The sequence below is a fragment of the Nostoc sp. 'Peltigera membranacea cyanobiont' 213 genome, assembly GCF_002245975.1.
Classification (GTDB): domain Bacteria; phylum Cyanobacteriota; class Cyanobacteriia; order Cyanobacteriales; family Nostocaceae; genus Nostoc.
Map to the genome: position 1 here is coordinate 1 of NZ_NOLI01000052.1, position 46,898 is coordinate 46,898.

Consider the following 46,898-nt stretch of genomic DNA (forward strand, 5'->3'; position numbering starts at 1 on the left):
GTACACACAAGTCTTTGAGAGTGGCCTCACAAGCTTTTGATCCCCCCAACCCCCCGATAAATTGGGGGGCAAAAATCCCCCTAAATCCCCCAATTTATCGGGGGATTTAGGGGGATCGAGATATTTGCAACTTCACATTAAATTGGTATAAGAAGTCTAATGTCTGCAAAGAATTGGTAAATTCGGATGAGCGATCGCACAAACAGATAACTCACAAAGGTTAGCTTTTTTCTGGTGGATCTACTTATAATAATTCCAGCATTTACCAATTACCCTCCATCAATTATGGCAATACTTCAACTGATTGAACCTGAAGTTAAAGATTTGGGTGGGTTTGTTGCCCGTCGCAGTTTGCCATATCTTAATCGTCAAATGGTTGGGCCGTTTATTTTCTTCGATCATCTTGGCCCATCGGTTTTACCACCCAACAAAGGCATCGATGTTCGACCACATCCTCATATCAATCTCGCCACCGTAACTTACTTATTTGATGGTGCTTTGATGCACCGCGATAGTTTAGGCACTGTGCAGGAAATTCAACTGGGTGCTGTAAACTGGATGACGGCAGGAAAAGGGATTGTACATTCAGAGCGATCGCCCGATCTCGATCGTCAAAATGAATCTACCATTCATGGCATTCAAACCTGGGTCGCTTTGCCTGTAGAATACGAAGAAACCGATCCAAGCTTCACTCACTATCCTGCCCAAACCCTTCCCACGTGGGAAGAAAATGGCGTTATCATCAAACTGATCGCAGGACAAGCATTTGGCTACACCTCACCTGTCAAAGTTTTCTCACCTATTCTCTATTTAGATGTAGTGCTGTCTGCCAATGCTCACTTTACTATCCCCACAGGTTATTCAGAGAGGGCAGTATACAGCGTCACAGAAGGTTTGAGTATTAATGAGCAACCACTAGAGCCATATCGCCTCGCCATCCTAGATCCAATAGATGAAGTCAGGGTTTCTGCTAGTGCTGCTGCTCGGTGTATTGTTATTGGTGGTGAACCATTGGGTACACGCTACAAATGGTGGAATTTTGTTTCTAGCCGACCAGAGCGGATTGAGCAAGCAAAAGCCGATTGGCGGGATTATCGCTTTGCTAGCGTGGCAGATGAAACAGAGTTTATTCCACTGCCAGAAGTGGTAGTAGAGGCTAATCCCTTATAATATCAGTCATGGTGTTGGGGGTGGAAGTAGGCGATCGCAATCCTAATTAAAAAAGTTGAATACATTAGCGAATTTGATGGTAAATAACTTCTCCTGGACTAAACAGTGGTATCCAATAACTCCCCTCAGCTATCTGGAACCCTCTCATCCAACCCCCATTACTTTGCTTGGAAAAAAGCTGGTAATTTGGAGAGACAAACATCAAAATTGGGTAGTGATGGATGATACTTGTCCCCATAAATTGGCGCAGTTATCTTTAGGAAGTATCAATGAAAATGGAAACCTAATGTGTCGTCATCATGGTTGGTGTTTTGATGGGGCAGGAAAATGTACAAATATTCCCATGCTGAGTGATGAAAAGGCTTTAAAAGCTGCCTGTAATAGCGAGCGATCGCAAGTAACAACATACCCGACTCAAGTACTACAAGAATTACTATGGATCTGGGCAGATAATAGTCCTACTGCTTTTGAAGATAGCACTTCCAAGCAACCTGCCCTGATGCCAGAATCTCAACTTGATAGCTCGTTGACCGATTGGTTTATGTCAGAAGTTCCTGTTGGTTACACTGTTTCTGTTGAAAGTAGTTTTGACCCTTCTCATGCCCAATTTTTGCATGAAGGAATTGCTGGATTTTCACCGGAACAAGCTATCCCTATAGAACATTTTGAAGTATTGGGAGAAATATCTGCTGAAGATGGTTTTACTTTAAAGCATTCTGGTTACAATATTTTTAACAAAGATATGGATGCGACTCGGAAGTTCAGTCCACCTTGTTCTAATACAACAATCTACAAATATTCTAACGGTAAATCTGCTTTATTTCAGTTATATTTTGTGCCCACAAAATCAGGTTCATGTAAGCAAATTGGTAAGTTCATTGCTGATAGCCTTCCACAAAAACGCAATTTCTGGTTTGAGCTTCTGCCAAAATATTTACAAACTGGGTTAAAACATTCATCTAGTTATAAGTTGAGTAACCAAGATTTATCAATGATGCACTCCCAAGCTGTTAACGAATCTGCGATCGATAAAACTTGGCAAAAGTCATATTTTATGCCTTCAATAGCTGACGTTGGCATCGTTACTTTTCGCAAATGGTTAGATGAGTTTGGCGGTGGTAAACCTGAATGGCAGGGAGTAGCAGAATCACCTTTTCAAGAATTAAGTGATGAAGAATTATACGATATCTGGCACAGACATACAAAGCATTGCCCTAGTTGTCGGCAATCTTTAGTTTTGATAAATAAAGTCAAAAACTTTTGTCAAAATTTTACGCTCGGATTGACAATTATAGCGTTGTTGCTAATCGGAATTAATCTACCTACAAACATAGTTATCATACCAGTTTTACTGGGTATATTAAGTTTAATTTGTGACTATAAATTAGACTCAATTCGAGAACGCTTTCTCAGCAGCATTCCCAAAAAAGGTGTTTTTTCAGTACATAGTATATTTAACTAATATAGGAATCCGATTTGAATCAATACGGTTCGGATAAGATCCCCCCGCCTGCGGCGACCCCCTTTTTAAGGGGGTAAAGATTAGCCTCGCTTGCGGGGTGGGGTTCTTCAGAGTTAGAGAGAAACGAACCTATAAAGGCTTACTTTCACTTTCTGTACTCCCCTTGCGCTTTGTTTAAGGCTTTGGTTTATAAGTCGAAGCAACGTGCAATTCTTTCAACTGTTTTGCATCTACACTCGAAGGTGCATCTGTTAACAAACAACGCGCTTGTTGTGTCTTCGGAAAAGCAATGACATCTCGAATGGATTCTTCTCCAGCTAGCAACATTACCAAACGATCTAAACCGTAGGCGATGCCACCATGCGGCGGTGTACCATATTCAAATGCTTCTAAGAGAAAGCCAAATTTACTTTGTGCTTCTTCAGGAGATAAACCAATCGCTTCAAACACCTGCTGTTGAATTTCTCGCTGATAAATCCGCAGACTTCCGCCGCCAACTTCTACACCGTTGAGTATCAAGTCGTAAGCTTGGGCGCGTGCTGTCTTTAAGTCGCTCAAATCATCAGGATGGGGTGCTGTAAATGGGTGGTGGAGTGCTTCTAAACGTTTTTCGTCAGCATTCCACTCGAACATGGGGAAATCTGTAATCCACAGCAAGTTGATTTTTTCTGGATCGATTAAATCAAACTCTTTAGCGATCGCTTGCCGTAATCTATCTAATGTTTTATTAACTGTAGCAGCTTCCCCTGCCCCAAACAACAACAAATGTCCAGCTTTTGCACCTGTACGCCGCAAAATTTCTTGTTTTTGTTCAATGCTGAGGTTGTCTTTAATCGCCCCAATAGTATCAATTTCGCCATCATCCCTAACACGGATATAAGCTAAACCTCTAGCACCGGCTTCGCTGGCTTCTTTAAATAAGTCGCCACCTGGTTTAATGCGGACGTTAGAAATTACATCGTTACCATTAGGAATCGGTAGAATTTTGACGATACCACCATTAGTAACAGTGTCCCGAAAAACTTTGAAACTAGAATCTTTGACAATATCTGAGACATCAACTAATTCTAAATCATAGCGGGTATCTGGTTTATCACTCCCGTAGCGTTCCATCCCCTCAGCGTAAGTGAGGCGGGGGAAAGGGCGCTGTAACTCAATTCCTTTAACGGTTTTGAAGATATGGCAAACTAAGTTTTCATTCAGTTCGATAATTTCTTCTTGGGACATGAAGCTCATTTCCATGTCCAACTGAGTAAATTCTGGTTGTCTGTCGGCGCGTAAATCTTCATCCCGAAAGCAACGAGCAATCTGATAATATCTATCTAAACCGGATACCATCAGCAATTGTTTAAATAGCTGGGGTGATTGCGGCAAAGCATACCACTCACCAGGATTGACGCGACTGGGGAGAACATAATCCCGCGCCCCTTCTGGGGTAGAACGGGTAAGTATTGGGGTTTCGACTTCAATAAAACCTTCCAAATCTTCCAGATAACGCCGCATGGCTTTAACAATTTGATGACGCAGTTGCAAATTTTGCGCCATGCGATCGCGTCGCAAATCCAAATAACGATATTTCAGCCGCAAATCTTCGCGCACTGTCTCAGTATCAGCTACGGAAACTTGGAAAGGTAACTGTTTGCGGACAGCATTAAGGAGTTGAATTTTATCGGCGTAGATTTCTACCTCGCCTGTGGGGATGCGGGGATTGAGGGATTCTTCGGGACGGTGCGTTACCCTACCTGTGATTTCGACAACATATTCATTTCGCAGGGCGTTCGCCTGTTCGTAAGAATCTGGGGTGCGTTGCGGATCGCTGACGATTTGGACAATTCCAGAGCGATCGCGTAAATCTAAAAATATCACACCACCGTGATCGCGGCGACGGTCTACCCATCCGTAAAAGGTAACAGTTTCTCCAATATGTTCTTTTCGGAGTTCGCCGCAATAATGAGTTCGCATAAGTCTTAGTTATTGTTTCCGGGCTAGATTGGGAAGAAAATGTCAAAGCCTTCCCATTATCTAGCATCAATAGTAATTGTAGTAGTTCTGGTTAAAGAAAAAATTGAATAATCTCACACTATATATAGAGGAGTCTATGAGACAGGAAGGGTAAGTTTTACCTATTTTTACAAGAGTTCCCGGAATTCATCACGGGCGATCTCACAGTCACGGAGTATCTGCGCTAACAAACCAGAACCAATTGTTTCACCAGAATGCGCTGGAACAACGCTTCGACGACCATCACTGTGTATCAAAAAATGGTGACTCCCTCGGATTCTTGCTACCTCAAAACCTGCTTTTTTTAACGCTGTTATTACTTCTCGCCCAGTCAAACTCGGTAGTTTACTCATAATTGAACAGAAACCCTTTGCACACCGATAAACTCTAATGCTTCGGTGTTTTCTTGTTCAACCTCTAAACAAAGTTCAATAGCTTCTTTAATCCGCTCTATCAGTTCGTCTAGAGATTTGGCTTGAGTGTGACATCCAGCTAGACTAGGCACGGAGGCAACAAAATAACCCTCAGAGTCGCGTTCTATAATGACATTAAATTCTCTGGTCATCTGGAGGTTCTTGTTTGGTGGGGTAATTTAATTTTAAAGTAGTTGAGTAGCTGCGATCGCTAAAAGAAAAATTTATGCTAATCAAGTCACTTTAGCTGATATGGGCAGGAAGTAACACAAAAGTGAAAATCTTAGTGAGTAATATTGTAAGGTAGACCGCTCCCGTAAGTTCTGAAGTTGCTCCCATAAGTTGTGAAGCTGCTCCCATAAGTTGTGAAGTCGCTCCCATAAGTTCTGAAGCTGCTCCCATAAGTTCTGAAGTTGCTTCCGTTATGAGATAGACCGCTATAGTTGCAATAACGTTGCACATACTGCAAGTTCCTGGAATGCAATATGAAAGTTTTTAGGACTTACGCATTGACAGGAAATACCAAATATGTATCACAGAAAAAACCAGATTTGTCGTAGGGGTTTAGCATTGCTAAACCCCTACATGTGCAGGTATCAAAGAATGATTAATCAAAGTCTGAAAAGACCTCTAACAGGTAAATGCATACCATGATTAATTTGTACAGTGCGTAAGTCCTAGTTTTAAGTATGTGGACTCCTTATGAGTAATTTTGATGAAAATTTCACCAAATCGGGAATATTACACAGCAAAGTTGTATAAAATCTCAGTAACACCAATTATCTAAAATCCGTCACCAGATTCAAACCCGCAAACCCAGATTTAACCTAACTTTCTTAACTACGAATTACGAATTACGAATTACGAATTAGTGATTATGCCGCCAGACTACTCCAGTCAAAATCTGCAAGGTCGCTCTTTTAAAGGTCAAAACCTGACTGGAGCTAACTTTAGGGGTAAGGATATTAGAGGGGCAAATTTTACGAATGCTATTCTCAAAGATGCTGACTTCACGGGCGCTAAAGCTGGGCTACAACTTCATTGGCTAATTGTGTTGCTCATAGTCGCATTAGTGCTGTTAACACAAGGAGTGATTTATTCAATCAGTTTTGGTTTATCAGCAGCATCTATTTTTGACACTAAATACGCTGGAAACGCATTCATTGGTTTAGTCTGCAATATTGTTGTAGCAGTTTTTTATATTGTCACTTTTCGCAAAAATTTAATAACAGGTTTAGGATTTATAGCCGTCATTCTTGTCTTTGTCTCACCCGTAGTCGTTATTTTAGTTGTTGTCTTTCCCAAAGCCTTTCCTGTAATTAGAACATTACCCAAAGGTTTAGCCATTGTCTTTGGTTTAGCTATGAGCGTTGCGTCTATATTATTTAGTATTTTGATTGGATGGAGGATTCAAAGTAGAGATGCTTGGTTTGATTCAGTTGTTAATACCTTTGCTGCTACAGGTGGCACAAGTTTTTATGGTGCTAACTTGATTAATGCTAATTTTACTGGTGCAATTCTTGAAAACACAGACTTTAGAAAAGCAAAGCTAACACTTACTCGTTTTTATGAAGCCAAAAACCTAGACTTTGCCAGAGTAGACGACACTATACTAGCTAACCGCGCTGTTCTCAACTTGCTTGTTACCTGCAATGGTAGGGGAAAATCTTATGATGGTGCTAACCTAAGAGGTGCAAATCTGAAAGATGCAGACCTGAATAAGGCTAATCTTAAAGGTGCTGATATTATTGCAGCCACTTTTGAGGGAGCTTGTTTAGAATGGGCAAACTTAAGTATTACTCAAGCTATATATACTAATTTTACCAAGACTCAAATGACTGGTGTTTGTATAGAAGCATGGAATATTGACAATACAACCAAGTTACACAACGTAGATTGTCGCTTTATCTATCTTCTAGAATATCCCAGGCTAGGAACCGATGACCGCGAACGCCGTCCCAGTAGTGGCGAATTTCAACCAGGAGAATTTACCAAGCTATTTGAAGAGGTTTTAAATACTGTTGATTTTATTTTCCGCAATGGCATAGACTGGAAAGCTTTTGTTAACGCCTTCCAAACAGTAAAAAATCAAAATGAAGACACAGAGTTAGCCCTACAGAGTATTGAAAATAAAGGTGATGGCGTAGTAGTCGTTAAAGTTGGTGTGCCAGATGATGCTGATAAAGAAAAGATACATAGCGACTTTACGCAAAATTATCAGCTAGCATTGCAAGCTGTAGAAGAAAAATATAAAGCACAATTACAAGCTAAAGATGAGCAAATAGTCGTTTATCGCCAACAAAGTGGAGAGATGACAGAGATTGTAAAATTATTAGCAAGTAAACCAATTAATGTTCAAGTTGACAATAAAGTTGAGAATAAAAATATGACTAACAGCAATGATGCCAGCCGCAAAATTGAAATTGGCAGTGTTGGCAGAGATTTTAATGCCAGTGGACAAGCTTTAAATTTAGGTGATATTAGCGGTACAGTAACAAATACCATCAACGAGTTACCAGCATCTCCCGAACCTGATAAACCGGGAATTAAGGAATTGTTGACGCAATTACAAGCAGCAATTGAGGCTGATACAAATTTATCTAAAGAAGATAAAGCTGAGGCATTAGAACAAGTGAAAGCTTTAGCAGAAGCGGGGAAAAGTCCTCAAGAGGGGGCGATACAAAAGGCGGCGAAAACGGCAATAAAGATTTTAAAAGGGACAATTTCTAGTTTACCCAGTGCTACAAAGTTGGTTGAACAATGCAGCAATCTGTTGCCGTTGATTTCAACTTTTTTGGGTTTAGGGTAGCGTGTCAAGATTTATCGCGTAACCCCTGAGATACCTCACCCTGGTTATGCTACGCAAAACCTGTCCCTCTCCTTACTAAGGAGAGGGATGTCCTTTCTTGACAGGGTGAGGTTTTTCTTTTGTTTTAGGTAATTCGATGACTTGTGTGTACACGGCCGGCGCAGGTAGGTTTAGCTTGTGTAGACACGGTTTTTAACCGCCCTTTTATCTGCGATGCCTGCGGCGGGCTACGCCTACGCTTTAAGAGTAAGGTAAAATTATAAATAAAAATATTAAGAATCTTAAACAAACTAATCAATGTCCAGCATTTATCTTGACAAAAGTAACTCTCGTGTTGTCGTTATCGGTGCCGGCATAGGTGGACTGACTGCCGGAGCATTATTAGCTCATAGAGGTTACAGCGTCTTAATTTTAGATCAAGCTCTCGTACCGGGAGGTTGTGCTTCGACGTTTAAACGCCAGGGATTTACCTTTGAAGTGGGAGCAACTCAAGTGGCGGGGTTAGAACCAGGGGGAATTCACCACCGCATTTTCTCAGAATTAGAAATAGATTTACCACAAGCAACGCCTTGCGATCCTGCTTGTGCAGTATATTTACCTGGAGAAACCACTCCGATTAACGTTTGGCGCGACCAAGAGAAATGGCAAGAGGAACGACAAAAACAGTTTCCTGGTAGCGAACCGTTTTGGCAATTGATGGCAACTTTATTTAATGCGAGTTGGGAATTTCAAGGACGCGATCCGGTGCTACCACCGCGTAATTTATGGGATTTGTGGCAACTAGCGCAAGCGTTGCGTCCCAGTACATTCATTACCGTACCCTTCACTTTGTTTACGGTGGGAGATGCTTTACGGTTATGTGGACTGGGAAATGACCAGCGATTGAGAACTTTTTTAGATTTGCAACTAAAGCTATACTCCCAGGTGGATGCAGAGAACACAGCATTACTTTATGCCGCCACAGCGTTGAGTGTATCCCAACTTCCCCAAGGATTGTTTCACCTCCAGGGAAGTATGCAAGTATTAAGCGATCGCTTGGTACAATCTTTAGAAAGAGATGGCGGCAAATTATTGATGCGCCACACTGTAGAACAAATCAAAGTAGAAAACGGTAAAGCTACTGCTGTTGTAATTAAAAATCAGAAAACAGGCGAAGTCTGGACAGAAGTTGCCAACCATATAGTTAGCAACGTCACCGTGCAAAACTTGGTGCAGTTATTGGGAGAACAAGCGCCATCTGGATATAAAAACCGGGTGGAAAAACTACCCCAAGCATCGGGTGCGTTTGTGGTGTATTTAGGTGTAGATGCTAGCGCGATTCCGGCTGAATGTCCTCCCCACCTGCAATTTCTGTATGATGCTGATGCCCCAATTGGCGAAAATAATTCTCTATTTGTTTCCGTTAGTCATCCTGGAGATGGACGCGCACCGGAGGGGAAAGCGACAATTATTGCTTCTTCATTTGTCGATCCTGCACAGTGGTGGGAAACTGAAGATTATGAAGGACTAAAAGAAAAGTTTACCCAAGAAGCGATCGCTCGTCTTGCCCAATATTTCTATCTCAAACCAGAAACGATTATTTATCAAGAAGCCGCAACACCGCGCACCTTTGCTCATTTCACAGCCCGCGATCGCGGTATAGTTGGCGGTATTGGTCAACGAATTCCCACCTTTGGCCCCTTTGGGTTCGCCAATCGGACACCAATTCAGCATTTGTGGTTGGTTGGTGATTCCACCCATCCCGGCGAAGGTACGGCTGGAGTGAGTTATTCGGCGCTAACGGTAGTCAGGCAAATTGACTCGCAAATGTAGTACTTTGTCAAGTTACTTTTGACGGTTTGTAGTAAGCACTTTAGTGCTGAGAAAATAAGGACTAAAGTCCTTACTACGAACTTGCAGAAATTTTGGGAAATGTATAAGTCATACTTGTAACCGATGGCAAACAGGACACAAAACTGATGAAATAAGGTTAGTGTTGCCAATCTGGAGTAATGACAGATAACGTTTTAATTCTTGGTGGACGAGGGCGGATTGGTAGCAGTGTTGCTCAGGATCTAGCTACCCATACGCAAGCTCAAATTACGATTACTGGACGTTCTGCGGAATTTGGCAAGGCTGTCAGCTTGTCTTCAGGCGGACAAGTGCAGTTTTTGGTATTGGACTTGGCAGAAGTTGACAAATTGCGAGATGCGATCGCAAACTCTAACTTAGTCATCCATTGTGCTGGGCCATTTCACTATCGAGATACTAATGTTCTCGAAACCTGTATTTCTCAAGGCGTTAATTATGTAGATGTCAGCGACCATCGTTCTTATACTAGTAAAGCTCTCAATTATCACGAACAAGCTGCTGCTGCTGGTGTGACAGCAATTATTAATACTGGGATTTTTCCTGGTATTTCTAATAGCATGGTACGTCAAGGTGTTGAACAATTTGATAAAGCAGAAAAGATCCATTTAAGTTATTTGGTTTCTGGTTCTGGTGGTGCTGGCATTACAGTGATGCGGACAACTTTTCTGGGGTTGCAGTATCCTTTTGAAGCTTGGATAGATGGAAAATGGGAAATAATTAAGCCTTATAGTGAAAGAGAAATAGTTGAGTTTCCACCTCCATATCAACGCAGTGGAGTTTACTGGTTTGATATGCCAGAAACCTTTACACTCCCCAAAGCTTTCCCATCAGTAAAAACTGTAATTACTAAGTTTGGCTCTATTCCAGATTTTTACAATCACCTAACTTGGATTGCAGCACACGTTTTTCCTAAATGGTTAATGCAGCGTCGTTACATGATTGAATTTCTATCTCATGTTAGCCATTCAATGACAGATGTCACTAATAACTTTAGTGGAATTGGGGTAGCAGTTCGTTCAGAAGTTACAGGACAAAAAAATGATGAAACTGCCGTTTATTGTTCAACTGTAGTGCATGAAAATACAGCGATCGCTTCCGGTTGTGGCACAGGTAGTATTGCCCAATTATTACTAGAAGGTAAGCTCAATAAACCAGGTGTTTTTCCTGTGGAAGAAGCACTCCCAACAAATTTATTTGAAGAAGTTATCCAAAGCCGAAGAATTAACATTACTCATAGTTGGTTATAAGAGATTTCTAACAAATAAATTACCCAATCTTGTGGGGTGGGCAAGATGAGCAGCTTTGTCTATGGGTAAGCACAATAATTTGACTATTAGACTAGAGCCTAAAAGGTTAAGATGGAATTAACTGAACTATAGGTAAAAATTAATATACCTTGCGGTAGAAGGAAGAACTGTACCTAAACACTTAGGATGCCTGTGAGCCTTAAATTTTGAATGTATTTATACATGACCAAGGCTTATAAGAGAAAACTAGGAGGGTTTTTCCATGCAAAAAATTCTATTAACTTTAAAACAAGCGTTACGTTCAAGCTTTTTAGTTGTTTGCTTGATGGTTTCCATCAGCTTGTCAGGTTCATTTATTTTCGTTCAGCAAGCTAGTTATGCAACTACTCTTGAAGAATTAAAGCTAATCCCCCCAGAGTATAAACCAAATTCTGAAGAAAAAATTAATCGCGCTAACGAATTTGACCCAGGTGTTGCCGTTCAAGAAGAAGAAAGACAAGAAGCTTATGAGCAAGCAATAAAAGATTCAAAAAATCTTAATACTATAGAGAAGACTTACGAAAGGAATTTGAAGGCTGAGAAAGAACAAAATCCTCCAGAAAGTTTTGGTGAGAAAGCAAAAGAAGTTATTGAAAAGGTAACAGGTAAATAGAGAATCCTAACGACCAAGTACTTCCTTAACTAGGGTTGCGTTGGGGAGTAAGATTCAAAGCCTTTCTCTGGTTTGGAGTACACGGGTTTAGAAAATTAAATTGTAGAGTGCGTTATCGCTTTAGCGTAACGCACCATCAACAATTTAAGGTGCGTTAGCCTTCGGCATAACACACTCTACAAAAATTAATTTTATTCAAATTCATCAATTGTGTTGCGAGGAGTAGATTTTTTCTGATTAGCAAAGTTGCGCTCATACCACTTCATTAATGGAGTTGCACTGGTGCCATGTATAATCACAGAAGCTACGATAGTGGTGTAAGTTATCCAAGCAATTTTTTCGGCAGCTTCACCTTTTAAGCCATTACCAAAAGCATAGGCGAGATAATATAATGAGCCGACACCGCGAATACCAAACCATCCAAATAACCAACGAGTTCCTGGATGAAAGGTTCGGCGGTGTGAGTCTAGAGGGCGCTTACCTATTGTGCTAATCCAAACTCCTACAGGTCGGATTAGGAATAATAACAAAATTACTACCAACAAAGATTGCATAGCATAATTGAGCATTGGTTGCAATAACAATATTGAACCCAATACTAAAATTGTTCCAACTTCCAGCAGTTTTTCAACTTGTTCAACAAATTCTAATTGTGCTAGTGGTTTTTCAGGATTGCTGTAACTTCGTTGGACAACTAATCCAGCAACAAATACTGCCAAAAATCCATAGCCATTAACCATTTCTGTTAAAGAATAAGTTATTAGAATTGTGCTGATAGCAATAAAATCTTCCATTAACTTATCAGCAGCACGGCGTTTTTGAACTTTCTTCTCAATCCAAACTATAGATTTGGCAACAACAATTCCCATAATAATGCCAACTGCGATCGCCCAAATTAAATCAACCGCAATCCATTGTTTAAACCAGTTCCCCCAATTATCATCTTTTAACGCATGAAGACCAAAATAAACGAAGGGAAAAGCTAAAGCATCATTTAACCCACCTTCAGAAGTTAAACCAAATCTCAACTCATCTTGGTCGTTTGTATCGGTCAGTTGTACTTCTGATGCTAATACTGGATCTGTAGGTGCAAGAATTGCTCCTAATAAAATTGCTTCTCCCCAATTCATTCCTAAAAAGAATTTACCCACAACAGCCAGGGCAAAAATTGAAATTGGCATCAGAAATACAATCAATCGCACTGTAATATCCCAAATGCCCAACTTTAGAGGACGAACAATTCTTAAGCCGCAGCTAAAGACAGAAATAATTACTACAAGTTCTGTTATTTTTTCTAGCAGTTCAGCGTTGAAAACTTCATCTCGACGTAATTGAATCAGCCCTAAGCCATAAGGGCCTAGAAAAATACCAACTATTAGGTAGATAATGGCAAAGGAAAGAGGTAGGCGAGCAATCCAGCCTGACCCTAATGTTACCATCAGCAGAAGTAGACCAATCACAAATAGGTCAATTATATAGAGATTTACCATATAGCCGTTTGTATAAAATTATGCGTTACTTTGTAAGCTTAATTGCAATATTTTTTTATTAGAATTACCTATGGGCAGATTTCTGGGATTAGGGATTCAAACGCGCCACCAAATTGCAGAAAAAGGGAATAGTTAACAATTCAAAATTCAAAATTCAAAATTCAAAATGATGCTCTCTAAGAGAGGCTGCGCGTGGCTTTGCCCGCCGTCGGTATCGCACTTCGATTCTTCGCATTTGCCCCTAAAATAATGGGATGTAGCACAGAAATATGGCTAAAGTACACCTGTGCGCTGCGATGAATAGTCTATCTACTCTACTTTCTCACTCAGATATTGCCAAATTTTAGTACAAATATACTATAATAGATATAGCGTCCACAAAGCCTAATGAAATACCTAACGGCTGTGTGAAAACCTTCCAGAAGATGGATTCAAGGGTTAGTTCGATGATGAAGCATTACATTCTCAACCTCAATCCGACTGCCAAACATGAATGGGATCGGTGTATTTTACGCGATCCGTTAACTGCCAAACGCCCAGACATTGCAAAATTAATTGCTGAAGCGGTTGGTGCTGATACGGGCAGTTATTTGGTGAGCGTGAATATCGAAGTTCAAGTTTTGCAGCAAGCCGCAGTCCCTCAAGCAGAACAGCTTTCGCTTTCGTTTCCAGAGGTGAGTGTGTCGTCACAACCACAATTGCGGGAAGCGGCTTAATGCGATCGCTTAGAATATCTGCGTAGCTAATTTAGTGTAGCTAAGTTGAGAGCAAGATTAGCGATCGCTCAATAACTCATATTATTTAACCAGATAATGTAAGATAAGGGGCTTCCAAAAAACAAATTATCCCAAATTATTTGTAGGGGATCTTGGCCAAAATCCCCTACTTCTGCCACAGTGTACTAAAATCTGTGGGACAACAGTTGGGCAATTTGCTGATTAATAGTTGCAACATCAAAACGCCGACTAGCAGTAGTCTTGGCATTATTAGCTATAGTTGCAGTTATTTCCGTCTCCTGAAGACAGGTGATAATTACTTGTGCAAGTTCCTGGGGTTCTCCTGGTGTCACCAAAAAACCATTAAGCCCTTGTTCCACCAATTCCATTACACCCCCAGCTTTTGCTGCAACTACAGGTTTTCCACATAGCATTGCCTCTACAATCACTCTACCAAAGGGTTCGGGGGAAGTAGAGGTATGTGCCACCAAGTTACAAGCTGCCATTAACTGGGGAATATCGGAACGAAATCCTAAAAATTTAACGCGGTTTTCTAGTCCCAGTTCGGCAACTTGTTGGTGTAACTTCTGGACGTAATCTTGTTCGCCAAACAGGGCATCACCCACTAAAATAGCTATCACCTCTTGCGGACATTTGGCAAGGGCATCAATTAAAATGTGCTGTCCTTTCCAAGGTGCAAGACGGCTAAAGTGTCCGACGACAAATTTACCTTCCAATCCTAACTTTTCCTGCAATTTACTAATGTCAGATTCATCAGTTTGATAATTTTTTGGATCGAAGCCGTTATAGACAACTTCGATTATATCTGAGCATCCTCCTGCTTGGATAAAGGCTATTTTACTAGCTTGGGAATTAGCAATTACTAATGAGGCAAAACGATTAGCTAAGTTAATAGCAATGCGAAGATTAGTTTGGCTAAAATGTTCTGTGGAAAGAATATCATGTAAATGATAAACTAGAGGACGACGACTAAAAAAACTTGCTAATGCTCCAACAACTAATGCCTTTTGGGTGTTGGCATAAATTAAATCGTATTCACGTGCTTTTTTAATTACCTTAGTAATCAAAGGTGCAAGTTGTCCCAAACTCTTTAATCCTTGCACCAAACTACTTTCTTTACGAACTGGGATTGCTTGAGTTGCAAGAACTTCTACTGGGATATGATTTTGCTGTAGTAAATCTTTAAATGGCCCATCTGCAAATAAACCTACTAAAGCATGATGGGAATATGGTTTAGCAATATCTATTAAACACAATTCTGCACCACCTGGTTTACCACTTTGGTCTAAGAAAAAAATTCTCATAAAACTTCCTTATAATACAATACGGTTCAGACGCGATAAATCGCGTCTCTACAAAGCAATTTTCCCATCTCTAGTTTAATTTAATAGAACATTTCGCACTTGTTGGGCGATTTGATTCCAGTCGTAGTGGGTGGTGGCGTAATGGCGACAGGCTTCTCGTGAAGGTATGGGGATGTTTCCCAAAAGGGCTTGTTCTAATTTTTCAGCAATAGCTGAGGCTTCTATTGAAGTAGTAATTAAATCGGGTGAAAATTCTGATAAAATTTCTGGCATTCCCCCGACTGGGGTACATAAAATAGGAGTACCACAGGCTAGAGATTCAACTATTACTAATCCAAATCCTTCAAAAGATTGACTAGGCATTATAGTCAATTCCGCAGCTTGATAAGCTATAGGTAATTGCTCATCCGGGAGAAAACCTAAAAATTTAACGTTGTCATCTAGTCCTAATTCTGTAGCCTGTTGTTGGAGTGCGGTTTGAATGTGACCGCGACCTGCGATCGCTAGCCAAACATCTGGTATTCTGGGCTTAATTATAGCCAAAGCTTGCAATAATTTGTCAACTCCCGTTCGATGCACTAAACGGCGAGATGTAAATATTATCCGGCGATTATTTGGCCAGCCTAGTTGTTTACAAGCCTCTTGGGGTGATAAATTTGGTTGAAACCAATCAATATCAACTCCACCAGGAATAACATTAATTTTGCTCCACGGTACTTGATATTTCTCATGTAGAATTTTACCAAATGCTTTGCTCAGAACAATGAAGCGATCGCAGCGATTATAAGTGTTTTGTTCTATTAGCCAGTGTTTGATCAAAAGACTAAGATTTTTATTAACTACCTCTTGCTGACTCTCAGAAGCCCAAGGTCCATGAAAATTAAAAGTAACTGGTACACCCTTTGGCAGAATATCTAAAAGAGGAAAGCTATATAATGCAAAGTGCAGATTAATAGCATCTGGTTTACTTGTTCTTGTTTTCTGAAAATTACTTCTGATCGACCATAATCTTTGCCAAATAGGACTATCGGGAGAAGCTAAGTTAGTCAGCATAATTGGCGAATTGATTTCAGCCTCTGGTAGACCAACTCCGCATAATTCAACCTGGTCTTTATTGGCTGCTAATTTATGAGTTAATTCATAAATATACCTTTCTAATCCTCCGGGGTTTTTGGGAAACCAGCCTAATCCCAAAGTAAGGATAGATGCAGGCGATGAGGCAAAATTTTCTGGTTTATGTTTCACTAATATGTCTCCTGTAAATATATAAAAACAGTAGATATGTACAAATGTAAGCCCCTAGAAAATATTCAAAATATTAATTACTAGAATTTCCAGAACCGGATTGAATCCACATTCGCAAGAAGATTTTTATATAGAACACCAATTTATAAACTATTTATATGTCAACGTCAACAAGGGATAAAACCTTGTGTTTTTATTAACTACACAACACTGATTATGATATATATGATACTTGTCAATTAACAAAGGTAAATGCTAGATAGAGAGAGCCAAAATTCACTATAAGTTAACAATTATAGAAATATCATGTATTAATATTTACTATTTTTGGTTACTAATCAGTAGCTATTAATACCTCCAGGAAGGTTTTAGAGATATTGTCTGAAAAATTAAATAATCAAAGGATTTTTATAAAGATAGTGTAAAATTATCGTTAATTTATAATAATTATATTTTTTACTGATTTCCCAAAAAATGATTGTATATAAATAATTAAAAGCTGAAAAACTATATGATAAATAAATTAATAACGAAGTTAGGAAAACTTCGTTGGAAACTTAATCAGCATATCAAAATTTTATCTAATTTTAGATATTTTCTAAGAAGTAAAACTTTCAATTTTTTACTCAGTTTGACTGTTGGATTTATTGTTACTACCCTTGGAATTACAACAGACTGGGCAACAACGGAAACACCGACGCTTCCATACAAAACATCGTGGACAAGTAATTCTCTTGAGAGTACAAATCTGCTGGTACAAAACAATATTGAAACACCCACGCTTAACTACAAAACATCATGGATAGGTAACACTATTGGCAGTGGAAATCTGCGGGTACAAAATAATATTGAGGCAATGTATGTTGCACCTGATGGCACAGTTTATACCAACAGCCATTGGGATGAGGCGGGAATGGAAGCAGCCATATATAAAGATGGTAAGGTTATTGGTGCTATTGGCGATACTCACGGTTGGAGTCGTGGAGGTGGCATAGCTGTAACCGCAAATAGTAAATATATTTACCTTGCCATGACTCAGGGATCGAAGGGCAAAACCGATGAAGATTATCCCCCTGAAGGAACAGCTTGGCACTGCGTTAGACGCTATGATTTATCGGGAAAACCTGCACCGTTTCCTGAAGGGCGTGGCTGGGATAAAAGTATGTTAATTACCAGTACTAAAAGTGAAGTCACTGGATTAGCAACTGGAGGAAGCGAGTTGTATGTGAGCGATTTTGCTGCTAACCATATTCGTGTCTATGATACTGAAACGATGAAGGAATTACGCAGCTTTACTATTAACAATCCGGGAGCAATAACTATTGATTCACAAAAAAATCTGTGGATTATTCAAAGCAAAAATGGTAGTAAACCTGCCAAAATTTTACATTATTCCCAGAGTGGAAAGCAATTGCCCCAACAGATTGCAGATATCATTGAACCAACTGCGATCGCAATCGATCGTCAAGGTAAGCTGTTAGTGGCAGAAAATGGCCCGCGTCAGCAAATGTTGATTTATGACATCAAAGATCGGCCAGTGCAGACGGGTAGTTTTGGCTCTAAGGGTGGTATTTATACAGAAGTTGCTGGTGAAGTTCGAGATTTGAAGCTTTACGGGCTTACCGGAGTTGGTGCAGATGCTTCAGGTAATATCTATATAAATAGTAATGGTTTCAACAAATCGGGAACAGATTTACGGAAATTTTCGCCATCGGGAAAACTAATATGGCGATCGCTGGGATTGATATTCGTCGATAATGCAGATGCCGATCCTAAAACTGATGGTGTAGATTTATTCACCAAACAAGAACACTATCTCATGGATTACAGTAAGCCTGCTGGTAAGCAATGGACTTACAAAGCCTACACCTTAAATCCTTTCAAATATCCTCAAGATCCACGTTTGCATACATCGCCAGATGGAACATTTGTTCGCCGCATCAAAGGGAAGCCGTTTTTGTTTCTCACAGATATGTATAACAGCTTCCTGCAAATATATCGTTTTAATCCAGCCACAGATGGTAAAATCGCTATCCCAGCCGGAATGTTTGTCGGTAGCAATGGCGCAGACAAACCATTTCTCGCTGGAAATTGGCCGCCGAATCAACCACAAAAAGGGGAATGGATCTGGCGCGATCGCAACGGTAATGGCAAATTTGAAAAGAATGAATATGATACCAGCAAAGATTATCCCTATGTCGGCGGCTGGTGGGTAGACAGCAAAGGAGATGTTTGGAAAGCTTTGCGAACAGAAAATGGCATTCGCCACTATCCTTTACAGGGAATGGATGCTAAAGGCAATCCCATCTACAACTATAGTTCGGTGGAAAAGCAAACAACTCCCAACATATTTAACGACTTCCGGCGAATCGAATATTTCCCCGAAACAGATACTATGTATTTGTCAGGCTTCACAGTAGATCGCCCCGCATTCGGTGATGATACTGGAGTTGCTGGATCTGAGATTGCCCGTTTTGACAATTGGAGTAAAGGAAATCGTACTCCCAAGTGGCGAACTGTGATTCCCTACGACACCACCGGGAAACGTGAAGTATCTACAGCGGCCATAAGTGTGGCGGGCGATCGTGTATTTGCCGTGACAGTCAAAACCGCAGAGGTATATGTATATAATGCCAAGACGGGAGCGCAAGTACAACAGTTAAAACCAGGCCCAGAAGTTGGTAGCGAAAGTGGCTGGATTGATATACCCTATGGTATCCGCGCTTTTCGTCGTTCAAATGGTGAGTATCTGGTATTTGTGGAAGAAAATTGGAAAGGAAAAGTGATTGTGTATCGGCTGGCGGGGTGAGCATTTACAATTACTAATTCGTAATTCGTAATTCGTACAGAGGTAGAATTAAACTACCTCTTGTTGCTTTTGAGTTAGATACATTGCAATTCCTTTCTCATAATAAGCTGCTTCATTAATAAAAATAGGATAAACAGTAGACTCTCCCTCATAAAAAATATCTTTTCCTGCAAAAGTCACAAACATTGGATCGCCTGGATTCAAAGGTTCATAATCCCTAAACTGAAGTTGGGGATGAATCATAGCTTGAATCTCCCCGCGTAGACGCAGCCCGCCGTCGGCATCGCTTCTTGGATAATCGATCGTCTCAATGTATTCATAGAGTGTAAGCGTGTTGTTTGTCTGCGGAATACTACCTTGTTTGCACCCTTCAAAATAGTCTAAAATTGCATAAATAAGCTGCTCTGTTTGTTGAAATAATTCGGCGTTTAAGATATTCTGAGCCACAGCCCCAACTTCTATTACAAAACCCAATTCGCACAAAGAACGCAGAAAACCACCTTCTCTTGATTGTGGATTTACAAAAATCTTGACCATCGGATTTATCGAAGTTAAATAAGCACCCAAGCGAAGTAAAAAAGGATTCATATCACAAAAAATCAAACTTAACCCCATGTTGGCAGTTGTGCTGTGCAAATCAATAATTACATCTACAAAGGGCTGATTTTGCGGTTGCAGTATTTGTTGAAGTACTCTCGCCCGCGTATCTTCATAACTTGAGAGTTGGAGATTTTGTAAGCTTTGATTGGTGAAGCAACGGTTTAAATCCTTGTCAATATACCGTTTACCTTCTTCAATCGCTTTGAGATTACCAAGTAATGCCAGAGTTTCAAAACTTGCTCTGTTAATTAAATTTGGATATTGCTGAAATCTTTTAACTAGATGTACTCCTGTTAACTCATTACCGTGGTTTCCTCCAACGATCGCAACTCGTTCAATCTGACTCATAACAACCTCACTGGCTCCCCTACGGTTATTGAGAATGGTGCAAGATACAAGATAGAAGTATAACTGCTGCTGACTAAATCTTGTAAAAGACTGACGCGATGTCTACGACGGGCTACGCCTACGCTCCATATTTGAGCCAAAATGTGATAATTGTTAGCTTTAGCAGAAAAGGGGAAGAAATTTATGGAGTCTAATTTTCAAGGGATGCCTCCGACAAGCTACGCCTACGCTGAACTTTACAAAAACGCTCTCCTCAATGATGTCCTCCCATTTTGGGAAAAATATTCTCTCGATTGGGAGCAAGGCGGCTATTTCACTTGCCTCGATCGCGAAGGTAAAATTTACGATCCAGATAAATTCATCTGGCTGCAAAACCGCCAGGTGTGGACTTTTTCGATGCTTTATAACCAGCTAGAAAAACGCGAAAACTGGTTGAAAATTGCCAGTAATGGCGCTAACTTTCTCGCGAAACACGGCAGAGATAGTGATGGTAACTGGTACTTTGCCGTCACCCGTGAAGGGAAACCATTAGTTCAACCTTACAATATCTTCTCTGATTGCTTTGCAGCAATGGCATTTAGTAAATATGCACTCGCTAGCGGCGAAGAATGGGCAAAGGATGTGGCAATGCAGGCTTATAACAACGTATTACGCCGCAAAGATAATCCAAAAGGCAAATATAATAAAACCTATCCCAACACACGCCCGATGAAATCATTGGCTGTACCGATGATTTTAGCCAACCTGACTCTAGAAATGGAATGGCTGCTGCCAAAGGAAACACTAGAGAATGTCTTAGCTGAAACTGTCCGCGAAGTAATGACCGATTTTCTCGACCAAAAACGGGGACTAATGTCCGAAAATGTTGCCCCTGATGGTTCTCACATAGATTGTTTTGAGGGGCGGCTGATTAATCCAGGTCACGGTATCGAAGCTATGTGGTTTATTATGGATATCGCCCATCGCCAAAACGACACCAAAACTATTAACCAAGCTGTTGATGTGGTGTTAAACATCCTAAATTTTGCTTGGGATAGCGAGTACGGTGGATTGTATTACTTTATGGATGCAGACGGTCATCCCCCACAACAATTGGAATGGGATCAAAAACTGTGGTGGGTTCACCTAGAGTCTTTGGTTGCATTAGCGATGGGCTATCGCCTAACGGGGCGTGAGGTGTGTTGGGAATGGTATCAAAAAATGCACGATTACACTTGGTCACATTTTGCCGATGCAGAGTACGGTGAATGGTTTGGCTACCTGAATCGGCGTGGTGAAGTATTGTTAAACCTTAAAGGTGGCAAATGGAAAGGATGTTTTCACGTACCGCGTGCATTGTACCTTTGTTGGCAGCAATTTGAGGCATTGCGATCGCAGTTATGATTTTTATCTGAGCTAAAAATAAATATGAAATTACTGAGTTTTTAATAGCTTTTTAACAGTAAGCTTTAGCATAAATATTTCATTTAACTCGTGATTATACGGTTTATAAGAATTAATATTTAAAGTTACGATTTAATGTAGATGATGCAATAAAGTACTTTTATGTGTACCTAATTACATCATCATAAAATAGTTTGTTTTTAGTTTCTGTCAGCTCTTAGCACATTGAGAATAGTTGTCAGAGCATCTTCTGCCACAATTTATGAGGTGTGTTGTTTATTCTGCTAGCGATCGCTAGCAGAATTTTAAGCTAATAAACTTTCAGATTCTCTCAATAAGTACTCTTTCAGGCAAAAGCCTGAGCAGTGCTATGGCTAACTGGATAATCAAACCAAGTCGGTTAGAAGCCCGTTGTCTGTTGTCTATAATTAGGAACATTGAAATGAAATCAATTCTTGAGTTGATTGAGCAGAAGAACCGGGAATATGCCCAATTGCCGTTCTTCAAATATATGGAAGACGAGTCGATCGATCCCCGGCAGAGGCTGGCATTTGCACCCGTGATTGTTCCACTCGCACTGGAGTTCAGTGAGTTGTGCAAACGAGTTCTCAGAGATGAGCCAACGACTAATTACATTCAAGAGATGGTAAATCTGCACACCCATGAAGAACATTTCCACTGGCAATGGTTACTAGAAGACATGGAGAAAATGGGGATTGACTATCCCATGCGCTTCAGTGATGCGGTGCGATTCCTTTGGAGCGATGAAACTAAGATTTCCCGTTCCATGTTTCCGATCTTTGATCGGTATACTCGTGGGGCAGATCCCATCATCAGATTGGTTGCCATTGAGGTATCTGAGGTTACAGCCAATGTCTTTTTCCGTTCAACCATGTCTGCGGCCCTACAACTGCAAAAAATGACTCAAGCAGAGTTTCGTTACTTTGGTATGCGTCATAACCATATAGAAAATACCCACACTCTTCATACTCCCGCTTCTTTTCAAGTAATGAGAGAGATTGAAGTGTCTGAAGAGATTCGTCTAAAAGCACTTGAGTTGATTGATGTAGGGTTTGAGTATTTTACAGAGTTGATCGATGAGTTTTTGGTCTATATTAAGACCCATTCTTATCAACAACCCTTTGCTACAGTGTACCAACCAGAGCGATCGCTTGGCTTTTATGCTAGAAAGGATTAAAAACTCAGGCATTATTAAAAAATGCGAACAATTAAACATATCTAGATATTAATTGGCACTACATAGAAAAATCCCTCTTTTTCAATCAGTACTTTTTGCAGTCAGGAGTAATTTTAATGAACAGCTGCGTTTTGATGGCGGAAATTATTAACGAGCCGCAACTGCGCTACACAGGCGATAACTTGGGAGTTACGGAAATGCTGGTGCAGTTTCCCAATTCCTTGAAACCAGAAGATCCGCCAGCTACCCTAAAAGTTGTCGGTTGGGGGAATTTAGCGACAGAAATTCAGCAAAACTACCACCAAGGCGATCGCGTCATCCTGGTGGGACGTTTAGGTATGAATACTGTTCCGATGGAAGGTTTTAAAGAAAAACGTGCTGAATTGACGGTCCAACAGATTCAACCTGTTGGAGGTAGTTTTAATACAGATCCATTACCTTCTGCAACCGTAAATCAATCATTTGCTGAAACTACTCCCCGACAAGCATCTTCAGCATCTCGTCCTCCACAAAAAGAAGTTAACACTTACGAGTCACCACGTCCAGCGCCTACCCCGGCTGCAAATCCTGTTGGTGTTGCTCCCCAAACGACAAGTTACGAACCCGTACCTCAACCGACAAATTATGAGCGAACTACTTATCCAACAGTGAAAGAGGAAGAACCAGATCCAGATGATATTCCCTTCTAAAGTTAGTAGTTGAGCGTGTATTCAATTTGCTTACATACTTGGCAAAAAGCCAAATTAATAATTTTTACAAATAGCCATCCTAAAGGATGTGCTATTTTTTTGTCCGCGTTGGCGCTTTGCGTTTTGTCGTGAGACATCGCTTACCTACTCTTATTTCATCAATTCTCCATCTCAGCAAGCATAGTAAATTGTGTCTTTTCGTAGCAATATTTCTGAATCTATATAAGAAGCAATAGCTTAGTATAAGATATTATTTAGAATTTAAATGTGCGATCGCACATTTGGAGTGAGCATTTTATCTGGTCTGCGGATGGACTACTAATTGTTGGTTTGACACCTATTGGACGAGCGACCGTCACTGTATTAACCTTGAATCGGGAACGGATTATTAATATTCGTGCAGCTGATAAAGAAATCGGTCGGCATCCATCAATGGACGATCCAATCCAAAGGTAAAAACCAAATTTACTCACAGATACATCAAAACTATTGTTAAAATCCAAATAAATTTTAAGTTAGAATTCCTACCCGACTCCTATGAGAGAAACTGTCCTAGAGGTTCGCAATTTACAAGTTGAATTTCCCGGTGATGGCAACATTAACAGAGCTTTGGATGGTATTTCCTTTAGCCTACATCGAGGTGAAACTCTAGGAATAGTAGGAGAATCGGGGAGTGGTAAATCGGTGACAGCCTTAGCTGTAATGGGTTTGTTGCAAACTCCCGGTATAGTTACTGGCGGTGAAATCTGGTTTCGTCCGCAGCAGAATGGCAACCCCATCGATTTGGTGAAATTGCCTCCTGAGCAAATGCAGTTACACCGGGGTGGCGACATCGCCATGATTTTTCAAGAACCGATGAGTTCGCTCAATCCGGTTTATAACATTGGGTTTCAGCTAACAGAAGCGATTATGCGGCATCAAAATGTGTCAGCAGCCCAATCACGACAAATTGCGATCGCAGGTCTACAAGAGGTTAAACTTCTACCTAGCGATGAGGAGATCCAGCAGCAGTATATTGAAACTTCACCGAAACCAGAACCAGCAAAGTTGGCACAGTTGCTTAAAGAACACAAAGAAGCCATGCTGGAACGCTACCCTCATGAACTTTCTGGGGGACAGTTGCAACGGGTAATGATTGCAATGGCAATTTCTTGCAACCCATTAATCTTAATTGCCGATGAACCAACCACAGCTTTGGATGTGACGGTGCAAGCGACTATTTTGGACTTGTTGCGAGAATTGCAGCAAAGCCGTGATATGGCAATGATTTTTATCACCCACGACTTGGGGCTAATTTCCGAAATTGCTGACGAAGTAGCGGTGATGTATAAAGGCAAAGTTGTCGAATCTGGTACTTCTCGGCAAATTTTCAGCACACCTCAGCATCCATATACTAAAGGTTTGATAGCTTGTCGCCCTACACTTAACCGCCGTCCCCAAAAATTACTCACCGTTTCTGACTACATGAGTGCAGAAGAGACACCAACGGGACAAGTAATAATTCAGGCGAAGGAACCTGCACAACCCATAGATGTCACCACCGAAGAGATTGCTACAAGATTGGCAAACTTCAATGAAAAGGAACCTCTGCTGCAAATCCGTAATTTGAAAGTTGGTTTTCCAGTGCGCGGGGTGTTTGGTGGGACAAAACGCTACAATATGGCAGTGAATGGCGTTTCTTTTGATGTCAAACCAGGGGAAACACTAGGTTTGGTAGGAGAATCTGGTTGCGGTAAAACCACCCTTGGCAGAACCTTGCTGCGCTTAATTGAACCGATGAGTGGTCAGATTATCTTTGAGAAACAAGATATTACTAGCCTTAAAGGAGAACGGTTGCAAAAACTGCGGCGGGAAATGCAAATAGTTTTCCAAAATCCTTTTAGTTCTCTCGATCCCCGGATGAAGGTTGGGGATGCGGTGATGGAACCGTTGTTAATTCACTCCGTTGGCAAGACAAAACAACAACGACGACAACGAGTAACCGAACTCTTAGAACGGGTGGGGTTGAGTGCAGATGCAATTAACCGCTATCCGCATCAGTTTTCTGGCGGTCAACGCCAACGGATTTGCATAGCCCGTTCTTTGGCGTTAAATCCTAAGTTTATCATCTGTGATGAATCAGTTTCAGCACTGGATGTTTCAGTACAGGCGCAGGTATTAAATCTCCTCAAAGAATTACAGTCAGATTTTCAGCTTACTTATATTTTTATTTCTCACGATTTAAGTGTAGTGAAATTTATGAGCGATCGCATTTTAGTCATGAATCGCGGTCAAATTGTTGAAGAAGGCACAGCCGAAAGCATCTACCTGGAACCCAAAGAGGAATACACGCAAAAATTAATTGCTGCGATTCCTACTGGTAGTGCTGAACGGGTACGAAGTCGTCATCTACGAGCTTTATAGTTAAAGGAAGGTTATAAACCGCGTCTACATGAGGCAAAACCCACCTCTGTGTGGGGCATTTTAGTTGACTATCTCATTAAACGTGCTTCGTTGTACTGTTGAAAATGCGATCGCCCCATCCGACACTAAAGAATGCGATCGCTTCAATCAAAAAGCAGATGATATTATCCCAGTTGACTGCATGATATTCCAATACTGCGTAGGTTTTGCCTAAAAAATAAAAATGTGTAGGTTGGGTTGAGGAACGAAACCCAACATTTTTCGGGGTTTGTTGGGTAACGCATTGCCTCAACCCAACCTACGAATATTCAAAACCTACGCAGTATTGCATGATATTCCAATGAAAAATCAATTTTGTTCAAAGATAAATACAATTGAGACTGGTTTTTTAGTCTTTGGGTGACAGGGTTCTATTAATTTTACTAATTGGTAATTTCTCAGATGAAACTCAAGAATCCATGATTCGATTGTTCTGAAATACCAGGGAGCAGGATCAAACGCCTCCAATTGTATTCCTTGCCAGGAACTTTCCCGCCACCCATCAGAGTATGGAGAGTCACCACAAGCCATCAGAGGATGGAGTGTTTGAATGATTATTTTCCCCTTATCCTCTAACAAACTCTTACCTGCTTCAGCTATTTCTCCAATAGCGCGTTCTCCCAACAATGAAAAATTGCAGATGAAGCAGTCAAACTTGTTAATGCTGCCAAATTTCTGTGACGGAATATCTGAGTACGAAGATACAACAAAGCGGACATCACCAAAGCATCGTGCTGATTCAACAAGCTCGGCAATGCCATCAACTCCCCATCCATCAAACCCGCAACAGAATAGTTCACGGCATAACCACCCTTCACCACACCCGATGTCTAAGAACGTTCGCGGTTCAAGTTGAACTACGGCTTCTACAATCGCTCTGTCTGTGACTAAAGCGCGGCTCTCAAGAAGTTGGTCACGAATTACACGAGTCCACGGTTTGGCGTTCACTGCCCATGAATGGAGAATTCTTTGTTCATTTTTGTCCATAGCTCAACTGATAAAATTACGATCATTCCTCTAACAGTTAAAATTGAATTTGGTGAATTATAATCTTATTCCATCTCGTCAATCTTTAGATGTCTTTGCCCTGCACCTCTGTGGGTTACAAAGTTATTTTCAACAAATATTTTTACAAACAAAGTTAATTACATCTGCAAGTCCCGACTGAGTTTTTAAATTAGTAAAAATAAAAGGTTTTTCGCCGCGCATTTTTTTAGCATCTCGTTCCATCACGCTTAAATCTGCACCAACATAAGGTGCTAAATCTGTTTTATTAATCACCAACAAATCAGACTTGGTAATACCTGGCCCACCTTTGCGGGGAATTTTATCACCAGCTGCAACATCGATGACGTAAATTGTTAAATCTACCAATTCTGGACTAAAGGTAGCAGCCAAATTATCGCCACCACTTTCCAAAAATACCAAATTCAAATCGAGAAAACGTTCCTCTAACTGTTCAATTGCCGCCAAATTCATCGAAGCATCTTCGCGGATGGCAGTGTGAGGACAACCACCAGTTTCTACACCCAAAATGCGATCGCTTGTCAACGCCTGAGAACGCACTAAAAACTGAGCATCCTCCTGAGTATAGATATCATTCGTCACCACTGCAATCTGATACTGCTCGCGTAATGCCTTACACAAAGCATCCACTAAAGCCGTCTTCCCCGAACCCACTGGCCCAGCAACCCCTACTCTAAATGCGTTCATTGTTATTTGTCATTTGTCTTTGGTACATAGTTATTAGTCCTTAGTTTTTGACCAATTCCCAATTCCCTAACTTCTAAACAACCTTGTATACTGCGTTTCATGCTGCATACTCGCCAGCGACAAACCCCAACTACAACAGGCGAGTTCATCATCCTCCAACGCTAAAATTTCTAATGCAGCAACGCTAAATAATGGTTGTAAATCTAGCAATAACTGCTGTCCTGCTGTTTGTCCAAGGGGGATAAGTTTCACGCCAGCAGTAATTAAATTACTGGCCCAACTATGCAGATATCCGAGTAATGCGGCTTGGATACTGATTTGCCAATGGGCAACGGCAATACCAAAAGCGATCGCATAATTGCAAGGATTACCGACAGCATTGGCAATAGGTATAATCTGCGGTTCTAGTTTACCAAGTAATTGAATCAGCGATCGCCCCATCTGCCAACTAGAGGCGCGTAATTCTTCTGTTTCTCTAGCGGCGGATAACCACAGATTCCAACGGCAGAGCGACTCTACATCATTCATTTTTGCCGATTGCTGCGATCGTACCATCACCGCCGCCTCTAAGCGAATTGCCCCGTAGAGCAACTCTGCTTTTAACCAATCTTTGAGATTTGTCTGGTTAGCGATCGTACCATTTTCAACCAACATTTCCAAACCCTCAGAATAGCTATATGCTCCCACAGGTAAAGCGGGACTAGCCAACTGTAAAATACTCAAAAGATGGCTATCAGTGAGCATGATGGTGTTGTCCATAAGCTCCTAATTCTGGCTGAAATGGTAAAATTTCTTCTTTTATTTCTAACCCTAGTTGTTCTAACATCGCGCGTAAAACCGAATCTGAGGACAAGCGTAAATAAGTTGGGGTAATTTCTACAGGGACATGGCGATTTCCTAAATGGTATGCTGCGCGTAATAATAAAAGTGGTGTTTGGGCAAAGGCAGTTACTACTAATTCTGGTTTGGCAGTAATTCTGATTAAACTGTTATGGGTTTCTTCTTGCAGAATATCACCATCGTGTAAAACAGTTCCTCTGGGTAAATGTAAAAACACAACTTTACCATCTTCCGTTTCAAACCGATGACGGCTACGGGTACGTTCTTCTGCTGTCAGTGCCAGAGTAAAAGTAACTGCGGCATCTTCATTAGGTGCTTTAAGTTGGGTAAATGTTAGCATACAAAGTTTCCATTTAACTTCCACTTTTTATGATGATTTTAATTTAACTAATTACAAATCATCTTAATCTCCTAATATCATAATCTTTAATTACGAATTACGAATTATTTAGCTGCTTTGCCCGAAGAAAAGATAAAATTAAGCGAATAAAGGCAACCAGCCAAACGGGGACAATCATGAACCAAGCTATTGAGGGAGTACGCTGGACAATTCACGATTTAGAGGTTCTACCCGAAAATGAGTGGACACGCTATGAAATTATTAATGGAGAACTGTTTGTGACTCGCACTCCTCACCGCCGTCATCAACAAGTTTGTGTTAAAATTTCTCGACAACTCGATGTTTGGTCAGATTCGAGTGGTTTAGGGGAAACAATTGTGAATCCTGGAGTGATTTTTTCGCAAGCAGATAGCGTTATACCGGATGTAGTTTGGGTAAGTCGAGAACGACTGGCACAAATTGAAGATGAAGCGGGACATTTGACAGGCGCACCAGATTTAGTTGTAGAGGTTTTATCGCCTGGTAAACAAAATGAATTTCGAGATAAAGAAGCAAAACTGAAACTTTATTCAGTTCAAGGTGTGCGCGAGTATTGGATTGTCGATCGCTTTAATCAAAAAGTCGAAGTTTATCGGCGAGAAAAAGCACAATTAGTTTTAGTTGCTACTTTGTTAGGTGATGATGAAATAACATCACCACTTTTACCCGGATTTTGTTGTTCTATCCAGTTATTTTTTCCTGAATGACTAGTAGGGCACAGTGTAAATAAACTAAACATCTAAAATACGGTAAAACGCTACAAAATAAGCCTTCTTGTACTAGTTAATAGGTAATGTAAACCAGAAAGTTGCCCCTGCATCTAATGCACTATTGATACCAATTTCGCCGCCGTGAGCATGGATGATTTGCTTACATAAATATAAGCCCAATCCTAAACTTACAGAATTGCGGGTATTTGCACCCCGAAAGTAAAGCTCAAAAAGGCGATCGCTTTGTTGTTGACTAATGCCTACACCGTTATCACTAACAGTACAATAAATCATGTTAGTTTCACGAGTAGCGTTAATTGTCAAGAGCAAACCAGGGGCATTATGTTTGAGAGCATTGACAATTAAGTTAGAAAAAACTCGCCATAGTTGCGTGGGATCTGCATTCACTAATGGCAAATCTGCGGACACCAGGTTTGTCAGTTGGGCTTGATTTTGCTCTAGCAATGGCTCTAAATCTGCGATCGCAGCTTCCACAACTGTCAGTAATTGTACAGGCTGACGTTGCAAAACCACACCTTGAATTTCGCCCAGATGAGCTTCCATCAACGAATTAATTAAGTTTAGTTGGCGATCGCTACTTTGAATCATCCGCTCTAAAATTGAGCGGGAAATCGAAATATTTTCCTCTGGACGTGCAAGCAAGTTTCTCAGAACCATTAAAGTACCTAGTACCGGGTTCCGTAAGTCGTGAGAAACTGCATGAAAAAATACTCGTAGTTCTGCTTCAGTTTGTTTGCGCTGGGTAATATCTTCAATTAAACCTTCGTAATAAAGAAGTTTTCCCTGTTCATCAAGGACTGCGTAGGCTTTTTCCGAAATCCAGACAATGCTTCCGTCTCGGCGATAAATTTGGGATTCAAACTCCGAAATGCTGCCATACTTTTCCATCAGGCGGACAAATTCGGCGCGGCGGTTCGGATCGACGTACAATTGCTCAATATCAGTGGAATTTGCTGTCACCTCCTCTGCCAAGGAGTAGCCATAAATGCGTGCCAAAGCCGGATTTGCTGTAATGTAACGTCCATTGGGACTACTTTGAAAAATACCTTCAACAGCGTTTTCAAAAATGGTGCGATATTTCGTTTCTGCAAGCTTGAGTTTTTGATATGCAGATTCCAGTTCTTGACGGGCGTAAAATTCAGAACGTTGCAGGCGATCGTATAGATAAACACCAATGTCACATATAGCACAAAACCAAAAAATGTATAAAAGAAATGTCACGCTATATATTTCTGGGTGTTCAGGGACTGGTGTCTTTAATCCAAGTACAGTGTTTACACCGAAATAGTAAACTAGTACACCTACTTGAGACAGCAAGTGAACAATCCAGCAGACTGGCATTAATATAGCTTGGCTCAAGAACAGCAGTGACCAACCAACAGGATCGGGTAGTGCGAAACCTCTGAGGGTGGCAAATAACTGCGATGCTAGACTAATGGCCCAAGAAGACCCCAAAAATAATAAATCTGGACGATTACGACCTAATTTAGTTTTATGTAAAGCAAAGCATATTAGTATACTTAGGAGCATTGCAATGTTGATTACAAAGCGTTGAGTTCTAAGTACTTCTGGCAGACTTTCCAACTCTCTTAAAGGGAAAAAAAAGCCGTAAATGTCTCGCACAGTAAAAGACAATAAACAAATCAGCGCTAGCCATAACCATAAACGCAATCTCTGCCACAGAAAACGGTTACGCCAAGCTCTGTAAAGAGTAGTGGTTTCATCTCTTGTTGGTGCAGAAAAGGTTTGTTTCAGCCACCTTTGTACTGTTGTAAATTGAGTCGCCATTAGCATCCGAGCAACTTTGCCCATACCTTGAGGGTGTTTCCCTTACTCAACATTGCTATAAATAACACCCTCTCATTTTTTGGTGATTTATGGGCGATTTGTTGTGGATGAAGTTGCTAAAGGTAATGTAAACCAGAAAGTTAACCCGCGCTTGCGGTTACTAATAACACCGATTTCGCCGCCATGTGACTGAATAAATTTGCGACAAAGATACATTTTTAAGCCAATACTTGTAGAACAACAGTCTTGAGGATCGCGGACATGGAGATCGAAAAGGCGATCGCACTCTAGTTTACTCATTACCACACCGTCATCTTGAATCTGAGTGCGAAGCATTCCGCCCTCAACGGTGGCACTCAGAATAAAATTTAATCCTGGTGGATTATTTTGCAAGCTATGTGTTAATAAATGTGCCAAAAATTTATCCAATCGACTTGTATCTACCATCACTAACGGTAAATCGGCGGGAAGCAAGTTTTTTAGAGTCGCTTGATTTTGTGTCAGCATGGGTTGCAACTGGGCGAAAATTTTTCCCAGTAGGATGCTAAAGTCCACAGGTTCGGGTTTGAGATCCATACCCGGCTTTTCACCAGAATTAATTTCTAGCAATGAGTTAATCATTGCCAGTTGGCGATCGTTGCCTTGAATCATCCGCTCGATTATTGAGCGAGATACTAGGATTGGGGATTGGGGATTGGGAATTGGGCATGGGGCATTGGTTATTAATTCCTCTCCCTTGCCCCCTGCTCCCTGCTCCCCTGCTTCTCTACTCCCCAATCCCTGATTTAACAAATTCTTTAACACCATCAAGTTACCCATCACTGAAGTTCGTAAATCGTGGGCAACTGTGTGCAAAACGACATCTTTGACGCGATGCAATTTTTCAACTTCTTGCATTTTCTGCTGCAACTGTGATGTTCGTTCTTCTACTTGGTGTTCTAAATTAGTGTTAAGTTCTGCGAGTTTTTGGTATATCTTGCTTTGCTGAATGGCGATCGCTACTTGTTCTGACATCTGCTTTAACAAATCAATTTCTATTGGTTGCCAATGACGCGAACCTGAGCATTCATTGGCAATTAACGCCCCAAATAATTCATTACCTAGCATAATTGGTACAGCCAAGCTAGCCTGCGTTTGAAATTTTCGACAGTGTGCTTGGACTTTAGGAGATACTGACATTTCTGTGATATCTTCAACGACACGCACAAGATTATCTTTGAGTAAGTTTCGCACTTCTTGTAAATAAGCTTCATCATTAGTAGACCAACCTAAGACTGATGGATACTTGGGATCTACTGATTCGGCAAGAGTTCTGATTCCTAACTTGGTATTATTTAAAGCAATAAACACTCGATCTGTTTGCAGAAATTGTCTGACTTCCGTCACTGTAGTTTGCAGAATTTCTTCTAGGTTAAGGGAAGATCGAATTCGCACTAAGGTTTCTGCCAACAAGCGATCGCGTTGTGCTGCCAGGCGAAATTGCGCTTCTACCTGTTTGCGTTCTGTAATATCGTGATGGACTGCTAAGATGCAAGGAACACCATCCAAATCAATAACTTCGGCTGAAAGCAGCGTTGTAATTATCTTGCCAAGCTTTTGCTGAAATTCAACTTCTAGGTTACGAACAACTCCTGTGGCTTGTAACTCCTGTAACAAATTTAGGCGATCGCGATCGTCTACCCAAAGATTTAACTCAAAGGAAGTTTTACCAATCGCTTCATCTCGCTCATAACCGGAAAGCTCTACAAAACTGTCGTTAACTTCGATAAAGCGCCCTTCTTGCAGCGTACTGATGGTAATTGAATCGGGGCTGCAACTAAAAGCTTTGGCAAATTTCTGGGCCAGATTTTGTAAGGCGATTTCTCCTTGTTTGCGTTCTGTGATATCTCGCACAATTGCTAGTACCTCATCTTCACCGCTCACTACCAATCGCGCCTCATAATCTCTGACTCCTAAAGGCGTTGTTAGCTGATATTCGCAAGTTTGTAAAGTTCCAAAATCTAAAGTTTTAGCGATCGCTTCTAGGCTAATTGCGGCAACATCACTAGGCAATAACTCTTGCACATGTTTCCCAACTATTTCTTCTCTCGAAAGAGTGATATTTGCCCCTTCACTTTTCAAATCTAGATACTCAGCATCGCGGCTAATGCGAAACATTAAATCAGGAATAGCATCCAAAATTGCTTTATACCGCGCCTCACTCCCTTGCAATTTTTCTTCGGCTTGTTTGCGGTCTGTAATGTCTAAAACGAAGCCATTCCAAAGCACAGCCCCTTCTTCTTGTCGTTCCGGTTGTGAAGTACCTTGAATCCATTTAAGTTTGCCACTAGGCGTAATGATGCGACCTTCCCAATGCCAAGGTGTAACAGTGTTACAACAAACAGCTATAGATTCTGTAAAAGCTTTCATATCTTGTGGATGAATCAGATTGTATATCACCCGAAAGTCTGCCTGTAAAGCTTCTGGTTCTACTTCATACAAATATTCACAACCAGAACTAACATAAAGGACTAACACAGAACCATCCTGCTGTTGCAGAACTTGGAAAATTATTCCTGGTAAATTGGCAGCAAATTTTGATAGCAGGTTAATAGCCTCTTGCTGACAATTTGGTGTATACAGCGATTTTACAACGGTTTCATCCACTCTTTGACCCTTTGATACACAAGCTATTGATGTACAATTGAAAGCCAGAATAACCAACTTAACAGTTTTGATTCTGTAGGCATAATCGCTAACAGAATCAAAACTGCACCTTTCTTCAGAGTAGTTCTTGATGAGGCGATCGCATTCACCCAATCGGGTGAACCATTTGCCAGGGGGAGGAGGAAGTAATGAAATAGTTAGTTATAAATAGTGGTCAACGACACTTTTTTGAGACACTGCCAGTTTTAACTTAGCTCTTATAACTTTACACTGAGGATATTTTTGAGACAATAACGATCGAACTAGATCGTCATGATTAAATTTCATGAATAGCCCAGACTAGCGAACTTCGATCGCAATAATCAGATAGAAACTAGTTTATCAATACATTTAATCTAGTTTTATCAAAAGAATAAACAGAGTTCCTAATATCTAAAAACAAAAAATGGCTATTTCAGAGTGGATACTTTGTAGTATATCTAAGGAGACTGAATGCAATTACAACAAACATCAGTTTTAGAAAAAACTCTTTGGGAAGCAGTTCTGAATCGAGATCCCACAATTGACGGCAAGTTTTTCTATGGTGTTCGCTCGACAGGCATATATTGCCGACCTATTTGCCCTAGTCGCAGACCAAATCGGAATCAAGTTTGTTTTTTCCAGTCCGTACAAGAGGCTGAAAGCTTAGGTTTTCGTGCTTGTAAGCGCTGTCAGCCACAATCTCAAACAGTTCCAAATATAGGCAAATCAAAAGTCTTAGCAGCATGTCGATACATTGAAACGCAAATAGATCGCATCCCCACCCTCTTGGAATTAAGCTCTCAGGTGGGGATGAGTCCCAGTTATCTGCAAAAGGTATTCAAGCAAATAATTGGCGTATCCCCTTTTCAATATGGAGATGCGCTGCGTAGCCAACGATTGAAGCAGCGTCTCCAGTCAGGAGAGGAAATAGCTGATGCAGTTTACGACACGGGGTATGGTTCAAGTAGCCAACTGTATGAAAAAGCACCGAAACAACTGGGGATGACACCAAAAACTTACCAACAAGCCGGAAAGAAAATCAATATTGTTTATGCGATCGCTCCATGTCCGCTAGGATATTTACTGGTGGCAACAACAGAGAAGGGTATCTGCGCCGTTAAACTAGGTGATGAAGCAGACAAACTTGAACGCATCTTGAATCAGGAATTTCACCACGCGCACATCATGCGTGATGACCATATACACAAAGACTGGATACAAGCAATCCTCGACTTGATTGCGGGAGATAAAACACATCTTGATTTACCACTTGATGTCCGTGGGACAGCATTTCAGAAACAGGTTTGGCAAGCATTGCAAAAAATTCCCTATAGCGAAACGCGTACATACACTGATATAGCCCGCGATATTGCCAAACCCCAAGCAGTCCGCGCCGTGGGAAATGCTTGTGGAGCTAATCCGATCGCGCTAATTGTACCGTGTCACCGGGTGCTGCGGAGTGATGGTAGTCTTGGTGGTTATCGCTGGGGAATTGAGCGCAAACAAAAACTGCTTATACAAGAATCGAAATTACTTAAAGATGACTCAAACACCAGAACTAGAATCGCTGACTGAAGAAAGTCTCACCCGTGGTTTAATGGTGCTTGCCAAACTTGATAGCGATTTGGCTCGGATTTTAGAGACACTGGGGCCTCCACCTATATGGAAAAGAGAACCAGGTTTTGCAACGCTGTTGTGCATAATTCTGGAACAACAAGTTTCTTTAGCAGCTGCAAAAGCTGTATTTACCCGACTATGTGGGGTTGTTGTAACTCTGACACCAGAAAACTTTCTGACATTGGATGATGTTCAATTGAGAGGAATTGGATTCAGTCGGCAAAAGATTTTATACTGTCGTGGGTTAGCTCAGGCGATCGCAACTGGTCAGCTTGACTTAACCAAGCTGGAAACAATGGAGGAAACTGCTATCAGAACTGAGTTAAAGTGTCTCAAAGGCATCGGAGACTGGACAGTTGATATTTACTTGTTAATGGCGCTGCAACGTCCTGATATCTTCCCTAAAGGCGATTTAGCGATCGCGATCGCTCTACAAAAACTCAAAAACTTGGCGACACGTCCGACACCAGCACAACTAGAAGCAATGACACAGCACTGGCGACCGTGGCGAGCAGTTGCGGCAAGACTTCTATGGCACTATTACCTAAGTAATCCCAAATAATTGCTACTTCTCCCTTGGCGCACTTGGCGGTTCGTATAATAAATATAAACTAAATGGCAGAAAATCAATTAAGCCTAACACCAGAAAACTCTGATAAAACTTCAAAAATCCTGCCGACAATCATAGTAATAATTGCATTATTAGCTTTATCTTCAACTGCAATATTTATTAAAATTGCTGTTAGAGAAATGAGTCCTGTTGCTACATTATTTAATCGCTTATGGATAGCGACTATTATCTTTGGATTATGGAGTGGAATTAACCAAGTACGGACTCAAATTACAGAAGATAAACCTGTCTTACCACAGCAGCCTTATCCAATCAAAGAGATAGCACTTTTAATAGCAGTGGGTCTAGTTCATGTATTAGGTCGATTATCTTGGACTTGGTCGCTAACTCAGACTGGTGCAGCTAATGCTAATGCGTTAGGTAGCCTCAATCCGCTATTTACTACTTTAGGAGGATGGCTATTTTTTAATCAAATTTTTGGGCGCAAATTTATCATCGGTCTAATCTTAGCCGTAATCGGTGCGATCGCTGTTGTATTTGAAGATTTGTTGCGTTCTAATCATAATTTTACAGGTGATGCTGTTGCCCTCATATCATCGATATTTTATGCAGCAAACTTTTTACTTATTGAGCAGATCGGCAATAAGTTTTCAATGATCGCTATCCTCCTGTGGCGCTGTGCGATCGCAACTTCATTGATGATACCAGTAGTGCTAATCTTGGAAAAACAAGTTTTGCCAGTTACTTTGTCGGGGTGGTTAGTAGTATTTGCGCTAGCTGCTATTTGCGAAGCCTTGGGTCATGGGCTAATTGTATACAGCCTCAAAAACTTTTCATCAGGATTTATCTCTTTACTTTTACTACTCAATCCCGTGATTGTTGCGATTCTTGCTTGGATACTTTTCTCGGAAAACTTGAGTATTTTTAACTTGTTAGGGTTGGCTCTAATTGTCGGGGGTATATATTTAGCAATTTCTAATAAAGAATCTGTGCAATCTAAAATTAATACCCAGATTCAATCTCCAGCAGAAATAGATTCATCCGCCAGTTCCCTAAAATAATATCAATTTGAAAAAATAATGCAACAAATAGACCATTTGTAGAGACGCGATGAATCGCGTCTTTACCCAAGGATGTGTTGCTTTTATGGCACTACTACTTGAGTAATGCCAATGAGAAGCTGGTTACAGTTTACCAGTGAATACCTTTTGGGCCGGGCCTGTCATGTAAACTCGTTGGTCTACTTCTGACCATTCAATTTGTAAGGGGCCACCTGGTAATTCTATAGTAGCGGTGCGATCGCATTTTCCAGTCAATACTCCAGCTACTAAAGAAGCACAAGCACCAGTTCCGCAAGCTAAGGTAATCCCAGCACCCCGTTCCCACACCCGCATTTTCAAATAGTCACGGCGTACCACTTGAATAAATTCGGTATTTATGCGTTGGGGAAAAGCTGGGTGATGCTCAAATTTCGGGCCGATGCTTTCTAGCTCAATTGTTGATACATCTTCTACAAAAGTAATGCAGTGGGGATTCCCCATATTTACACAGGTGACTTCCCAAGTTTGTCCTACCACCTCCAACGGCTGAGAAATTACTTTTTCTTGAGCGGGTGCAAGGGTGGTGGGAATTTCGCTAGCGAGTAACCTGGGTAAACCCATATCTACTTTAACTTGATCATTAGATAAGAGTTGGGGAGTCATTACACCACCCAAAGTATGAATGCGATATGAGTCTTGATTCCGGGATTCGCCTTCTAAATCTGCCAAAAAGCCAGCTAAACAGCGAATTCCGTTGCCACACATTTCTGGTTCTGAACCATCGGAATTAAAAATCCGCATGGTGTAATCCGTGTCATTTTCTCCAGGTAGGGCAAAAATGACACCATCAGCACCGATACCAAAATGGCGATCGCACAACTCGATCGCTTGCTCTGGAGTCACTAGAGGCACTGATGACGAGCGATTGTCAATCAGAATAAAATCGTTGCCTAGACCATGATACTTAGTAAATTCGATTGCCATTTCTTCAAGGATGAATTATCAAGGATTAGTTACTCTTTATTTTGCCTTGTAGGTTCATCTTTACTAAAAATGCTTACCGAATTTGACACCACTTTACCCAGTATTAGACAAGTCCAAAACCTGATTAAACAAACAACGCCAGTGGAATTAAAGCTGCTGACTGGTGATGTACTCATAGGAAAGGTTTTATGGCAAGACCCACAGTGTATCTCTATTGCTGATGAAAACAGTCAGCAAACTACTGTTTGGAAACATGCGATCGCATACATCAAGCCGCAAGTGAGTTAGGAGTGAGGCAGAAACATCACAACTGATTGCTTGTTGGCATTAGTGCCTGGGAACCCTTTTATTGCTGGGTAGCGCTAATACCGCTCTCAGCAATCTACCCCCCAGACTAGACTTAGAATTTTGCAGCACAAACCCACCTATTACGTCCTTGTTCTTTAGCTTTATACAAAGCTTTGTCGGCGGAGTTAATTAATTCTTGAGGTGAACTTTTATCTGTTGGTTTTTGAATTGCTACACCTAAACTGACAGTCACAAAATATTGAAAGTTATTCTTCTTTTTATGGGGAATCTTTAATTCTTGAATAGAATTTTGAATCAATTTAGTTATTTTTATCGCACCTGATTCGCTCGTATCTGGCAAAATGACAATAAATTCTTCACCACCATAACGAGCTAGTAGATCGGTAGGACGCTTTAATACAGCTTGGGCTGCACGAGCAACTTGTATTAAGCATTCATCTCCAGCTAGGTGTCCATAAGAATCGTTATAATCCTTGAAATAATCAATATCAAATATAACTAAAGATAAATAATTTCCAGTTAGTTTTAGTCGATTCCATTCCTGCTCTAAAAACCGATCAAAACAATGACGGTTGGCGATTTGGGTTAGAGCATCTAGCTTACTGATTTTTTCTAGCTGAGAATTTGCAATTTCTAAAGCATGGTTCGCTTGAGCAAGTTGATTAGCTTGAGAGCGAGATTGCTCTAATAATTCGGAATGTTCTAAAGCTACATTAAACTGAGCACCTAACTGTCGGATAAATTGAATTTCAGATGTTTTCCATTTACGCGAACAACAGCATTGATGAACACATAGTAATCCCCATAAAGTTTTTCCTTTCATTAGAGGTGCAACAATTTGTGCCTTGATTTGAAATTGCTCTAACAGTTGCAAGTGACAATCCTTTAGCCCAGCTTGATAAATATCTGATAATACCTGTATCCGCCCTTGGTGATAAGCAACTGCATATTTTTCACCAAAACAATCATCCTTTACCTTGATGGCGATCGTAGAATCGTAGTCAGGCAATACATTCTCGCAGACAAATTCCCCAGAAGTATAGTTCGATTCCGGGTCAAATCGAAATATACTGACGCGATCGCTACGGAGAGCTTTCCGAATTTCTCGTGCAGTAGTCTTAAACAAGGTGTCTAAATTAAGAGATTCACGAATTTCAGCAACTAAATTAAACAGAATATTCTGTTGCTGATTCGCTTTATACAATTCTGCGGCTTTTTGTTCTGCTTGAGCTAAAAATTCTGCTTGTTTAACTGCAAATCCTAACTGCGTTGCAATCTGAGACAGAAATTGAATTTCTAATTTTTTCCATTCATGTGGTTGTGAGTGCTGATAAGCAGCAAGCACTCCCCACAATTTTTTTCCAACAAAAATTGGTGCAGTTGCATAAGCTCGAATATGGAACTGTTCTAAAATTTCTAAATGGCATTGAGACAAGCCTATTGTATAGACATCTGAAGCAACTAAAGTTTCATTATTACGATACCGTCCACCTTGATGTTCTTGGAGATAAGAGTCATTCCAAACTGTATTTTTTCCTAATGTATCGACATCATCCCATCCAGTCTCTGCAAACTCGAAGTCGCTGACAAATTCTCCACCCCAGTTTTCATAGAAGCGATAGACTGCAATCCGCTCGACACGGAGTAACTTGCAAGTTTCCTTGGTAGCTGTACGAAAAATTGTTTCTAACTCAAGCGAAGCTCGGATTTTACTAATAACTCGGTAAAGCGCCCTTTCTTGCTCTTCTATCTGCTGAATTTGAACGTGTCGATCGTGCAGTTGACTTTCTAAATTACTAACACTAGGCTGTCCTAAAAGCTTACAGAGGAGATTAGCAGATACTTTTGTGATGATCTTTAAATTTTTGTATAACATTATAATGATAATTTCAGTAATATTAGAGATGAGAATAGACAGCTACAATGCTATGGCAATGTAACTTTTCGTAGTTTATATCTATTATCGCGCAATGAAGTTTCGTGGTAGCTTCTCCACATCTGACTTTTACAATTAAGTCTTAAAAAGCTTGCTTACAAAGAATTATGGATAAAGTACAGCATATATATGCATATTATATATAATATATAGCAATGCCTTCGATGATACCCACAGTTAACACATTTACCTCTAAAACTGATACCAGAAATCAGGGCAACATAGAATAAATCATCTCAGAGTTAATATCTGTTAGCAAACTGACAAATCCCAACATCCAAACAGTGGGGAAAATGGTCTGGAAAAATTTGTTTTGTAGTTGTATATTTACTGTTAAACTGACTAGCATTTGCTACATCATGTCTGTAATTATTGAGAATCGATAGATGATTTCTGGGTTGCTGAAAGTAATTAATTTACTCATATCTTGCACCTCTCCGTATAAACCCAGATTTAGTTAACACAGATGCAATAAAGGTACATTCTTTTTATTGAACTTTATTGCTAAACTAAGGGTTGTAGATTCAATACTGAGTGACTAAATCCCATCATTCTGATTGGTGCAAGATCGAGTACAAAATATTAACTCAGAGGATGTTTAAGCGGTATTAGCTGCTCACAACTCAGGAGTCAGGACTATAGAAAGAGCTAGTTGATAGAGTTGGCGACGGGGAAGGGAGGTAAATTTTGCTAACTGACGGCTAGCTTGCGATCGCGATATTCCCTGATTAATTAACTGTTTCAATTCGGCCTTCAACTCCTCTTCTGTCAATTGGGGCTGACTGGCTGGAATTCCTGCAACTACTAATGTATATTCACCTTGGGGTTCTCGTTGGCTGTAGTGAGCGATCGCCTCGGCAATTGTCCCCCGCCAAAATTCCTCATACAATTTTGTTAACTCTCGCCCCAGCACAATTTGGCGATCGCTTCCCCAAACTTCTGCTAAGTCTTGCAAAGTATCTCGCAAGCGGTGGGGCGATTCATAGAAAATCAATGTGCGAGATTCTGTTTGCAGAGATTCTAAGTGTTCTTGTCTCTGTTGAGTTTTCGCCGGGAGAAAGCCTTCAAAGACAAATCGATTCGTTGGTAATCCAGATGCACTCAAAGCGGTAATTGCTGCACTAGCGCCAGGAATCGGAACTACTGAAATTCCCGCCTCAATACAAGCTTTCACCAGTTCATATCCCGGATCGGAAATACCTGGCATTCCAGCATCACTCACAAGAGCGATCGCTTTATTGTTAATTAAATGCTCTAATAATTCTGGAATGCGGCTGGTACGATTATGTTCGTGGTAACTCACTTGGGGAGTCTTAACTTGAAAATGTTGTAGCAGTTTCCCTGTATGACGGGTGTCTTCCGCAGCGATGATATCTACAGTCTGCAAAATTCGCACCGCCCGAAAGGTTATATCTTCCAGATTGCCAATTGGTGTGCCGACAACATAAAGTGTTCCTGGTTTTGGATCGGTTTGCATGAGGGAGAGTTAGGAGTTAGGAGTTAAAAATAAGAATTTATGCACCTATAGGAATATATATGATGACTAATCCAAAATCTAAAATCCAAAATCCAAAATCGGATCGGGGGTTATTTGTAGGTTTAGTAACCTTGGATTTGATTTACCTTGCAGACTCTGCCCCTAAGAATAATCAGAAGATTGTCGCTACTGACTATACTGTAACGGCAGGTGGGCCAGCAACCAACGCGGCTGTAACTTTCAGCTATTTAGGTAATCAGGCAACAGTCTTAGGTGTAGTTGGTTCTCACCCAATGACGCAGCTAATTCGAGGTGATTTGGCAAATTACCAAGTTGCGATCGCAGACCTTGAGCCTACCACGGATTTAGCACCGCCTGTCTCCTCAATCATTGTCACCCAAGCCACGGGGGAACGAGCTGTGGTTTCCATCAATGCTGTCAAAACTCCAGCCAGCGAAGCATCTATCCCACCAGATATTTTGTCAAATGTCGATATAGTACTGATTGATGGACATCAGATGGCGGTTAGTTGTTCTATAGCTCAAATGGCTAAAGCCAAGAATATTCCAGTAGTAATTGATGGTGGTAGTTGGAAACCTGGATTTGAGCAAATTTTGCCGTTTGTAGATTATGCCATCTGTTCGGCTAATTTTTATCCCCCTAACTGCCAGACTGGAAAAGACGTTTTTGCTTATCTGGGCGAATATAATACCCCTCACATTGCCATTACCCACGGACAAAAACCAATTGAATACTTGAGTTGCACTAAAACTGGTATCGTAGATGTGCTACAGATTCAAGCAGTTGACACATTAGGGGCTGGAGATATTTTCCACGGTGCTTTTTGTCATTACATTTTACGGGAAAGTTTTACTGATACACTGGCGCTAGCAGCTAATATTGCAGCTGATTCCTGCAAATTTTTTGGTCCCCGGCGCTGGATGGATTTAAAATAATTCGTAATTCGTAATTCGTAATTCGTAATTCGTAATTCGTAATGGGCTACGCCCCGCTTCGCTAACGTAATTCGTAATTTTAAGACTGTTAGATCGCAAAGTGCGTCTCTACTCAGATTATACATATTTTTAATTGGGCTAAATTAATGAAAGACTTACAAGAAATATTAGCGATCGCTCGTGAGATCGGTTGGGGTGCAGCAGATATACTGCGATCGTATTACCACGGCACCGCAAAAGACCCTAATTTAGAAGTCCAATATAAACAGAATGAGCCTGTTACCGTTGCCGATGTAGCTGTGAGTCAATATATTTTGCAGAAGCTACAAGCAACTTTGGGTAATGAAGATTTTGCTTACATCAGCGAAGAAACTTATCAATTGCCAAGTACTGGCGCACACTCTTCTTTCCCTTGGGTATGGATAATTGATCCTTTAGATGGTACGCGAGACTTTATCGAAAAAACTGGTGACTATGCAGTTCATATTGCTTTAGTCAAGGAAACACGCCCAGTATTAGCTGTGGTGGCAGTACCAGAGGCAGGAAAGTTATATTATGCTACCAAAGGTCGGGGAGCATTTGTAGAAACCCGCGATCGCTCTGTTCCTTTACAAGTGTCGTTAGGTAAACGAGTTGAAGATTTAACTTTAGTCGTTAGCCGCTCTCACCGCAACCAACGATTAGATTACTTGCTGCAAAATCTACCCTGTCAACATCAGAAAAGTGTGGGTAGTGTAGGCTGCAAAATCGCCACCATTGTCGAGCAACAGGCAGATATCTACATTTCCCTTTCTGGAAAGTCTGCGCCCAAAGACTGGGATATGGCAGCACCAGAACTGATTTTAACCGAAGCTGGTGGTAAGTTTACCCACTTTGACGGCGCTCCGTTGCAGTATAACACTGGTGATATCAATCAATGGGGAGGTTTGCTAGCTAGTAATGGTGAATATCACGAAGCCCTGTGTCAGGAAGCAGAAAAGATTTTAGCGCAGTTCGATCGCAGCTAATGGGGCATTTGAGGATGAATATTTTTTAATTTGCTTTTACGAGAGTTAGGCATGTTATGATTACACCCACTACCGATAATAATCTTTACTCCTTAGTCCACAGCTAAATTGTCAAAGTACTAAATACCTAAGCGATCGCTACTTAAAAACGAAAAACGATTTGCTGTTTGAAAATGTAACTTTCATAGTACAAACAAAAAAATCCCATCATTGGCAGACCTGTAAAGACGTTCTCGCTTCAATTAACAAGTCCAAGCAAATTTGCCCTTCGATTTTACATTACCATTCCTCCAGCGAACCACAAGAATTAGGCATAAAGAAGCGCTATAGTTCTGTTGAGTTGCATTTGCGGAACTCGCAGCAATATAAATGTATTCTTCCTTTATACCCATAAAGTATTGTAGATATCGTTAGTCTGCCATCCTTGGCTCTGGATTTTGAAAAAATGTTACGACTTTATCATTTATTACTAGGTTCTATTTTGGTAGTGTCGATACCTCTGGGAGCAAAATTTGTTCTTCCCCAATTTTCTCCACCCAAAGCGGTAAAACCTCCTACTGTTGCCAAACTTGCCAACTCAAAAGAGGGAAATATCTGGCAGAAAATACTGGGAAACGCTGCTGCTCCAACTAACTGGCAAGTTGCTCCTTGTGAAGGAAATGCACCGTTATTGTGTATCTCCTCCAAAGGGGAACGTTTGGGTACAGTTGAGATTAACGTTTACCCATTAGCAAACAATGAGGATTTCCGAAAGAAACTTGTAGCAGATAATATTCCAATTGGTTCCCAAGTGGATTATCAAAGTCCTAAGTATCAAACCCAGGTATTACCAGCACTCAAAGCTTGGGTTACAGATCACTACACTGCTTTTGCAAAAGATCGTCAGAGTGAATATGGCAAAGAGATTACTTTCTCAGCCTACCCACCGCAACCAGTACCCATTGGTAAGCTTCAGGGAATCCGCTATGGGTTCGCCGGACTTAAGCAAAAAGGTGGAGTACAAGAGCAACATATCGGTCATGTTGCTTTTGATGGTACGAAACTTTATGTAATTACCACTGCATTTGACACAGGTACGCAAACAGGTAAGTTTGATAAACTAGAAGACTTGGCTATTTTTCAACCTTACTTGTATGCGATCGCAGCAGATTTGCATTTACCCTAATGGGAATTGGGAATTGGGAATTGGGAATTGGGAATTGGGAATTGGGAATTGGTTATTTCTTCCATCACTCCCTATTTCCCACTTTCCCAACTTTCCCAATAACCTAAATCTCAGCTACCGCTCGTTCAATTAAGCGATGTGCTAAAGTTTGCGTACCAGTGTGTTCATAATAATTTGTTGATACATCCAAGAATGCAGCCAGGTAGTCCAACTTGTCATCAGCAATATCGATAAAACCTTGCAAATTGCTAACTACCTTGTGTGGCGTTAAATTATTCGCGCTAACAATACCACTCATCCAACCTTTAACTGAGTCAAAGCTTTCGCCGATAAAGTTGAGTTTACTACCAGCATTGCTCCCTGGAATCACATCTTTGATGCTTTGGAAAGTCGAGTTTTGTTCTAACTCTTGTGGATTGGTTTGATTAAGCCCAGATATTGCTTTGCTGATGAAGTCTGGCCCCAGAGGAATCAAACCATCAACGCAAACTAACGCCACCATGCGGATGAGTGACTCACCACTATACTCACCTAAAGAGGCGACAAAATCGCCAATACTATCTCCAGGAATACCGTTAATTTGGCAAAAAGCCACCAACTCAGCCACTAATTTTAATGTCAGATCGATGGTTTGGGCTTTGTCTGGTTTGGGAGTGACAGAGTTTAAAAAACCCAATAAAGGGATTTTTTCACCAACTTTGTTAGCTAAAGCGGCTGCACCAAGGGCTTTATCTGTATTATCAACGGTTTGATATAGCCACAAAGCTGTTTGGTATCCTTGGGACTTGTCGTTGAATAGATAAATCGCTCTTTCACCAATTTGCTGAATTAAATCTTCGTCGTCTTCGCCTGTAACTGTCTTAATGGTATTGACAAAGCCGACGGTATTTTGCCACTCTCCAGGAGCAACAAAATCAAGGGACTTCAACATAGAAACAGTCAATCCACCGGTTGGTAGTTGATCGACCAATTCAAAAATCGATTTGCTCACAAAAATCTCCTTACTTAGATTTTATTATCTTCAATGTCAGTTATCCGGCTTATTTGAGGCTAGCCAGACGATTCAGATTAAACTTCTCTATCCAATCGGCGCGATCGCTAGCTTTAAATGACGGATCGCGGGAAAGTATTTTTACTTGGTACTTACCTACCAAAATTGCGGTTTGCGTCTTCCCAACTTCGATTGCGGGATAACCGCCAATTTTTTTGGTACTCTTCGAGAACTTTGCTGCTGCACCAGGTGTACTTGTAGTATCAGAAATAGATAGCAACGCTAGTTCTTTACCGCCTTTTTTCAACTTCGCTTCTGCAAAGCCTTTTTTCTCTTGGGTATAGACACGCTGGTAGCCATCACCACCTTCTGGGAAAAGTTTATTAAATTCGCTACCCTGAGTTGCGGTTTTAGCAACCCCTTGGCCGCTTTTTTGTTGAGTGCTTTCTTTTTGTACCTGGTCAAAACGTCCAGGTGTTTTTGGAGTACAGGCGGTTGTAAGTAGTACCACTGACAGCAATAAAGCAGCTACTACCCTACGCCCACGGCGTAAAATCATTCTTGGCTTCTCCTTATAATTGAGCTTTGAGGCAATTATCTGCGCTGCTAGCAATTATTACCCGTAAAATTTACTTTTTGATAATTATTGCCTAAATTCTGAATTAATTAACGTTAACCAATGCAAAAACGCCCTCCTTTTCGGGAGAGCGTCTTTTCTTTTACTTAGAGATAATCGTGAAGAAAGTATCTCAGATTATCATTAACCGGATTAACCGTTGATAGCAGGAGCAGAAAGAGCAACAGGAGCAAGATCCCCAGCAGCCAAATCTAGAGGGAAGTTGTGAGCATTGCGCTCGTGCATTACTTCCATACCCAG

General features: G+C 40.9%; 40 protein-coding genes and 1 pseudogene. 22 read left to right on the forward strand and 19 right to left on the reverse strand.

Annotated elements, in window-relative coordinates:
- The first annotated feature begins 285 nt into the window (after window positions 1-285).
- Together CDG77_RS16040 and CDG77_RS16045 are read left to right on the forward strand one after the other, a co-directional pair.
- Window positions 286-1,170: a pirin family protein gene (locus tag CDG77_RS16040; RefSeq protein ID WP_094330348.1), complete on the forward strand. Its 885-nt coding sequence runs from the start codon at window positions 286-288 to the stop codon at window positions 1,168-1,170.
- Between the two features lie 55 nt (window positions 1,171-1,225).
- Window positions 1,226-2,632 (forward strand): aromatic ring-hydroxylating dioxygenase subunit alpha, encoded by a 1,407-nt coding sequence (locus CDG77_RS16045; RefSeq protein WP_223269830.1) that lies wholly within the window; start codon window positions 1,226-1,228, stop codon window positions 2,630-2,632.
- Window positions 2,633-2,806: 174 nt separating this feature from the next.
- On the opposite strand, the gene aspS is transcribed toward CDG77_RS16045, so the two are convergent.
- The 3 genes from aspS to CDG77_RS16060 all read right to left on the reverse strand — a co-directional run bounded on the left by aspS (window position 2,807) and on the right by CDG77_RS16060 (window position 5,198).
- Window positions 2,807-4,594, reverse strand: a complete 1,788-nt coding sequence (aspS, locus tag CDG77_RS16050) for an aspartate--tRNA ligase (RefSeq protein WP_094330350.1) — start codon at window positions 4,592-4,594, stop codon at window positions 2,807-2,809.
- Window positions 4,595-4,761: 167 nt separating this feature from the next.
- Window positions 4,762-4,986, reverse strand: a complete 225-nt coding sequence (locus tag CDG77_RS16055; RefSeq protein ID WP_094330351.1) for a type II toxin-antitoxin system HicA family toxin — start codon at window positions 4,984-4,986, stop codon at window positions 4,762-4,764.
- The gene (locus CDG77_RS16060) at window positions 4,983-5,198 is read right to left on the reverse strand and encodes a type II toxin-antitoxin system HicB family antitoxin (protein ID WP_094330352.1); all 216 of its coding nucleotides are present in this window, start codon (window positions 5,196-5,198) and stop codon (window positions 4,983-4,985) included. The genes CDG77_RS16055 and CDG77_RS16060 overlap by 4 nt, the downstream gene beginning before the upstream one ends.
- A 725-nt stretch (window positions 5,199-5,923) precedes the next feature.
- Between CDG77_RS16060 and CDG77_RS16070 the strand changes: the two genes are divergently transcribed.
- From CDG77_RS16070 to CDG77_RS16085, 4 genes are all read left to right on the forward strand, one after another.
- Window positions 5,924-7,855 (forward strand): pentapeptide repeat-containing protein, encoded by a 1,932-nt coding sequence (locus tag CDG77_RS16070; protein ID WP_094330354.1) that lies wholly within the window; start codon window positions 5,924-5,926, stop codon window positions 7,853-7,855.
- A gap of 297 nt (window positions 7,856-8,152) precedes the next feature.
- Complete coding sequence (gene crtD, locus CDG77_RS16075) at window positions 8,153-9,667, forward strand: C-3',4' desaturase CrtD (RefSeq protein ID WP_094330355.1); 1,515 nt, start codon at window positions 8,153-8,155, stop codon at window positions 9,665-9,667.
- Between the two features lie 179 nt (window positions 9,668-9,846).
- A complete protein-coding gene (locus tag CDG77_RS16080; protein WP_094330356.1) occupies window positions 9,847-10,953 on the forward strand; it encodes a saccharopine dehydrogenase family protein in 1,107 nt (368 codons plus the stop codon).
- A 262-nt stretch (window positions 10,954-11,215) separates the two neighbouring features.
- Complete coding sequence (locus CDG77_RS16085; protein ID WP_094330357.1) at window positions 11,216-11,605, forward strand: hypothetical protein; 390 nt, start codon at window positions 11,216-11,218, stop codon at window positions 11,603-11,605.
- A gap of 191 nt (window positions 11,606-11,796) precedes the next feature.
- On the opposite strand, the gene CDG77_RS16090 is transcribed toward CDG77_RS16085, so the two are convergent.
- Complete coding sequence (locus tag CDG77_RS16090; RefSeq protein WP_094330358.1) at window positions 11,797-13,095, reverse strand: cation:proton antiporter; 1,299 nt, start codon at window positions 13,093-13,095, stop codon at window positions 11,797-11,799.
- A 446-nt stretch (window positions 13,096-13,541) separates the two neighbouring features.
- Here CDG77_RS16090 and CDG77_RS16095 point away from each other — a divergent pair, with 446 nt between their 5' ends.
- The gene (locus tag CDG77_RS16095) at window positions 13,542-13,811 is read left to right on the forward strand and encodes a hypothetical protein (protein WP_094330359.1); all 270 of its coding nucleotides are present in this window, start codon (window positions 13,542-13,544) and stop codon (window positions 13,809-13,811) included.
- Window positions 13,812-13,996: 185 nt separating this feature from the next.
- Here CDG77_RS16095 and CDG77_RS16100 read toward each other — a convergent pair whose 3' ends face one another.
- Complete coding sequence (locus CDG77_RS16100) at window positions 13,997-15,136, reverse strand: glycosyltransferase family 4 protein (protein ID WP_094330360.1); 1,140 nt, start codon at window positions 15,134-15,136, stop codon at window positions 13,997-13,999.
- 75 nt (window positions 15,137-15,211) lie between these two features.
- Window positions 15,212-16,381, reverse strand: coding sequence for a glycosyltransferase family 4 protein (locus tag CDG77_RS16105; RefSeq protein WP_094330361.1), 1,170 nt, complete (start codon window positions 16,379-16,381; stop codon window positions 15,212-15,214).
- Between the two features lie 511 nt (window positions 16,382-16,892).
- Between CDG77_RS16105 and CDG77_RS16110 the strand changes: the two genes are divergently transcribed.
- Entirely contained in the window at window positions 16,893-19,190 is a 2,298-nt protein-coding gene (locus CDG77_RS16110; protein WP_094330362.1) for a hypothetical protein, read from the forward strand.
- A gap of 48 nt (window positions 19,191-19,238) precedes the next feature.
- On the opposite strand, the gene CDG77_RS16115 is transcribed toward CDG77_RS16110, so the two are convergent.
- The gene (locus tag CDG77_RS16115) at window positions 19,239-20,138 is read right to left on the reverse strand and encodes an aspartoacylase (protein ID WP_094330363.1); all 900 of its coding nucleotides are present in this window, start codon (window positions 20,136-20,138) and stop codon (window positions 19,239-19,241) included.
- Between the two features lie 183 nt (window positions 20,139-20,321).
- Between CDG77_RS16115 and CDG77_RS16120 the strand changes: the two genes are divergently transcribed.
- The 6 genes from CDG77_RS16120 to CDG77_RS38555 all read left to right on the forward strand — a co-directional run bounded on the left by CDG77_RS16120 (window position 20,322) and on the right by CDG77_RS38555 (window position 26,025).
- The gene (locus CDG77_RS16120) at window positions 20,322-21,521 is read left to right on the forward strand and encodes an AGE family epimerase/isomerase (RefSeq protein ID WP_094330364.1); all 1,200 of its coding nucleotides are present in this window, start codon (window positions 20,322-20,324) and stop codon (window positions 21,519-21,521) included.
- Between the two features lie 442 nt (window positions 21,522-21,963).
- Entirely contained in the window at window positions 21,964-22,719 is a 756-nt protein-coding gene (locus CDG77_RS16125; RefSeq protein WP_094330384.1) for a hypothetical protein, read from the forward strand.
- A gap of 116 nt (window positions 22,720-22,835) precedes the next feature.
- Complete coding sequence (locus CDG77_RS16130) at window positions 22,836-23,408, forward strand: single-stranded DNA-binding protein (RefSeq protein ID WP_094330365.1); 573 nt, start codon at window positions 22,836-22,838, stop codon at window positions 23,406-23,408.
- Window positions 23,409-23,675: 267 nt separating this feature from the next.
- Entirely contained in the window at window positions 23,676-23,864 is a 189-nt protein-coding gene (locus CDG77_RS16135) for a hypothetical protein (protein ID WP_308737814.1), read from the forward strand.
- An 81-nt stretch (window positions 23,865-23,945) separates the two neighbouring features.
- Entirely contained in the window at window positions 23,946-25,811 is a 1,866-nt protein-coding gene (locus tag CDG77_RS16140) for an ABC transporter ATP-binding protein (protein ID WP_094330366.1), read from the forward strand.
- Between the two features lie 82 nt (window positions 25,812-25,893).
- On the forward strand, window positions 25,894-26,025 hold the full coding sequence (locus CDG77_RS38555; RefSeq protein WP_262985161.1) for a hypothetical protein: 132 nt from the start codon (window positions 25,894-25,896) through the stop codon (window positions 26,023-26,025).
- 134 nt (window positions 26,026-26,159) lie between these two features.
- Here CDG77_RS38555 and CDG77_RS16145 read toward each other — a convergent pair whose 3' ends face one another.
- From CDG77_RS16145 to ureE, 4 genes are all read right to left on the reverse strand, one after another.
- Window positions 26,160-26,837 carry a class I SAM-dependent methyltransferase gene (locus CDG77_RS16145; protein ID WP_094330367.1) on the reverse strand — a complete coding sequence of 226 codons (678 nt, stop codon included), beginning with the start codon at window positions 26,835-26,837 and terminating at the stop codon, window positions 26,160-26,162.
- A 129-nt stretch (window positions 26,838-26,966) separates the two neighbouring features.
- Window positions 26,967-27,563: an urease accessory protein UreG gene (gene ureG, locus CDG77_RS16150; RefSeq protein WP_094330368.1), complete on the reverse strand. Its 597-nt coding sequence runs from the start codon at window positions 27,561-27,563 to the stop codon at window positions 26,967-26,969.
- 66 nt (window positions 27,564-27,629) lie between these two features.
- Window positions 27,630-28,322, reverse strand: coding sequence for an urease accessory protein UreF (locus CDG77_RS16155; protein ID WP_094330369.1), 693 nt, complete (start codon window positions 28,320-28,322; stop codon window positions 27,630-27,632).
- Window positions 28,297-28,743, reverse strand: a complete 447-nt coding sequence (gene ureE, locus CDG77_RS16160) for an urease accessory protein UreE (RefSeq protein ID WP_094330370.1) — start codon at window positions 28,741-28,743, stop codon at window positions 28,297-28,299. Before ureE ends, CDG77_RS16155 begins: the two co-directional genes overlap by 26 nt.
- A gap of 176 nt (window positions 28,744-28,919) precedes the next feature.
- Here ureE and CDG77_RS16165 point away from each other — a divergent pair, with 176 nt between their 5' ends.
- A complete protein-coding gene (locus CDG77_RS16165; protein ID WP_094330371.1) occupies window positions 28,920-29,489 on the forward strand; it encodes a Uma2 family endonuclease in 570 nt (189 codons plus the stop codon).
- 72 nt (window positions 29,490-29,561) lie between these two features.
- Here CDG77_RS16165 and CDG77_RS16170 read toward each other — a convergent pair whose 3' ends face one another.
- Both CDG77_RS16170 and CDG77_RS16175 read right to left on the reverse strand, forming a co-directional pair.
- Window positions 29,562-31,325, reverse strand: a complete 1,764-nt coding sequence (locus tag CDG77_RS16170; RefSeq protein WP_223269831.1) for a sensor histidine kinase — start codon at window positions 31,323-31,325, stop codon at window positions 29,562-29,564.
- A gap of 63 nt (window positions 31,326-31,388) precedes the next feature.
- Entirely contained in the window at window positions 31,389-33,947 is a 2,559-nt protein-coding gene (locus CDG77_RS16175; RefSeq protein WP_094330386.1) for a sensor histidine kinase, read from the reverse strand.
- A gap of 492 nt (window positions 33,948-34,439) precedes the next feature.
- On the opposite strand from CDG77_RS16175, the gene ada reads away from it, so the two are divergent.
- The 3 genes from ada to CDG77_RS16190 are packed head-to-tail and all read left to right on the forward strand — an operon-like array spanning window position 34,440 to window position 37,217.
- A complete protein-coding gene (gene ada, locus CDG77_RS16180; RefSeq protein WP_094330372.1) occupies window positions 34,440-35,543 on the forward strand; it encodes a bifunctional DNA-binding transcriptional regulator/O6-methylguanine-DNA methyltransferase Ada in 1,104 nt (367 codons plus the stop codon).
- Window positions 35,509-36,147: a DNA-3-methyladenine glycosylase family protein gene (locus CDG77_RS16185; RefSeq protein WP_094330373.1), complete on the forward strand. Its 639-nt coding sequence runs from the start codon at window positions 35,509-35,511 to the stop codon at window positions 36,145-36,147. Before ada ends, CDG77_RS16185 begins: the two co-directional genes overlap by 35 nt.
- Window positions 36,148-36,200: 53 nt before the next feature.
- Window positions 36,201-37,217: a DMT family transporter gene (locus CDG77_RS16190; protein WP_094330374.1), complete on the forward strand. Its 1,017-nt coding sequence runs from the start codon at window positions 36,201-36,203 to the stop codon at window positions 37,215-37,217.
- Window positions 37,218-37,340: 123 nt separating this feature from the next.
- Here CDG77_RS16190 and dapF read toward each other — a convergent pair whose 3' ends face one another.
- Window positions 37,341-38,180 carry a diaminopimelate epimerase gene (gene dapF / locus CDG77_RS16195; protein WP_094330375.1) on the reverse strand — a complete coding sequence of 280 codons (840 nt, stop codon included), beginning with the start codon at window positions 38,178-38,180 and terminating at the stop codon, window positions 37,341-37,343.
- A gap of 69 nt (window positions 38,181-38,249) precedes the next feature.
- Between dapF and CDG77_RS16200 the strand changes: the two genes are divergently transcribed.
- Window positions 38,250-38,468 (forward strand): Hfq-related RNA-binding protein, encoded by a 219-nt coding sequence (locus tag CDG77_RS16200; RefSeq protein WP_094330376.1) that lies wholly within the window; start codon window positions 38,250-38,252, stop codon window positions 38,466-38,468.
- A 112-nt stretch (window positions 38,469-38,580) separates the two neighbouring features.
- Here CDG77_RS16200 and CDG77_RS16205 read toward each other — a convergent pair whose 3' ends face one another.
- Window positions 38,581-40,365, reverse strand: a complete 1,785-nt coding sequence (locus tag CDG77_RS16205; protein ID WP_094330377.1) for a diguanylate cyclase domain-containing protein — start codon at window positions 40,363-40,365, stop codon at window positions 38,581-38,583.
- A gap of 676 nt (window positions 40,366-41,041) precedes the next feature.
- The gene (gene rsmI / locus CDG77_RS16215) at window positions 41,042-41,902 is read right to left on the reverse strand and encodes a 16S rRNA (cytidine(1402)-2'-O)-methyltransferase (protein WP_094330378.1); all 861 of its coding nucleotides are present in this window, start codon (window positions 41,900-41,902) and stop codon (window positions 41,042-41,044) included.
- A gap of 62 nt (window positions 41,903-41,964) precedes the next feature.
- Between rsmI and CDG77_RS16220 the strand changes: the two genes are divergently transcribed.
- The 3 genes from CDG77_RS16220 (at window position 41,965) to CDG77_RS16230 (ending at window position 45,030) form a co-directional block, all read left to right on the forward strand.
- Entirely contained in the window at window positions 41,965-42,858 is an 894-nt protein-coding gene (locus tag CDG77_RS16220; protein ID WP_094330379.1) for a sugar kinase, read from the forward strand.
- Between the two features lie 146 nt (window positions 42,859-43,004).
- Window positions 43,005-43,865, forward strand: a complete 861-nt coding sequence (locus tag CDG77_RS16225) for a 3'(2'),5'-bisphosphate nucleotidase CysQ family protein (protein WP_094330380.1) — start codon at window positions 43,005-43,007, stop codon at window positions 43,863-43,865.
- A gap of 445 nt (window positions 43,866-44,310) precedes the next feature.
- A complete protein-coding gene (locus CDG77_RS16230) occupies window positions 44,311-45,030 on the forward strand; it encodes a hypothetical protein (RefSeq protein ID WP_094330381.1) in 720 nt (239 codons plus the stop codon).
- 103 nt (window positions 45,031-45,133) lie between these two features.
- Here the strand turns inward: CDG77_RS16230 and CDG77_RS16235 are convergent, their stop codons facing one another.
- The 3 genes and pseudogenes from CDG77_RS16235 to CDG77_RS16245 all read right to left on the reverse strand — a co-directional run.
- Window positions 45,134-46,021: a hypothetical protein gene (locus CDG77_RS16235; protein ID WP_094330382.1), complete on the reverse strand. Its 888-nt coding sequence runs from the start codon at window positions 46,019-46,021 to the stop codon at window positions 45,134-45,136.
- Between the two features lie 49 nt (window positions 46,022-46,070).
- Window positions 46,071-46,580, reverse strand: coding sequence for a hypothetical protein (locus CDG77_RS16240; RefSeq protein WP_094330383.1), 510 nt, complete (start codon window positions 46,578-46,580; stop codon window positions 46,071-46,073).
- A gap of 210 nt (window positions 46,581-46,790) precedes the next feature.
- Window positions 46,791-46,898, reverse strand: a pseudogene (locus CDG77_RS16245) (photosystem II protein D1); the annotation flags it as partial.

Excerpts from the sequence above, each read along its gene's own strand:
- CDG77_RS16040 (WP_094330348.1), top strand. The coding sequence starts at position 286 with ATGGCAATACTTCAACTGATTGAACCTGAAGTTAAAGATTTGGGTGGG.
- aspS (WP_094330350.1), bottom strand. The coding sequence starts at position 4,594 with ATGCGAACTCATTATTGCGGCGAACTCCGAAAAGAACATATTGGAGAA.
- CDG77_RS16055 (WP_094330351.1), bottom strand. The coding sequence starts at position 4,986 with ATGAGTAAACTACCGAGTTTGACTGGGCGAGAAGTAATAACAGCGTTA.
- CDG77_RS16060 (WP_094330352.1), bottom strand. The coding sequence starts at position 5,198 with ATGACCAGAGAATTTAATGTCATTATAGAACGCGACTCTGAGGGTTAT.
- CDG77_RS16070 (WP_094330354.1), top strand. The coding sequence starts at position 5,924 with ATGCCGCCAGACTACTCCAGTCAAAATCTGCAAGGTCGCTCTTTTAAA.
- crtD (WP_094330355.1), top strand. The coding sequence starts at position 8,153 with ATGTCCAGCATTTATCTTGACAAAAGTAACTCTCGTGTTGTCGTTATC.
- CDG77_RS16080 (WP_094330356.1), top strand. The coding sequence starts at position 9,847 with ATGACAGATAACGTTTTAATTCTTGGTGGACGAGGGCGGATTGGTAGC.
- CDG77_RS16085 (WP_094330357.1), top strand. The coding sequence starts at position 11,216 with ATGCAAAAAATTCTATTAACTTTAAAACAAGCGTTACGTTCAAGCTTT.
- CDG77_RS16090 (WP_094330358.1), bottom strand. The coding sequence starts at position 13,095 with ATGGTAAATCTCTATATAATTGACCTATTTGTGATTGGTCTACTTCTG.
- CDG77_RS16095 (WP_094330359.1), top strand. The coding sequence starts at position 13,542 with ATGATGAAGCATTACATTCTCAACCTCAATCCGACTGCCAAACATGAA.
- CDG77_RS16100 (WP_094330360.1), bottom strand. The coding sequence starts at position 15,136 with ATGAGAATTTTTTTCTTAGACCAAAGTGGTAAACCAGGTGGTGCAGAA.
- CDG77_RS16110 (WP_094330362.1), top strand. The coding sequence starts at position 16,893 with ATGATAAATAAATTAATAACGAAGTTAGGAAAACTTCGTTGGAAACTT.
- CDG77_RS16115 (WP_094330363.1), bottom strand. The coding sequence starts at position 20,138 with ATGAGTCAGATTGAACGAGTTGCGATCGTTGGAGGAAACCACGGTAAT.
- CDG77_RS16120 (WP_094330364.1), top strand. The coding sequence starts at position 20,322 with ATGGAGTCTAATTTTCAAGGGATGCCTCCGACAAGCTACGCCTACGCT.
- CDG77_RS16125 (WP_094330384.1), top strand. The coding sequence starts at position 21,964 with ATGAAATCAATTCTTGAGTTGATTGAGCAGAAGAACCGGGAATATGCC.
- CDG77_RS16130 (WP_094330365.1), top strand. The coding sequence starts at position 22,836 with ATGAACAGCTGCGTTTTGATGGCGGAAATTATTAACGAGCCGCAACTG.
- CDG77_RS16140 (WP_094330366.1), top strand. The coding sequence starts at position 23,946 with ATGAGAGAAACTGTCCTAGAGGTTCGCAATTTACAAGTTGAATTTCCC.
- CDG77_RS16145 (WP_094330367.1), bottom strand. The coding sequence starts at position 26,837 with ATGGACAAAAATGAACAAAGAATTCTCCATTCATGGGCAGTGAACGCC.
- ureG (WP_094330368.1), bottom strand. The coding sequence starts at position 27,563 with ATGAACGCATTTAGAGTAGGGGTTGCTGGGCCAGTGGGTTCGGGGAAG.
- CDG77_RS16155 (WP_094330369.1), bottom strand. The coding sequence starts at position 28,322 with ATGGACAACACCATCATGCTCACTGATAGCCATCTTTTGAGTATTTTA.
- ureE (WP_094330370.1), bottom strand. The coding sequence starts at position 28,743 with ATGCTAACATTTACCCAACTTAAAGCACCTAATGAAGATGCCGCAGTT.
- CDG77_RS16165 (WP_094330371.1), top strand. The coding sequence starts at position 28,920 with ATGAACCAAGCTATTGAGGGAGTACGCTGGACAATTCACGATTTAGAG.
- CDG77_RS16170 (WP_223269831.1), bottom strand. The coding sequence starts at position 31,325 with ATGGGCAAAGTTGCTCGGATGCTAATGGCGACTCAATTTACAACAGTA.
- ada (WP_094330372.1), top strand. The coding sequence starts at position 34,440 with ATGCAATTACAACAAACATCAGTTTTAGAAAAAACTCTTTGGGAAGCA.
- CDG77_RS16185 (WP_094330373.1), top strand. The coding sequence starts at position 35,509 with ATGACTCAAACACCAGAACTAGAATCGCTGACTGAAGAAAGTCTCACC.
- CDG77_RS16190 (WP_094330374.1), top strand. The coding sequence starts at position 36,201 with ATGGCAGAAAATCAATTAAGCCTAACACCAGAAAACTCTGATAAAACT.
- dapF (WP_094330375.1), bottom strand. The coding sequence starts at position 38,180 with ATGGCAATCGAATTTACTAAGTATCATGGTCTAGGCAACGATTTTATT.
- CDG77_RS16200 (WP_094330376.1), top strand. The coding sequence starts at position 38,250 with ATGCTTACCGAATTTGACACCACTTTACCCAGTATTAGACAAGTCCAA.
- CDG77_RS16205 (WP_094330377.1), bottom strand. The coding sequence starts at position 40,365 with ATGTTATACAAAAATTTAAAGATCATCACAAAAGTATCTGCTAATCTC.
- rsmI (WP_094330378.1), bottom strand. The coding sequence starts at position 41,902 with ATGCAAACCGATCCAAAACCAGGAACACTTTATGTTGTCGGCACACCA.
- CDG77_RS16220 (WP_094330379.1), top strand. The coding sequence starts at position 41,965 with ATGACTAATCCAAAATCTAAAATCCAAAATCCAAAATCGGATCGGGGG.
- CDG77_RS16225 (WP_094330380.1), top strand. The coding sequence starts at position 43,005 with ATGAAAGACTTACAAGAAATATTAGCGATCGCTCGTGAGATCGGTTGG.
- CDG77_RS16230 (WP_094330381.1), top strand. The coding sequence starts at position 44,311 with ATGTTACGACTTTATCATTTATTACTAGGTTCTATTTTGGTAGTGTCG.
- CDG77_RS16240 (WP_094330383.1), bottom strand. The coding sequence starts at position 46,580 with ATGATTTTACGCCGTGGGCGTAGGGTAGTAGCTGCTTTATTGCTGTCA.